At 33.3% G+C, this 49288-nt stretch carries 102 protein-coding genes (1 of these 102 cut by a window edge); 100 read left to right on the top strand and 2 right to left on the bottom strand.

All coding sequences use genetic code 11. The features are described 5' to 3' along the window. The 48 genes from DWX00_RS12915 to DWX00_RS12710 form a co-directional block, all read left to right on the top strand. Positions 1-10: the end of a hypothetical protein gene (locus DWX00_RS12915; RefSeq protein ID WP_118595474.1), read on the top strand. It extends 242 nt beyond the left edge of the window; the window shows 10 of its 252 coding nt (coding positions 243-252); its start codon lies beyond the left edge, outside the window; its stop codon occupies positions 8-10. A gap of 75 nt (positions 11-85) precedes the next feature. After that, on the top strand, positions 86-367 hold the full coding sequence (locus DWX00_RS12910; protein ID WP_118595473.1) for a hypothetical protein: 282 nt from the start codon (positions 86-88) through the stop codon (positions 365-367). Between the two features lie 15 nt (positions 368-382). After that, complete coding sequence (locus DWX00_RS12905; RefSeq protein ID WP_118595472.1) at positions 383-1132, top strand: hypothetical protein; 750 nt, start codon at positions 383-385, stop codon at positions 1130-1132. A 15-nt stretch (positions 1133-1147) separates the two neighbouring features. Beyond that, the gene (locus DWX00_RS12900; protein ID WP_118595471.1) at positions 1148-1375 is read left to right on the top strand and encodes a hypothetical protein; all 228 of its coding nucleotides are present in this window, start codon (positions 1148-1150) and stop codon (positions 1373-1375) included. Position 1376: 1 nt separating this feature from the next. Next, a complete protein-coding gene (locus tag DWX00_RS12895; protein ID WP_118595470.1) occupies positions 1377-2555 on the top strand; it encodes a hypothetical protein in 1179 nt (392 codons plus the stop codon). 15 nt (positions 2556-2570) lie between these two features. Beyond that, positions 2571-3194: a hypothetical protein gene (locus DWX00_RS12890; protein WP_118595469.1), complete on the top strand. Its 624-nt coding sequence runs from the start codon at positions 2571-2573 to the stop codon at positions 3192-3194. Positions 3195-3262: 68 nt separating this feature from the next. Continuing rightward, on the top strand, positions 3263-3457 hold the full coding sequence (locus tag DWX00_RS12885) for a hypothetical protein (RefSeq protein ID WP_118595468.1): 195 nt from the start codon (positions 3263-3265) through the stop codon (positions 3455-3457). A gap of 12 nt (positions 3458-3469) precedes the next feature. Continuing rightward, positions 3470-3790 carry a hypothetical protein gene (locus DWX00_RS12880; protein WP_118595467.1) on the top strand — a complete coding sequence of 107 codons (321 nt, stop codon included), beginning with the start codon at positions 3470-3472 and terminating at the stop codon, positions 3788-3790. Positions 3791-3793: 3 nt separating this feature from the next. After that, positions 3794-3967 carry a hypothetical protein gene (locus DWX00_RS19700; RefSeq protein ID WP_158578854.1) on the top strand — a complete coding sequence of 58 codons (174 nt, stop codon included), beginning with the start codon at positions 3794-3796 and terminating at the stop codon, positions 3965-3967. Positions 3968-4020: 53 nt separating this feature from the next. After that, on the top strand, positions 4021-4224 hold the full coding sequence (locus DWX00_RS12875) for a hypothetical protein (protein ID WP_118595466.1): 204 nt from the start codon (positions 4021-4023) through the stop codon (positions 4222-4224). 2 nt (positions 4225-4226) lie between these two features. Further along, a complete protein-coding gene (locus tag DWX00_RS12870; protein WP_118595465.1) occupies positions 4227-4574 on the top strand; it encodes a hypothetical protein in 348 nt (115 codons plus the stop codon). Positions 4575-4617: 43 nt separating this feature from the next. Continuing rightward, the gene (locus DWX00_RS19490) at positions 4618-4797 is read left to right on the top strand and encodes a hypothetical protein (protein ID WP_147398263.1); all 180 of its coding nucleotides are present in this window, start codon (positions 4618-4620) and stop codon (positions 4795-4797) included. 49 nt (positions 4798-4846) lie between these two features. Next, positions 4847-5452 carry a hypothetical protein gene (locus DWX00_RS12865; RefSeq protein WP_118595464.1) on the top strand — a complete coding sequence of 202 codons (606 nt, stop codon included), beginning with the start codon at positions 4847-4849 and terminating at the stop codon, positions 5450-5452. A 33-nt stretch (positions 5453-5485) separates the two neighbouring features. Beyond that, a complete protein-coding gene (locus DWX00_RS12860) occupies positions 5486-5680 on the top strand; it encodes a hypothetical protein (protein ID WP_118595463.1) in 195 nt (64 codons plus the stop codon). A 28-nt stretch (positions 5681-5708) separates the two neighbouring features. Beyond that, the gene (locus DWX00_RS12855; protein ID WP_118595462.1) at positions 5709-5906 is read left to right on the top strand and encodes a hypothetical protein; all 198 of its coding nucleotides are present in this window, start codon (positions 5709-5711) and stop codon (positions 5904-5906) included. 23 nt (positions 5907-5929) lie between these two features. After that, positions 5930-6274 carry a hypothetical protein gene (locus tag DWX00_RS12850; protein ID WP_118595461.1) on the top strand — a complete coding sequence of 115 codons (345 nt, stop codon included), beginning with the start codon at positions 5930-5932 and terminating at the stop codon, positions 6272-6274. A gap of 188 nt (positions 6275-6462) precedes the next feature. After that, entirely contained in the window at positions 6463-7365 is a 903-nt protein-coding gene (locus tag DWX00_RS12845; RefSeq protein ID WP_118595460.1) for a recombinase family protein, read from the top strand. Positions 7366-7393: 28 nt separating this feature from the next. After that, entirely contained in the window at positions 7394-7681 is a 288-nt protein-coding gene (locus DWX00_RS12840) for a hypothetical protein (RefSeq protein ID WP_118595459.1), read from the top strand. Positions 7682-7739: 58 nt separating this feature from the next. Further along, entirely contained in the window at positions 7740-7964 is a 225-nt protein-coding gene (locus DWX00_RS12835; RefSeq protein ID WP_118595458.1) for a hypothetical protein, read from the top strand. After that, on the top strand, positions 7946-8164 hold the full coding sequence (locus DWX00_RS12830) for a hypothetical protein (protein WP_118595457.1): 219 nt from the start codon (positions 7946-7948) through the stop codon (positions 8162-8164). The genes DWX00_RS12835 and DWX00_RS12830 overlap by 19 nt, the downstream gene beginning before the upstream one ends. A gap of 31 nt (positions 8165-8195) precedes the next feature. After that, a complete protein-coding gene (locus DWX00_RS12825) occupies positions 8196-8534 on the top strand; it encodes a hypothetical protein (RefSeq protein ID WP_118595456.1) in 339 nt (112 codons plus the stop codon). A gap of 27 nt (positions 8535-8561) precedes the next feature. Continuing rightward, on the top strand, positions 8562-8756 hold the full coding sequence (locus DWX00_RS12820; RefSeq protein ID WP_118595455.1) for a hypothetical protein: 195 nt from the start codon (positions 8562-8564) through the stop codon (positions 8754-8756). A gap of 36 nt (positions 8757-8792) precedes the next feature. Beyond that, complete coding sequence (locus tag DWX00_RS12815) at positions 8793-9098, top strand: hypothetical protein (protein ID WP_118595454.1); 306 nt, start codon at positions 8793-8795, stop codon at positions 9096-9098. A gap of 29 nt (positions 9099-9127) precedes the next feature. Next, a complete protein-coding gene (locus tag DWX00_RS20320) occupies positions 9128-9259 on the top strand; it encodes a hypothetical protein (protein WP_279220418.1) in 132 nt (43 codons plus the stop codon). Further along, positions 9256-9408, top strand: coding sequence for a hypothetical protein (locus DWX00_RS19695; RefSeq protein WP_158578852.1), 153 nt, complete (start codon positions 9256-9258; stop codon positions 9406-9408). The genes DWX00_RS20320 and DWX00_RS19695 overlap by 4 nt, the downstream gene beginning before the upstream one ends. A gap of 94 nt (positions 9409-9502) precedes the next feature. Continuing rightward, positions 9503-9709, top strand: coding sequence for a hypothetical protein (locus tag DWX00_RS12810; protein WP_118595453.1), 207 nt, complete (start codon positions 9503-9505; stop codon positions 9707-9709). Positions 9710-9711: 2 nt separating this feature from the next. Then, positions 9712-9879, top strand: coding sequence for a hypothetical protein (locus tag DWX00_RS19690; protein WP_158578850.1), 168 nt, complete (start codon positions 9712-9714; stop codon positions 9877-9879). A gap of 258 nt (positions 9880-10137) precedes the next feature. Continuing rightward, positions 10138-10341, top strand: coding sequence for a hypothetical protein (locus DWX00_RS12805; protein WP_118595452.1), 204 nt, complete (start codon positions 10138-10140; stop codon positions 10339-10341). A gap of 35 nt (positions 10342-10376) precedes the next feature. Then, positions 10377-10634 (top strand): hypothetical protein, encoded by a 258-nt coding sequence (locus tag DWX00_RS12800; protein ID WP_118595451.1) that lies wholly within the window; start codon positions 10377-10379, stop codon positions 10632-10634. Positions 10635-10771: 137 nt separating this feature from the next. Next, positions 10772-10996 carry a hypothetical protein gene (locus DWX00_RS12795; RefSeq protein WP_118595450.1) on the top strand — a complete coding sequence of 75 codons (225 nt, stop codon included), beginning with the start codon at positions 10772-10774 and terminating at the stop codon, positions 10994-10996. Positions 10997-11108: 112 nt separating this feature from the next. Further along, positions 11109-11396, top strand: a complete 288-nt coding sequence (locus DWX00_RS12790) for a DUF5983 family protein (RefSeq protein ID WP_118595449.1) — start codon at positions 11109-11111, stop codon at positions 11394-11396. Between the two features lie 264 nt (positions 11397-11660). After that, complete coding sequence (locus DWX00_RS12785; RefSeq protein WP_118595448.1) at positions 11661-12056, top strand: hypothetical protein; 396 nt, start codon at positions 11661-11663, stop codon at positions 12054-12056. Between the two features lie 29 nt (positions 12057-12085). Continuing rightward, positions 12086-12319 carry a hypothetical protein gene (locus DWX00_RS12780; protein WP_118595447.1) on the top strand — a complete coding sequence of 78 codons (234 nt, stop codon included), beginning with the start codon at positions 12086-12088 and terminating at the stop codon, positions 12317-12319. After that, positions 12307-12510 (top strand): hypothetical protein, encoded by a 204-nt coding sequence (locus tag DWX00_RS12775; protein WP_118595446.1) that lies wholly within the window; start codon positions 12307-12309, stop codon positions 12508-12510. The genes DWX00_RS12780 and DWX00_RS12775 overlap by 13 nt, the downstream gene beginning before the upstream one ends. Before the next feature lie 54 nt (positions 12511-12564). Next, entirely contained in the window at positions 12565-12783 is a 219-nt protein-coding gene (locus tag DWX00_RS12770) for a hypothetical protein (RefSeq protein WP_118595445.1), read from the top strand. 103 nt (positions 12784-12886) lie between these two features. Then, the gene (locus DWX00_RS12765; protein ID WP_118595444.1) at positions 12887-13180 is read left to right on the top strand and encodes a hypothetical protein; all 294 of its coding nucleotides are present in this window, start codon (positions 12887-12889) and stop codon (positions 13178-13180) included. 40 nt (positions 13181-13220) lie between these two features. Further along, on the top strand, positions 13221-13700 hold the full coding sequence (locus DWX00_RS12760; protein ID WP_147398262.1) for a hypothetical protein: 480 nt from the start codon (positions 13221-13223) through the stop codon (positions 13698-13700). A 2-nt stretch (positions 13701-13702) separates the two neighbouring features. Then, entirely contained in the window at positions 13703-13966 is a 264-nt protein-coding gene (locus tag DWX00_RS12755) for a LexA family protein (protein ID WP_118595442.1), read from the top strand. Next, positions 13963-14148 carry a hypothetical protein gene (locus tag DWX00_RS12750; protein ID WP_118595441.1) on the top strand — a complete coding sequence of 62 codons (186 nt, stop codon included), beginning with the start codon at positions 13963-13965 and terminating at the stop codon, positions 14146-14148. Before DWX00_RS12755 ends, DWX00_RS12750 begins: the two co-directional genes overlap by 4 nt. A 47-nt stretch (positions 14149-14195) precedes the next feature. Further along, on the top strand, positions 14196-14498 hold the full coding sequence (locus DWX00_RS12745; protein ID WP_118595440.1) for a hypothetical protein: 303 nt from the start codon (positions 14196-14198) through the stop codon (positions 14496-14498). A 129-nt stretch (positions 14499-14627) separates the two neighbouring features. Beyond that, positions 14628-15632, top strand: coding sequence for a tyrosine-type recombinase/integrase (locus DWX00_RS12740; protein ID WP_118595439.1), 1005 nt, complete (start codon positions 14628-14630; stop codon positions 15630-15632). 57 nt (positions 15633-15689) lie between these two features. Next, entirely contained in the window at positions 15690-16655 is a 966-nt protein-coding gene (locus DWX00_RS12735; RefSeq protein WP_118595438.1) for a DNA cytosine methyltransferase, read from the top strand. A 69-nt stretch (positions 16656-16724) separates the two neighbouring features. After that, the gene (locus DWX00_RS12730) at positions 16725-17024 is read left to right on the top strand and encodes a hypothetical protein (RefSeq protein ID WP_118595437.1); all 300 of its coding nucleotides are present in this window, start codon (positions 16725-16727) and stop codon (positions 17022-17024) included. A 10-nt stretch (positions 17025-17034) separates the two neighbouring features. Then, positions 17035-17217, top strand: a complete 183-nt coding sequence (locus DWX00_RS12725; RefSeq protein WP_147398261.1) for a hypothetical protein — start codon at positions 17035-17037, stop codon at positions 17215-17217. A 78-nt stretch (positions 17218-17295) separates the two neighbouring features. Further along, a complete protein-coding gene (locus DWX00_RS12720) occupies positions 17296-17517 on the top strand; it encodes a hypothetical protein (protein WP_118595435.1) in 222 nt (73 codons plus the stop codon). A gap of 44 nt (positions 17518-17561) precedes the next feature. Continuing rightward, entirely contained in the window at positions 17562-17963 is a 402-nt protein-coding gene (locus DWX00_RS12715; protein WP_118595434.1) for a hypothetical protein, read from the top strand. A 25-nt stretch (positions 17964-17988) separates the two neighbouring features. After that, entirely contained in the window at positions 17989-18141 is a 153-nt protein-coding gene (locus DWX00_RS19685) for a hypothetical protein (RefSeq protein WP_158578848.1), read from the top strand. A gap of 17 nt (positions 18142-18158) precedes the next feature. Further along, positions 18159-18374 (top strand): hypothetical protein, encoded by a 216-nt coding sequence (locus DWX00_RS12710; RefSeq protein ID WP_118595433.1) that lies wholly within the window; start codon positions 18159-18161, stop codon positions 18372-18374. Positions 18375-18509: 135 nt separating this feature from the next. Here the strand turns inward: DWX00_RS12710 and DWX00_RS12705 are convergent, their stop codons facing one another. Beyond that, positions 18510-19685, bottom strand: a complete 1176-nt coding sequence (locus tag DWX00_RS12705; protein WP_118595432.1) for an IS110 family transposase — start codon at positions 19683-19685, stop codon at positions 18510-18512. A 287-nt stretch (positions 19686-19972) separates the two neighbouring features. Between DWX00_RS12705 and DWX00_RS19485 the strand changes: the two genes are divergently transcribed. From DWX00_RS19485 to DWX00_RS19675, 12 genes are all read left to right on the top strand, one after another. Continuing rightward, positions 19973-20185 carry a hypothetical protein gene (locus tag DWX00_RS19485; protein WP_147398260.1) on the top strand — a complete coding sequence of 71 codons (213 nt, stop codon included), beginning with the start codon at positions 19973-19975 and terminating at the stop codon, positions 20183-20185. A 24-nt stretch (positions 20186-20209) separates the two neighbouring features. Then, complete coding sequence (locus DWX00_RS12700; protein WP_118595431.1) at positions 20210-20611, top strand: hypothetical protein; 402 nt, start codon at positions 20210-20212, stop codon at positions 20609-20611. Between the two features lie 25 nt (positions 20612-20636). After that, positions 20637-20870 (top strand): hypothetical protein, encoded by a 234-nt coding sequence (locus tag DWX00_RS12695; protein ID WP_118595430.1) that lies wholly within the window; start codon positions 20637-20639, stop codon positions 20868-20870. Continuing rightward, on the top strand, positions 20871-21086 hold the full coding sequence (locus DWX00_RS12690; protein ID WP_118595429.1) for a hypothetical protein: 216 nt from the start codon (positions 20871-20873) through the stop codon (positions 21084-21086). Positions 21087-21137: 51 nt separating this feature from the next. Next, the gene (locus DWX00_RS12685) at positions 21138-21464 is read left to right on the top strand and encodes a hypothetical protein (RefSeq protein ID WP_118595428.1); all 327 of its coding nucleotides are present in this window, start codon (positions 21138-21140) and stop codon (positions 21462-21464) included. A 39-nt stretch (positions 21465-21503) separates the two neighbouring features. Next, positions 21504-21767 (top strand): hypothetical protein, encoded by a 264-nt coding sequence (locus DWX00_RS12680; RefSeq protein WP_118595427.1) that lies wholly within the window; start codon positions 21504-21506, stop codon positions 21765-21767. A gap of 30 nt (positions 21768-21797) precedes the next feature. Beyond that, on the top strand, positions 21798-21977 hold the full coding sequence (locus DWX00_RS12675) for a hypothetical protein (protein ID WP_118595426.1): 180 nt from the start codon (positions 21798-21800) through the stop codon (positions 21975-21977). 57 nt (positions 21978-22034) lie between these two features. Then, the gene (locus DWX00_RS12670) at positions 22035-22286 is read left to right on the top strand and encodes a hypothetical protein (RefSeq protein ID WP_118595425.1); all 252 of its coding nucleotides are present in this window, start codon (positions 22035-22037) and stop codon (positions 22284-22286) included. A gap of 35 nt (positions 22287-22321) precedes the next feature. Further along, positions 22322-22576, top strand: a complete 255-nt coding sequence (locus DWX00_RS12665) for a hypothetical protein (protein WP_118595424.1) — start codon at positions 22322-22324, stop codon at positions 22574-22576. 14 nt (positions 22577-22590) lie between these two features. After that, positions 22591-23124, top strand: a complete 534-nt coding sequence (locus DWX00_RS12660; protein WP_118595423.1) for an RNA 2'-phosphotransferase — start codon at positions 22591-22593, stop codon at positions 23122-23124. Positions 23125-23214: 90 nt separating this feature from the next. Further along, on the top strand, positions 23215-23391 hold the full coding sequence (locus DWX00_RS19680) for a hypothetical protein (protein WP_158578846.1): 177 nt from the start codon (positions 23215-23217) through the stop codon (positions 23389-23391). A 29-nt stretch (positions 23392-23420) separates the two neighbouring features. Beyond that, positions 23421-23585 (top strand): hypothetical protein, encoded by a 165-nt coding sequence (locus tag DWX00_RS19675; protein ID WP_158578844.1) that lies wholly within the window; start codon positions 23421-23423, stop codon positions 23583-23585. 207 nt (positions 23586-23792) lie between these two features. On the opposite strand, the gene DWX00_RS12650 is transcribed toward DWX00_RS19675, so the two are convergent. Further along, entirely contained in the window at positions 23793-24122 is a 330-nt protein-coding gene (locus DWX00_RS12650) for a helix-turn-helix domain-containing protein (RefSeq protein WP_118595421.1), read from the bottom strand. Positions 24123-24319: 197 nt separating this feature from the next. Here DWX00_RS12650 and DWX00_RS12645 point away from each other — a divergent pair, with 197 nt between their 5' ends. From DWX00_RS12645 to DWX00_RS12445, 40 genes are all read left to right on the top strand, one after another. After that, on the top strand, positions 24320-24697 hold the full coding sequence (locus DWX00_RS12645) for a type II toxin-antitoxin system PemK/MazF family toxin (protein WP_118595420.1): 378 nt from the start codon (positions 24320-24322) through the stop codon (positions 24695-24697). A 99-nt stretch (positions 24698-24796) separates the two neighbouring features. Further along, the gene (locus DWX00_RS12640; RefSeq protein ID WP_118595419.1) at positions 24797-26074 is read left to right on the top strand and encodes an IS110 family transposase; all 1278 of its coding nucleotides are present in this window, start codon (positions 24797-24799) and stop codon (positions 26072-26074) included. Positions 26075-26491: 417 nt separating this feature from the next. After that, the gene (locus DWX00_RS12635) at positions 26492-26794 is read left to right on the top strand and encodes a hypothetical protein (RefSeq protein WP_118595418.1); all 303 of its coding nucleotides are present in this window, start codon (positions 26492-26494) and stop codon (positions 26792-26794) included. Positions 26795-27273: 479 nt separating this feature from the next. After that, on the top strand, positions 27274-27957 hold the full coding sequence (locus tag DWX00_RS12630; protein ID WP_118595417.1) for a hypothetical protein: 684 nt from the start codon (positions 27274-27276) through the stop codon (positions 27955-27957). 10 nt (positions 27958-27967) lie between these two features. Continuing rightward, positions 27968-28678 carry a hypothetical protein gene (locus tag DWX00_RS12625; RefSeq protein WP_147398259.1) on the top strand — a complete coding sequence of 237 codons (711 nt, stop codon included), beginning with the start codon at positions 27968-27970 and terminating at the stop codon, positions 28676-28678. Next, positions 28678-30180: a DUF262 domain-containing protein gene (locus DWX00_RS12620; RefSeq protein ID WP_118595415.1), complete on the top strand. Its 1503-nt coding sequence runs from the start codon at positions 28678-28680 to the stop codon at positions 30178-30180. Before DWX00_RS12625 ends, DWX00_RS12620 begins: the two co-directional genes overlap by 1 nt. Positions 30181-30198: 18 nt before the next feature. After that, positions 30199-30579, top strand: coding sequence for a hypothetical protein (locus DWX00_RS12615; protein WP_243038012.1), 381 nt, complete (start codon positions 30199-30201; stop codon positions 30577-30579). Positions 30580-30632: 53 nt separating this feature from the next. Next, positions 30633-30797, top strand: coding sequence for a hypothetical protein (locus DWX00_RS19670; protein ID WP_158578842.1), 165 nt, complete (start codon positions 30633-30635; stop codon positions 30795-30797). 25 nt (positions 30798-30822) lie between these two features. Then, on the top strand, positions 30823-30960 hold the full coding sequence (locus tag DWX00_RS19665; protein ID WP_158578840.1) for a hypothetical protein: 138 nt from the start codon (positions 30823-30825) through the stop codon (positions 30958-30960). After that, complete coding sequence (locus tag DWX00_RS12610) at positions 30960-31166, top strand: hypothetical protein (protein WP_118595413.1); 207 nt, start codon at positions 30960-30962, stop codon at positions 31164-31166. The genes DWX00_RS19665 and DWX00_RS12610 overlap by 1 nt, the downstream gene beginning before the upstream one ends. Beyond that, entirely contained in the window at positions 31163-31675 is a 513-nt protein-coding gene (locus DWX00_RS12605) for a cysteine hydrolase family protein (RefSeq protein WP_118595412.1), read from the top strand. The genes DWX00_RS12610 and DWX00_RS12605 overlap by 4 nt, the downstream gene beginning before the upstream one ends. Positions 31676-31679: 4 nt before the next feature. After that, positions 31680-32495, top strand: coding sequence for a phosphoribosyltransferase family protein (locus DWX00_RS12600; RefSeq protein WP_118595411.1), 816 nt, complete (start codon positions 31680-31682; stop codon positions 32493-32495). 1 nt (position 32496) lies between these two features. Further along, positions 32497-33969 carry a nicotinate phosphoribosyltransferase gene (locus DWX00_RS12595; protein ID WP_158578838.1) on the top strand — a complete coding sequence of 491 codons (1473 nt, stop codon included), beginning with the start codon at positions 32497-32499 and terminating at the stop codon, positions 33967-33969. Further along, positions 33962-34468: a macro domain-containing protein gene (locus DWX00_RS12590; RefSeq protein WP_158578836.1), complete on the top strand. Its 507-nt coding sequence runs from the start codon at positions 33962-33964 to the stop codon at positions 34466-34468. The genes DWX00_RS12595 and DWX00_RS12590 overlap by 8 nt, the downstream gene beginning before the upstream one ends. Positions 34469-34485: 17 nt before the next feature. Then, entirely contained in the window at positions 34486-35244 is a 759-nt protein-coding gene (nadE, locus tag DWX00_RS12585) for an NAD(+) synthase (RefSeq protein WP_118595408.1), read from the top strand. Positions 35245-35409: 165 nt separating this feature from the next. After that, positions 35410-35688: a hypothetical protein gene (locus tag DWX00_RS12580; RefSeq protein ID WP_118595407.1), complete on the top strand. Its 279-nt coding sequence runs from the start codon at positions 35410-35412 to the stop codon at positions 35686-35688. Beyond that, positions 35681-35938 (top strand): hypothetical protein, encoded by a 258-nt coding sequence (locus DWX00_RS12575; protein WP_118595406.1) that lies wholly within the window; start codon positions 35681-35683, stop codon positions 35936-35938. Before DWX00_RS12580 ends, DWX00_RS12575 begins: the two co-directional genes overlap by 8 nt. Before the next feature lie 13 nt (positions 35939-35951). Further along, complete coding sequence (locus DWX00_RS12570; RefSeq protein ID WP_147398258.1) at positions 35952-36677, top strand: hypothetical protein; 726 nt, start codon at positions 35952-35954, stop codon at positions 36675-36677. Beyond that, positions 36674-37072: a hypothetical protein gene (locus DWX00_RS12565; RefSeq protein ID WP_147398257.1), complete on the top strand. Its 399-nt coding sequence runs from the start codon at positions 36674-36676 to the stop codon at positions 37070-37072. Before DWX00_RS12570 ends, DWX00_RS12565 begins: the two co-directional genes overlap by 4 nt. A gap of 23 nt (positions 37073-37095) precedes the next feature. Then, positions 37096-37992 carry a radical SAM protein gene (locus DWX00_RS12560; RefSeq protein WP_118595403.1) on the top strand — a complete coding sequence of 299 codons (897 nt, stop codon included), beginning with the start codon at positions 37096-37098 and terminating at the stop codon, positions 37990-37992. 340 nt (positions 37993-38332) lie between these two features. Further along, entirely contained in the window at positions 38333-38680 is a 348-nt protein-coding gene (locus tag DWX00_RS12550) for a hypothetical protein (protein ID WP_118595401.1), read from the top strand. A gap of 3 nt (positions 38681-38683) precedes the next feature. Then, positions 38684-38884 carry a hypothetical protein gene (locus tag DWX00_RS12545; RefSeq protein WP_118595400.1) on the top strand — a complete coding sequence of 67 codons (201 nt, stop codon included), beginning with the start codon at positions 38684-38686 and terminating at the stop codon, positions 38882-38884. Positions 38885-38898: 14 nt separating this feature from the next. After that, entirely contained in the window at positions 38899-39363 is a 465-nt protein-coding gene (locus DWX00_RS12540) for a hypothetical protein (RefSeq protein ID WP_118595399.1), read from the top strand. Between the two features lie 70 nt (positions 39364-39433). Next, a complete protein-coding gene (locus DWX00_RS12535; protein WP_118595398.1) occupies positions 39434-40045 on the top strand; it encodes a hypothetical protein in 612 nt (203 codons plus the stop codon). Positions 40046-40047: 2 nt separating this feature from the next. After that, the gene (locus DWX00_RS12530; RefSeq protein ID WP_118595397.1) at positions 40048-40929 is read left to right on the top strand and encodes a VWA domain-containing protein; all 882 of its coding nucleotides are present in this window, start codon (positions 40048-40050) and stop codon (positions 40927-40929) included. Positions 40930-40942: 13 nt separating this feature from the next. Next, positions 40943-42043, top strand: coding sequence for an adenylosuccinate synthetase (locus DWX00_RS12525; protein ID WP_118595396.1), 1101 nt, complete (start codon positions 40943-40945; stop codon positions 42041-42043). Between the two features lie 13 nt (positions 42044-42056). Then, positions 42057-42563: an SLOG family protein gene (locus tag DWX00_RS12520; RefSeq protein WP_158578834.1), complete on the top strand. Its 507-nt coding sequence runs from the start codon at positions 42057-42059 to the stop codon at positions 42561-42563. A gap of 4 nt (positions 42564-42567) precedes the next feature. After that, entirely contained in the window at positions 42568-42870 is a 303-nt protein-coding gene (locus tag DWX00_RS12515) for a hypothetical protein (protein ID WP_118595394.1), read from the top strand. Beyond that, positions 42871-43254: a hypothetical protein gene (locus DWX00_RS12510; protein ID WP_118595393.1), complete on the top strand. Its 384-nt coding sequence runs from the start codon at positions 42871-42873 to the stop codon at positions 43252-43254. A gap of 34 nt (positions 43255-43288) precedes the next feature. Continuing rightward, a complete protein-coding gene (locus tag DWX00_RS12505) occupies positions 43289-43507 on the top strand; it encodes a type II toxin-antitoxin system HicB family antitoxin (RefSeq protein WP_118595392.1) in 219 nt (72 codons plus the stop codon). A gap of 218 nt (positions 43508-43725) precedes the next feature. Beyond that, positions 43726-43911: a hypothetical protein gene (locus DWX00_RS12495; protein ID WP_118595390.1), complete on the top strand. Its 186-nt coding sequence runs from the start codon at positions 43726-43728 to the stop codon at positions 43909-43911. A 23-nt stretch (positions 43912-43934) separates the two neighbouring features. Next, on the top strand, positions 43935-44819 hold the full coding sequence (locus DWX00_RS12490) for a prohibitin family protein (RefSeq protein WP_199669511.1): 885 nt from the start codon (positions 43935-43937) through the stop codon (positions 44817-44819). Positions 44820-44883: 64 nt separating this feature from the next. After that, positions 44884-45513 carry a DUF5052 family protein gene (locus DWX00_RS12485; RefSeq protein WP_118595389.1) on the top strand — a complete coding sequence of 210 codons (630 nt, stop codon included), beginning with the start codon at positions 44884-44886 and terminating at the stop codon, positions 45511-45513. A 13-nt stretch (positions 45514-45526) separates the two neighbouring features. Then, positions 45527-45820: a hypothetical protein gene (locus DWX00_RS12480; RefSeq protein ID WP_118595388.1), complete on the top strand. Its 294-nt coding sequence runs from the start codon at positions 45527-45529 to the stop codon at positions 45818-45820. Beyond that, positions 45820-46449: a metallophosphoesterase gene (locus tag DWX00_RS12475; protein WP_118595387.1), complete on the top strand. Its 630-nt coding sequence runs from the start codon at positions 45820-45822 to the stop codon at positions 46447-46449. The genes DWX00_RS12480 and DWX00_RS12475 overlap by 1 nt, the downstream gene beginning before the upstream one ends. Continuing rightward, complete coding sequence (locus DWX00_RS12470; RefSeq protein ID WP_118595386.1) at positions 46442-46855, top strand: DUF7336 domain-containing protein; 414 nt, start codon at positions 46442-46444, stop codon at positions 46853-46855. Before DWX00_RS12475 ends, DWX00_RS12470 begins: the two co-directional genes overlap by 8 nt. Before the next feature lie 690 nt (positions 46856-47545). Then, entirely contained in the window at positions 47546-47938 is a 393-nt protein-coding gene (locus tag DWX00_RS12460; RefSeq protein WP_118595384.1) for a hypothetical protein, read from the top strand. Between the two features lie 193 nt (positions 47939-48131). Further along, positions 48132-48548, top strand: coding sequence for a hypothetical protein (locus DWX00_RS12455; protein WP_118595383.1), 417 nt, complete (start codon positions 48132-48134; stop codon positions 48546-48548). 60 nt (positions 48549-48608) lie between these two features. Then, the gene (locus DWX00_RS12450; protein ID WP_118595382.1) at positions 48609-48830 is read left to right on the top strand and encodes a Lar family restriction alleviation protein; all 222 of its coding nucleotides are present in this window, start codon (positions 48609-48611) and stop codon (positions 48828-48830) included. Between the two features lie 2 nt (positions 48831-48832). After that, on the top strand, positions 48833-49276 hold the full coding sequence (locus DWX00_RS12445) for a hypothetical protein (protein ID WP_118595381.1): 444 nt from the start codon (positions 48833-48835) through the stop codon (positions 49274-49276). Positions 49277-49288 lie beyond the last annotated feature (12 nt).

Here is a 49288-nt window from a genome sequence, read left to right as displayed (position 1 = left end):
TGAATGCTAATAAATAATATGTTTTACAGAGAATAATAAGGCAGATGCAGAAATGTATCTGTCTTATTTATTAGGAAGGAGAAAAATGCAAAATGTAAAATTTGTAACAAAAGAAAAAGACAAAACAATCACCTGGTGTACTACAAATAGGTTGATTGTGTTTAGAGACTTTATGCAATATGTATTAGACACATATGATCCTCATAAGTTCATGATCATTGACATTGAAAAAAATGTAGTCTACGACATGTATAGAATTGCAACGGAAATGTATGAGATGCGAAAGAGAACTTTTACAGAACGGATGAATAATATCCAAACTGGCAAGTGGCTTAAGTATTCAGATGAAGAATTAAAAAATATGTAAAGGAGATAAAAAGCAATGAAACACAATCAGGTTTGTTATTATGTTGAAAGAGGATTTAACGGGAAATTATATGTTTCGTATGGAATGTACGAATATGAAAAAACGTATGGTGGACATAAGGTATCACGGTTAAGACCACCAGAAATAAGACTAATAAATGGAGTTCCATTTGATGATTTTCAGTCAGAAACGGAATTTAAAAAAGTTCCTAAAGGATGGACATATAGCACTGATTTATATACCGTAACAGAAAACCTTGATAAAAAAGAAAAAATCAATGCAGCAATGAAAGGTAGATATTTTACATGTCCATCGGATCTTCAGTGGTTATTTGATAATGGTTATCTTGTCAAAATGGAAAATGTAGAACCAATTATTGAACCAGAATTTAATCACGATACATATAGATTGAGAAAGAAATATCCTGCATGGACGCAGTGCTATGGAAGTCATAATGACAGATATCCAGATGAAGTTTTTGAGACATATGAAGCTGCTGAAAAAAGAATGCATGAGATCATGGAAGAGAATTATAAACGATCAGTTAAATGTGCATTGTTAGATTTCTATGAGGATTTAGAATGGGTACTGGAAAAATATGAAGCTGAACACGGTGGAAGAGAAATTGCAAAAATTAAACAGAACATTTTAGCAAGACCGCATTTAGAAGATATAATGTTTAGATATTATAAAGGAGATATCCTCATTGTATCAAAAGAAGCACATAGAAAAAATACACACATTGAATGGGAAAAGATAGCATAAGAAAGGTGAAGAAAAATGAGTATTGATGAATATAAAATGGAATTAGAAGAGGCGAAACTTTATATTTCTCAATTAGAAAATGAAAATACTAGAATCAAAATTTCAAACAAATCGCTTCGCAATAACAATCGAGCGTTATTAGAAGGAAATAAGAAATTATCAAGACATGTTGAGAGATTGAGAAAAGAAAGAAATGAATTAAGATATCTCGTAGAAAAATATAATACAGTGGAGGTAAAATAATATGATCAAATTTACGATGAACGCAAAAGAACTCAAAACCATGATGGATAAAGCAATGACGGTAGTAAATAAAAAAGCATCTGTTCCGAGCCTTAAAAGATTATATTTCTCGATTGACGATAAGGGAATTTTAAAAATTCTTAGTACAGATATTGAGCATTATGTTGAAGTAAGAACAGAAAATACGTACCATACAGAACCTGGTATGTTCGGAATCGACATTGAAGATATTAAAATTATTTCAAAAATGTCAGGAGAAATTACCATAGAAGATATCACATCAGATAAAGAAGAGAAAATCAATATCAAGTGTGGCAAGAAAAATGTTTCTATTCCACGATTTGAAAATACAGATGTTTCTCTTCCGGTATTAGATAACGGAGAAAACATTCTGGATGTAAAAGAAAACTGGTTATCTGAAACAATTTCTAATTTGTCAGTATTTGTGGCAAATAGAGAAGAAGTTAATCGGATGATGAGCGTGTTCAATTTTAATACAAAAGAGAAACGTGTAGAAGCATTGTGGAACTGTATGATCGGAATGCGACAGTTAGAAGACGATATGACTTTTAAAGAAACAGAAAATCCGTTTGAAACAGTAAAACTGCATTGCAGATGTGTTCCAGTGTTTAAGAAATTATTGGACAAAAAATCAGAAAGGAAAGTCATTATTTCTCAGAACGATAAGTATGTAAAAGTAGAAAGTGAAAACTTTACATATATTACAAAAAGAATTGATGGTGAATACTTCAAAGTAAATCAGATGTTGTCGGATGAATGGGATTATAAATTTACTGCAAATGCAAAAGAGCTATTAGAGGCAATGAAGTACGACGCAGACATTTTGAAAGAATCGAAATTGCCAGTTACATTTCATGCAGAAAATGGAAATTTATACTCGTATGCAAGTACAACGAGATATGAAGCTTTTGATGAAATCGAAGTCAAAGAGAAACCAGAAAAAGATTTTTATATTGGCTTTAATCCAAATTTTCTTGTGGATGTAATGAGTATCGTAGATTCTGAATACCCGATTTTCTATGGGACAAAAGAGGTTTGCCCGTGGATTATTAAGGGAGATACATATAGCTTCTTGATTCTGCCAGTTAATATTAAAGATGTAAAGGTTAAAGCTGAAAAGAGAATTGCAAAATATATTGAGATGAATAAGACAGCATAATGGAGGTAGAACGGAATGGTAGAAATTAGAATTGACAACACCGGCGATGGAACATGGTGGTTATACAATGATAATGATGTGTGGAAAGATTATTGTGGGTGTGACAATTTTGATGAACAGGTGGTTCTTACTGGTAATGGAAATTGTAAGAAATATACAGATGCCGAATGGTATCAAAAGGCAAAAGAAGTAATAGAGGATATTGATTGTTATGAATTATATCCTGAATATACATCCGAAGAAGTAAATGCAAAATTAAAGGAGCTTTACGATAAATGCAGATGTACAGAAGATATTATAGTTGATGTATTACGATTGCTTTATCCAGAAGATGCTTTTAAAGACGGAACAATTAGAGGTTATTGTCAAGGTGATTGGCAAGATTACATTGTCAAGGGAGATGTGGATACAGATTTACTTGAAGCAATGTATTTTGGAAAGATTTCTGATATTACCGTAACAACTGATGAGGAAAATTTTGGAGATATAATCACTCATGATGAATTGTGGAGAGCAGAAAGAGAAGAGGGGTTAAAAGAATTTTTCAAAAACAGATATGAGCTTGACAAGGATGAAGAAATTCACATCTTACAGGCAGACGGATATAAGCAGGTGGTTGATTGGAAAGAAGTTATATAAAACCAGTTGAAAGAACGATTTTCAAGAACAAAAGATGGAGAAATGTATAAATAGAAAGGAATAAAAATATGAAAGAAAAGGATATGAGAATTTGTCCAGTGTGTGGAAAAAAAGTAGAAAGAAATGATATGAATTTTACAAGAGACTGTCACGGAATTACTTTTAGATTGGTATGCTATGATTGTTGGGAGAAATTAATGGAAAAAGGATATGATGGTCAATATTATAGCGAAGCAGACGAATGTATTGATGAAGACTATTAGAAGGTGAAAAATATGATTAGTACATTGGAAAGAGATAATAGCATTGAAGGAATTTTATTTAGAAAAATGAAAGAACTTCCAGATTGGTATGGTCTTACAAGTGTAGGATTTGTATGGCATGGAGAATGGAACGATCCTGAGATTGAATATAAAGGAAAGCGAATCAATGCAACAATTGTTGAAGACACAATGTGGGAACGTTGGATTCATGATGATGATGGAAGATTAATTGACGGAAGAGAAAGCGATGAAGACGGATTTAAAAAGTTTATGTTAGACAACAAAGATGAAGTTTATGAGTTAATTGAGTTAGCAATGGAAAGTGAGGAATGAATTATGCCAACAAGAGAATGGTTTGCGACAACAAATTATAAAATGAGTTACGAAGAATACATCAAATGTTACTGTCCGGAATGCAAAAGAGAAAATTGTATTCACAGAGATGCATATAGAAGGCTACCAGAAATTGATGGTGGTCTTGGATTATGTCCGAATTTAAAAAGAGAATAATAAAGGGACAAGAGAAATCTTGTTCCTCATTTTTATGAAAAGGAGAACTTGTGATGTTACGGTATGGAGAAAAATTAGATTTAGACAAAAATCTTTGGGACGCAATCGTCACATATATGAATGATGATATTCGAGAAGATGTGCATTTCGATCTTGCGCCATGTAGTGAAGAAGAATTCCTCGATGAATACGTGAAGAGAGATCCGGAATTTGAAAAACTGTTGCATGAAGAGTTTGGAATTGAAATGGATGTATAAACATGGCTAAAGGAATGAGTCTTGAAGAATTTAAGGCTGCATTGTCAAGCGATGCAACAATTGAAAATGAAAAATTAAAAACAGAACTGCAGGAACTGAAAAAGAAGTCGGAAGCAGAAATAACAGAATTAAAAGAGAAAAGTGAACAGTACGAACAGTTAGGAAGAAGATGTTTTGTTCAGACCAGAGGTGTAATGTGCATGAATTGTGGCGTCGAATGCTGCGATTATGCATTAACCTGGGAAGATTGGGAGGCAATTATAAGTTATATGCAGAAAAATAAGATGCCACGAACACCAGAAACGCATGAAAAAGTAATAAAATTCATGCATGACAGAAGAAAAAATTGATATTAAAATGCGTGTTTCATTAGAAAGGATAATGTGAATAAATATGGAAAGAGTAACATTGAAGCATCTTGTAGCAAGATATAAACAAGATAAAGAATTTTTACAAACACATCCTGAAAATAGAGAATTATTAGAAAAAAGAATAAGAAGACATGAAAAGGATATTGCAGAATATGTAAGTAGTGATTCATTTCAGATGATATTAAATTATTATAATATATAAACAAGAAATTCGCATTTACGATGACATATGAAAATGGAGGAAAATAGACATGTTTTATAAATATAAGTGTGGAAATGAAATAATTAGAGTGTTTGTATGGAATGATGATTTTCATAATGAAGTATCAGTTGAAGATACAAAAACACAAAAATCATATGATCGTACAATCAGAGAAGATGAAAATGGAAAATTCTTTACTTGGAATCGCAACACAATTTATCTCAATGATTGGATTAAGATCTCTATGAAAGAATTAAAAGAGAAAATTGAAAATGGAGAACGGATTACTTCAGATGATTTATGCCAAGCTATCATGACCGACGGGGTTGAAAACGTGCGATTTATTGCTCCGTTGAATATAAGATGTGGTTTTGGATTTTTCTTAAATGGAAACGAATTTAAAGACACATTATGCAAGGTGGAAGAAAGATGGAATAGAGAAATTAAACAGAACTACAAAATTGTTCTTATACCTGTTGAATCAGATGACAGTGTTGCAAATAGTGCCGATTATTATACAGAGGATTTTGTTTCATTGATTAAATGTGGGAATATTAAAATTGCAGAGACACAGAAACTTATTCATCAAGAACAATCAAATGAAGATTATTTTGAAGGTGTAAATGATTATTTTGACGGAACAATGGGCGTTTAAAACTCGCATTTCAACAGAAAGGACGATAAAGATATGACATATGTAAAAAATAAAAACGGGTTTGAAATTGGTGATTGGGCAACTACAATAAAAAAGGTTGATAGTTGTGCAGGCTATTTCGAAAAAGGAACAAAAGTTAAAGTGATTGGAAAATCATACAGAGGATATGATTTGGAAGATGAATATGGAAATAGGGTAATTGAAACAGGATATGACAGTATCGGTTGAAACTAAGATTTTAAAAGGAGTAAAGAAAATGAGAGATTTAAGACCAGGTGATGTAGTTCATTGCCAAGGAATTGTATGTACAATTAAAGAGATTGTATGGCAGGAGCCGTGGGAATGGAGAGAAGCGTATTACTTAGAGTTTCGTGATACAAACGGAGTTTATAGGTCGTGGAAACAGAATTACGATGGCGGATTTGCGGATCTGATGGAAATAGAAGCAGAATGATTGTGTGAGAGAAGGAAAATAATATGAGATATCTAACATTTTATTCAGAATATCCGATTTATGAACCAGCAGAAGGTGGTTATTATTATGCTGGAAATGAGGTTACTAAGTCAAATCGAATGTCTAAGCGGAAATGTAGAACTGAATTTGAAAAGATCTGGAAGGAATGCTTGAAAGAAAACAGAGAAAATGGATTTAAAGATGATCTATCAAATTATAAAGAGATCACGCAATTTTATATTTATCCATGGATTCGTTTAGGAGATACAGAAATTTGCAGAGAAGGATATTTAATAGGTGAAGGTGAAAGTATTGTAATTGAACGGAAACTTGGAAGTCAAAGAAAAGGATGGGAGCTTTATTGTTAAGAAATAGCAATTTCAAAGGAGAAAATAATATGAAAACATGGTGTGTTGGTTTTGAAAATGAAGAATTAGGTATATCTGTAGACGCAAAAACAAAGGAACAGGCAGTGAAAATTGCGGAAAATCCTTGTAACTGAAAAGAAGAGAAAAGTATTTTCTGTATATGAATTTCAGGAAAGGAGATAGTTTTTATGAAAAAGAAATATTACGCAATTACAACGGAAATGGTTTTTAAGAAAACGATATTAGTCCCAATTGAAGAAGTAGCAATATATATACGTGTAAGCACACTCGATCAAGCCCGTGAAGGATATTCTTTAGATGCACAAGAAAAAACGCTTAGGAAATGGTGTGAGGAACGGAAATATAATGTTTATGATTTGTATGCAGACAAAGGAATTTCAGGGAAGGATATTGAACATAGACCAGATATAAATAGATTATTATATGATGCAAAAAATGGGAAATTTGATTTAGTTTTATTTTGGGCACTTAGTAGATTTACAAGAAGTGTATCGGATTTATATTCGACAATGGAAAAATTCCAACAATGGAATATATCTATGGTTTCATATACTGAAGCTTTTGATACATCTACTCCAATGGGTAGAGCAATGATTGGCATTGTTGGTGTATTCGCACAGCTAGAAAGAGAATTAACAAGTGAAAGAGTTAGTGCAGCTATGGCAGAGAGAGCCGCACAAGGAAAACGTACTTGTTCTGAAATATTAGGATATGATTTAGATGGAAAGGATTCATTTAAAATCAATAAAAAAGAAGCAGAATATGTGCGTTTTTGTTTTTCTGAGTATTCGTTAAGAAAAAATTTATCAGAAGTTGCGAAAGAAGCAAGAGAAAGAGGATTTAAAGGTAAGAGAGGCAAAGTTCCAACAGCTTATAGTGTTCAAAAAATTCTTACACGAACACAATATTGTGGGTACAATATTTTTTGTGGAGAAACTTATAAAGGAAATTTTGAGCCAATTATAGATGTTGAAACATATAATAAAACTTTATCGTTACTTAAACGACAAGGGAAAAATGTTGGTAGGAGAAGAATAAAACCATTAATAAAAATTGAGACAATGAAATGAGGATTTACTAGGAAAGAGAGGTTTTTATATGAGAGGAATACTAACAGATAGCATTCAAGAAAAAGCGGTGGCATTCTTGGATAGAACAATTTCACAAAAGGAACTTAGATTATATCCGTATATAGACTATTCAATAAAAAATGCATGTCAAGGATGGAGCTATTCAAAAATGGATGAAGAAGAAATTGAAATTCTAAACAGATTATACGATGAAAGACATATTATTTATTCGCCTGAAAAAATAATTGTAACTAGAAATTTTTATAATTATATGCAAGATGTATTAGCGATGGGATATGTTGAAGAATTTATTTAGCCATAAGAAACGATGATTTCAGAAACGAAAACGGAAAGAGAAAAGAGAGGAAACAATTATGGAAGATAATGTTGTCTGCGTGATTGCAACAGAAAAGCATACTGGATTTATAAAAACATGTACAAGCTGTGATAGAGAGAATGCAAATCATTATACCAAATATTATAGAAGTATAGGTTATAATTCTCGAACTGTAACTTATGAAGAGCTTGAACAGATCCACGAAAAAGAGAAACAAGAAATTGATGATCGGAGGATACAAGAATGGTTGTTGGCGATTTAGTTTATAATGATGATTTTGATTGTAATTGTAATTATGATATTTATGATTGCTCAGACGGAAAGCAATATGGTGATGGAGCAGAATTGATTTTTTGCACAAAAAGAGACGGTTTTAATAAACCATTGGATCGTATTCTTGATATGAAAATAAAGTATATCACAACACAAGATTCTACCATTGTAATAGAAGCAGCTAAATGAAACGTAGATTTCAAAATTAGGAGTGATAGAAATGAAATATATAGAAACCGAAAATCTCCTTTATGAAATAGATTGGGGAAATGGAAGAAAATTCAAATGCAATTCATATTGGAATGATGATACTTCTTTTGCATTGGACATTGGTGATGGAGAGTTGATTGATAAAGATGGAAATTCATATTTTATCCACTGTGAATACAATTGTGATAATGGAATATGGTATTATATTTTTGAAATATGGTTTGAAAATGATAGTTGTAATATTTATGACATTCCGGAGACTAACAGAAGCGAATATCTTTCGGAAACAGAAATTGAAGATCTACGAGGAATTATTTATAACTTATGCAAGGATAAAATAAATCTATGAAAACAAATTTATGTGGAGGAAAGCAATATGAAAGTATTTTATTTAGCACAAGAGAATTTCGGATGTGTTGTCTATGCAGATAATGAAAACGATGCATTTGAAAAAATGAAATGTCAAAGAAAAGAATTATTAGAAACTTTAGGATTGCCATTAGATATTACACGATGGGGAATTGAGGAATTTACACCGGACTTATATGATGGTGTCTTATGTTTTTATTAGAATGAAATAGAAAATTCAAAATTAGGAGTGATGATAATGAAAAGAGAAACGGCAGAAAAAATTGTAAAAAATTTTTTTAATCAGATGAACCCTGAAATGTGGAGCGGAAATGGAAATAGACCAATATCATTTGATGACAGAGCTTGGCAATATCCATTAACAAACGAAGTGAATCTTGAGATTACATTTGTTAATAACGAAGAAGATGGGTGGTGTCATTATTGTGATTTAGTATACGCATCTGACAATGTTTCGTTCGATATGTTAAGCGGGTATGGAATTGATTCCGTACAGAATATTATTGATACAGTGTTGGATTTATGCAGAGATTATGAGTTGTAATGAAACGGAAAGTATCAGGAGGAAAACATTTGAATAAGGAAGAAAGTTTGGCTTTTTTACAAAATTGTATAGAGAAAGTAAAAAGAGCAACAGCACAGGATATTCAATTCTATAAAGAAGTTTATGACAAAATATTTAAGAACAAAGGAGATAAAAAATGAGAGGAATTACATGTGCATTAATTAGTTTGACATGTTGGTACATGGGAAGCCATATGTCAAGAGTTAACTTGACAATTAAAGGAGCTTTAGCACTTACAGCATTTGGTATGCTGCTGTGTGCGATTGTATTTATGGCGTTTGGAATATAATTGAAACGGAAATTTCATTAAAAAAAGAGAGAATAAATATTTAACGGAACGATTTTCTTTATTGATTGTTGACATGAATTGGAGGTTGACTACTATGAATGAACTTGATAAATTATTAGTAGAAGTCGATAAAATTGAAGACGATGATAAGTGGTTAGAAGCAGAGCATGATACAGTCCAACAATATTGTGAAGATAAAAATTATGAAATGACAGAAGACGAAATGGAAACCATTCGATCGAGAGGATTGGAAGAGTCTTTTGAAAGTTGGATAGAATTTAAAGAAATGATGGAGGAATGATTATGAAGAAGTATAGTGTGACATTTACAACATATGAAGAATATGAAGTAGAGGCAGAAAATGAAACTGAAGCACTTAGAATAGCGGAAGAAAAATTGGAATCTGATAGATGTATTCCAATAGCAGATACTCATTATGATGAAAGTGATGTTGAAGAAATTGAGGAGTAAAATATGGAAGGATATATCTTAGATGAATGCAGAAAACATATTCTAAAATTTCATAATATGTCTGATACAGAGATTTATAATTGGATGTGTGATAATTATAAAGGATGTAGAGATTATGAAATGATACGGAGATGCAGTTTCGTAATATTTAAGGAAAGCAGGTGACGAAAAAGTTATCTGCTTTTTTAGTACAACAAGACAGAGAATAATAAGATAGGGTTTGATAAACTAATAAATTAAAAGATTGGAGGAATTGAAATGTTTACAGAAGAATATTTTTCAAAATGGTTTGATATTATTTCAGAACATGATGCAAGAACATTATGGAATGATGGAGATAGAAGTTTTCTCGTATTGAACATAGAAGATGGCACAGATAGATATGCAGATTGCTTTGAAAATTTTGAAGAAATAAAGAGAAGTTTTCCTGATGCTTTATTTGGATTGGACAAAGTAAAATAGCAATGAAAACTTCTCATAAAAAAAGGAGTATGAATATGTTTTATGACGATGATTTGATAATTGGTAGAGTTCCTAAAAAGGTAAAAGAAAGAACAAAAGAAAATATGGAAGTATATAACATGACGTTATATGACGCATTTCAAGAAGCCACTAGGGAATTTGCAAAGACCGGAACAGAATTATGGAAAGCATGGTACTATGATGATTTTAGAAAATTTATTCCTAGTGTATATAATTCTGAATATTTGGATTTTTCGAAATATCCATTAAAATATGCGAGAATAACACAATGAAAAGCACATTTCAAGGAGGTTCTATTTTATGGTTATGATAAGGCAAAGATGTAACAAATGTGGAAGACATCTTTATTCTGCAAATAACATGCGATTTTGTATATGGTGTAATTTGATTCATGAAAAGAGGTTTGATTATGAATAATATTGATAAACAGAAGGAAAGGGCAAGTAATACAGAAGAATTATTAGATCATTTGATTGAAATCATTGAAAACAATGATAGTAGATTTTCGCTTGAATGGTCAGTAGGTGGCGAAACAATTACAATGGAAATTTATGATAAATTAAAAAATATTGGTTATGCAGCGAAGATTTATCCGATTGAATATGATGAGAATGATGAACCAATTAACTTATAAAATATTGCCAGAATAAAATTAACGAAGGAATCATACAAAATAGTGTATGGTTCCTTTTTGTTGGAGAATAATAGAAAAATGAAACAAGGATTTCAGAAGGGAGAATCAAAATATGAAAACAAATGAAAGAAAATATCTAGAAATTAGCACGGCACATTTAAAACAGAAAACGTTTGAAGGACTCAATGCCATGGAGCCACCATATACTTATGAATATGAAGAAGGTGTTTTTATCAGTGTACCAGCTCAAAAAGAAACTAACATCAGTGATATGCCAAAAGATTTACGGATCTTACTTCAGTATGCATGGATAAATGGAATTGACTTGATCCGAATGGATAGAGACGCAGATGTTATTGATGACATTCCGGTGTATGACTGGGAAAAAAGAAGCGAATGACGAAAAGTTAGCAGAAAGAATTTGCTCATGTTTGTCAGAATGTATATGATGATGAAGAATATAGAAATAAAACAATTAAAGGTCTTATATTGGCGTTCGAATATGATGATATGGAAAAATTGAAATTAGTATTGAACTTACTATGTGGACGGATCGAAAATATGGAGAACGTATATATAAAACAAAGATAATACATAAAAAACGGAGATTTAAATAGTATTATAACACAGATAAAACCAAATATGAAAAAGTGGAGGTTATTATATGCTATATACAAAAAGCGAAATTAAAGAGCAAGTATACGAGGATTATATACAAGGAACATTAGAACTAGATGCATATTATTTTGATTTTGATGTTTGTGGTAAGAAAGGCATGTTACTTAAAGCATATGCCGATATTCAAAATACAATTAACAGTGATGAAGTTGTATTGTTACATAATGTGTCTTACAAAGAGAAAGGCGGTTATGTTGAGGTAACTGGAGATGTGGATAATCATGATTTTGATGAAATTTATAATGAGATGTATGAAGGTAATTATAAAGATTTTCTAGAAAGCTACAATGGAAAAGAAAAAGAAACAGGATTATATAGATTACTTGATTCATCATATAAAAATGGAAAAATTACTGGAACAAAATTGCACTTTATATTATAGAATTATTTTTATAACGGAGGACTAAATGTATGTATACATATCAATTTTGTTATGATGAAAATGTAGATGGCTATGGGTCGATTCAGTTTTGTGCAACAAGTGAAAATGAAGCACGAAAACTATTCACAGAATGGAAACATGATAATAAATATAACATTCCAAAATGTGATGTAAGCATTATCTACAATAAAGAAGATCAAGAAGAATATGGCGATGATTATATTGACCCAAGAAACGGAGATAAAAAATTATGGCAAATTTAACACATTTATTCAAGGTAAAACAAAAAGTTAAGTATCATGATCCAGACACAGGTAAATGGCATAATGGAGAAATAAAAGAAACACACTCAGATCATGTAATTGTAGATATTCCGGATATTTCAGATCATTGCTGGTTCGAGGAAGATTTGAATTTGGAATATCTTTATCCAGAATATAATTTTGATGTGTAGAAACAGATAACTATATGTTGTCTGTTTTTTAATTGCAGAAAAGGAGAATAGATTATGAGACAGTCAGATTATACAAAACATAGAGCGTTATCACGACATGAAAGTTATGTAAAACAAAAAGTAAAGTGGAGAGATAAAGCAATTGAATGGCAAGCAGATATGTACAATCAGAATTATTCGATCGAAGAATTATCTAATTGGAACGATTTCTTTGAAAAGAAAGGACGGATGTATGGGCTGCTTGTAGAATTTAGAGAAAACGGAATTTGTTAGGTGGTGAATAATATGAAAAGAATGTGGAATCTTCCAGACGGTTCACGGATTGAAATTGCTATGAAAAAAGTTGAAAAATAATTATCAGAAAGGCGGTATAAATATGGTTGATTGGTTTGGACGATGGACAGAGGAAAAGGATTACTCACAATATCCGAAAGAGAAATGGTGTGATTATGATCGAATGGCAGTATGGATCAGAAAACAGGGATATGAACCTAGAACTGAAATGGAAAATTTAATTACAAATATTTTTTCGTTCTATGAATCTGAAATTGAAAATCATGTTAGTGATTACGATACTGAAAATGGAAATTTTGATGGAACGTATACAGAAGCAGCACAAGCTTACGTAATGGATAGTGGCGGTCTAAGCGAGTTTGATTATGAAGTATAAGACAGAAGAGGTTCAATATATAAAAGTGGAGGTAAAGAATATGAGAACAGATAAGAAGTACATGATGATTGTAACAGAAGAAGATGACAGATACGATGCAGAAGATGGTTATGATTGTGACTTTTATGCAGATCATCCATGGGAAGGGAATTTAATTGATATTGTATATGGCAACAACATTGATGAGTTACGGGGTAATGGCGAAAATGAAGGAATGTTTTATATGTTATATTTAGCTGAAAACGGAGAGAGAATTGGTTATGGATGTATTGATTTTGACGCCATCGAAGAAACAATTTCGATATCTGAACTAGAAAAATGCAAAGATATGAACACTACCTGGACAAAAGATGATATTATAAATGCATTGGTCGAAGGTGATATAGAACCAACCAATGTAAATATTGCAAAAGTTATTACAGCGGATTTTGTTCAAAATTTCAATGATAGAGTTATTGAGCTTGGAAATGAGATGATTTCGTGGCAGGTTAGTGATGTTTTTAAAAAGAAGGGAGAATAATTATGGTAAATAAATATGATAACATACAGGACACAACAGATAAAATCTATGAATTTTGCAAAGACTACATTTTTGAGCATGGTTATGCTCCGTCTTATGACGAGATTGGAAAAGGTGTTGGAATTAAAAGCAAAGGCACTATCCATTGTAATATGCATAAATTATTGAAAGAAGGTAGAATTGCAACAGATTTAAAAGAACTTGCGTCCAGAGGGTTCCGTATTTCTGGTTATATTATCATGCCGATAGGAGTAGATAAAAGATGAGTAAGACAAGAGAAACACCATGTTTATACTATATTTGCGCAGGACAATGTAGTAAGGGGAGAGAAGCAGATCACCATCATTATTGTCAACACTGTGATAAATATAGGCCACGAGCAAAAGTCCGACACATCAATCAAAAGAAAGAGAAATTGGATAAAATCAAAAAAGAGGAACGTTATTAACCGGTACAAAAATGTGCCGGTTTTTTGTTGCAAAGAAAGGAGAATATATGAAAAGAAAAACGTTCAAGGAATATTGTCAAACGGATGTGTGTAAGTTCGAGAATTTGGAAAAGAAATGGAACCCAGCACAAACAAATATAAGAAAGAAGTTGATTAGGTATGTAGAACTATATGGATATGATTTGTCGGAATCAGATATGGAGTTTATCAGGGAGTGGGTGATTGAAAGTGCTTACAATGTTTTGAAATTAAATCATCAATTCGATGAAGAATTTAAAAGCCAAAACAAAAATATGGAAATTTCAAAAGAGGAGTTAGAGCTGATGTTTCCGTCATACATTTTTGAGTAGTTAAATTTTAGGAGGAAGATATTATGTCACTTGAATATGCCGTGGGATACTATGGAACATTTGTTGCAATTGGGGTCATTATTATTATAATTATTGCTGCGATTGCCGATTTATAATTGGAGGAATAAAATGAATGAAAAAGTCCAGACAGGCTTAGAGGAAGAAAAACTTAAATATAAACGAAAAATCGAAAACATTATGAAAGGGAAGTCTAAGAATCTACAAGACTTCCTTTTATATATGCATGATTTATCAGAAAAGACAAAATATGTTTACATGTGTGATGTATTAAAATTTCTACAGTTCACAGGAAAAGAAAAAGAAGAAGATCTTGAACTGAGAGATTTTGTATCCTATATGGCAAAAATACAAGATAAAGACAATGGATTAGAAACAGTTTCTTCTTATCAAATTGCAGTTTATTCTGCACTAAAACTTTTTTCAAAATGTATGTTTGCATATAAAATTTTTTCGAAAAATTATATGGAAGAAATTACGAAGCCAAAAAAGAGAGAGCAACAGAGAACAATAGAAAGAAGAGAAAAGAGTTATTTGACTCCAGAAGAAACACAAACGTATCTTTATAATGTAGACCATAAGCTAACAGGGAAAACAAGGAAACCATCAGCCATTTGGTCACAAAGGGATATTGCAGTTATAAAACTTTTCCTTTCTACAGGTGTACGTTGTGCAGCATTATCCAATATGGATATAGAGAACTTAAATATGGATAAAGGAACTCTGATTGTAACAGATAAGGGAAAGAAAGTTCATACATTCATTTTAATTCCAAAAGTTTTAGATGAATTGCAGAAATGGTTGGCATACAGAGATCAACTTGTAACAGTACGCGATACACCTGCTCTATTTCTTGGGAAAACCGGAAAGAGATTGTCAACAAGTGCAATTTCAGATATTACAAAAAAATATGCTTGTAATATAAAAGGAAAAACAATTAGTCCACATAAACTAAGGGCAACATATGGTACTACATTGTACAACGCAACGGGTGATATTGTGCTTGTACAGAAAAATTTACATCATGCATCAATTAATACAACGCTGTTATATGTAAGAGGAATGGAAGAAAAAGCACAAAAAGAATCTGTAGAAATCATGAAAAATATTATCTAATCATCAACGAGGCGGTAGACTTCCTGTTTACCGCCTCATATAAGAAAGGAAATTATTATGGTACAAATTTTAGAACTATTCGGTGGAATTGGAAGCCCACGGTGCGCATTACGGAATATCGGTATTCCTGTTAAATCAATTGATTATGTCGAGATTGACGAAGCAGCAGTCAGATCATATAATGCAATGTTCGCAAAAGATCTTCCGTATAAAACGCAAACAGTGGTCGGATACAATCTTCGTCCAGATATTCTGATACATGGTTCTCCTTGCAATGATATGTCTGTTGCTGGACATCAAGGCACAGCTACCAGAAATGGAAGAATAAATCATGGAGCTGGCGCAGAAGAAGGGTCTGGAACAAGATCGAGTCTTATGTGGGAAACAATTAATATTATTAAACAGATGGGAGAATGGAAACCAAAATATGTGATTTGGGAAAATGTTAAAAATGTCAGAAGTAAATATATGGTACATAATCACGACAGATATATGGAAGAATTAAGTAAACTTGGATATACAAGTACATATGAACTATTAGACGCAAGAGAATTTGGTCTTCCACAAGCAAGGGAACGCTACTTTACAGTAAGCTGTTTGGACGGAAAGAAATTTGATTTTTCTGATCTAATCCGGATGCCGATGAGAGATATACATAGCTTTCTGGAAAAGAAAGTTGACCCAGTATATGAAGTGACACAGCCTAGCATTTTGGAATGCATTGGTGCAACTGGAATTAGAAGAGCGACAGTTATCAATGATTATGCTTATACAATCACTACTCGCCAGGATCGGACACCGGCGCAGGTGATTGACTTACATAACGGAAAGTATAGGTATCTTACAGAAAGAGAATGCTGGCGACTTATGGGATATACGGATCAGGATTATGAAGCAGCTGCATCTGTCCAACAGAAACGAGGAAGATATAGAATGGCATTATATAAACAGGCTGGCAATAGTATTTGTGTTCCGATATTTGAAAGTTTGTTTAGAAAAATTTTGTTGGGTGAAACTGCATAGAAAAACTATGTTATTGCTGAGGAATATGATATAATATAAATAATTATATAAAAGTTGGAGGAAAATAGAATGGGAGAATATTATAATACAATTATTTTAAGACATGCTGAAGGATCTTATACGAAAAAACAGTTCAAAAATTACTCTGAAGGAGATTGTATTTATGGACCCAATACTGATCCAGAAGAATTAAAACGATGGACATACGATCAGCTCAATGAAGCAAAAGCAGAATTGGCAAAATATAAATGTACATATGACGAGCATCCTGATTGCGTTGATGTAGAAGAATATGCACTTGAATATTGTGACATAAATACAGATGGAGAATTTGTGAATGGTTCAGATTACGATTTAGCGGAAAAATAGGAAGTATAATATGTTAAAAACTATGGGTTATTATGAAGAAAAACATATTTATACGCATGAAGCAAAAGAGACAAAGAAATGTCCAATGGGATGGGATCAATCATGTTATAGTTGTGTGCATTGTTTTCCTGGACATTATGAGCGACCTGATGATTATGATGGAAAAGACGTTTGTATGGAATGCAAACGATAGTTTTAAAAGAGAAATGGGATTGTTACAAAGACAGTCCCATTTTCGTCATAATGGAGAATATAATATTGAGGTGATTATATGAAATATCCAAAAGAAATATATTTGGACGGTTATACATATGTACAAATGTACGAACATGAAAAAGGTGGAATGTATTATCATTCAAAAGAAAATCCAGATCTAGTTACGAATACTTGTATAAGTCTATATCCAGATGGAAAACTTACATTTTTATGGAATGGAATTGAACAAAATTATGGAAAATATGACATTATAAATAACAGAAAATTTGAAGAATAATAAAATGAAACCAAGTTTTCTTTGGACGGAAAGGATAATTAAAAATGACAAAGCATAAATATAGCGTATATGGAGTTTTTCAAATGGACGGCTCATTATTTAGCGGTACTTGTGTATCGGATGATATTGTTAAGGTAATAGAAATGTTTAGAGAAAAAGGGTATTCTATATGGAATATCGAAAGAAAAGAACAAGTAAGAGTTAATGAACAAATTGGAATACGAAATATAAATATTTTAGGTGGATATTCTGCCGATTGGAATAATAAAAACAATATATATGGTTTATACAAACAGATAATAAAAAATAAGCCAGATGCAATTGACAAAATAAATACTTTAGACGAAGCAAAACAAATCTTGAAAATGATTACTGAAAACATATATATTAATGGAAAAATATATGAATCGTTGGATAAAATTTGTAAAAAACAAGAGGAAATCTAGGTTTACTACGGAAGGAATAGTTGATATGGAACAAACTTTTTATATTGGAATGAAAATTTGCGATTATTATACAGTTTATATAAATGATGATGGATATGAACAAAAAGAAATGGTTCAAGAAGATGAAATTGATGGATTTATACATTGTCTAAAAGTTTTAGGATACGAGGAAATCTAAGTTTCAGGAGGTATTTAATGGATAAATGTAAATGGTGCAATACAGAACTATACAAAGAAGAATATTATGGAGACGCAGCCTTTGATATGGAACAACCAATAGAAGAAGACGATTATACACGTTTGTCCATGTTGTGGAATTCTAAAACAAATAAATTTGGGTTATACGCAGGTGGAGAAAGTGAAGCAGTTGCAAATATTAACTACTGCCCTAAGTGCGGAAGAAAGTTATGAAAGATCGAGGTGACAAACTATAAACAGTCAAGAGAATTTTGAAATTTTTTTGAATTGTAAAAATGGGTAACTTTAATAAGCCATCTGAATACATCGTATTTCAGATGGGAGAAATTAGTATTAATCCACTAGAGATTAACGAAGTTTCTGTGCATTAAAGTCGATATCTTGCCTCTCCAATGCGTAGATGACTCTAATAAGCTTTTTGGCTACATGAGTAATGGCTACTCGATGTGGTTTGCCTTCTCCGCGTTTCTTGGCATAGTAAGTTGCAAATGTCATGTCAAAGCGGATTAACGGTAGACAACAATTGATAAGTGTGTAGCGGAGCTGGGATGATCCACGCTTAACCATCTTACCTCCGTGAGATTCAGTACCAGATTCGTTGATTCCTGGTTCTATTCCAGCAAATGCAAGCATTTGTCCTGGATTAGTGAAGTTAGATATATCGCCGTATTCAGAATAGATTACAGCTGCTGATAATGGTCCGATTCCAGGAACTGACATATAGTGAGGATGTACTTCTTCAATTAGTTTGTTGATTTCTTTTTCAATGGTATTAATCTCTTTTACAAGGGATTTGTATAAAGATAAAAGACTGTTCAGCTCTACATCAAAAATAGAGTTATTTACACCAACAGTATTGGCAGCAAGTTCTTTTAGTCGTAGAAATTGCTGTGGTGAAAACTTCCCCCGGGATAAGGAACGTAGCTTTTCATAAGAGGCTGAGTTCATACGAGCCATCTTTTCAGCAGAACCATAGTTTTCAAGCAGATAAAGAGCAGTTTTGGATAAGCGTTCATTAAAGAATGGTTTAAACTCAGGGAATGTATGATCTAACACATTTGTGATTTTAATAAGATAGAAAGAACGCTGTCGGATAAGTTTATCGCGTAAACGAGTTAATGACTTTAAAGAGTAAGCGTGGTAAAATCCTTTTGAATGGGGTTTGTATTCAACAGTCATTAACCAACGAGCTATTGATTCGCAGTCAACAGAGTCGGTTTTTGTACGCCTAAGTGTTTTTGATTTCTTGTATTCACTGATGAGAACAGGATTTACTTCCATGAAGGTTAGGAGAGAATTTTCAAGGAAGAGTTCAAGATTGAGAGCATAATGGGCAGTTGATTCAAACCCTATTCTTATGTCTGCAGGATTTGCGAGAGAATGAATGATTGTAAGCAGTTCATTAAAGCCGGCTTTATTGTTTTTGATTGTGACTTTAGAAACTACTTTTTGATCAGCTGCAGAAATGATGCAGCAATCATGTTTGTACTTGGAAATATCAATTCCAATAAAGTACATTGACATAGGTTTATACCTCCTGATAAATATTTTGAGCACTGCTGTCTTCCACAGAGAATTCGGCTGTGTAATCACGTAAATAAAAACGTCGATGCGTTAACAAACTGATTAACAGTAATAGACGAAAAGCTGTGGTCTGAGTCACCTCATACCAGTCAAAGCTGTAAAGTTATAGATACAGATCCACAGTGCCTTTTCAAAATATATCAGAGATGGAAATAAATACCCAGTGTTAACTGGGAGAAAGGAAAAATCCAATTACCATCTAAGATAATTGGATTATACGTGATGTTATGGAATATGCAATCGCATATAATGATAAATCTGGAAATGGATTCACCAAAACAGAGCCATGGATTTTAGATGATTTTGATAACCGAAAGGAATGTATAAAGAAAGCGAATGAGTTGATCATATCTGGTTATAAGAATGTAACTGTTTTTAACTATGATGAATCGGTTCCAGAGTGTATTGATTGGGATTATGTAAAACAGCATCAAAATTAATATTTGAAATGGAGGAATAATGTTATGCATGTGAATATCTTTGATACAAAAACAGACGAAGAGCTGATATTGCTATATAATCAGTTTCTTGAAGCAGAAAAAAATGGTGCATTCCCTGATAACACTGAGTTAGCAAAAATTAAGAGGGAATATGAAAAAGATTTTGGAGCAAAGACAACATTAATGCTGCAAATTGAGTTAACTCATGTAATAGCAGATAGATGGTTTAAAGAACACAATAAACGTGAAATGAAAGAGTTATATATTGTTGAAGATGTTCCAAAATATCTTGAGGATAACTCATCTTATAAATATGTTGTAAAAGCAAACAATTATGACGAAGCAATAGAAATGGTAAAGAATAAAACTGGTCATAATATTGAGTGGGATGCATCACTCGCCGATAATGATGATGTTTGGCAATAAAATTTAACTTTCAAATGGTGATAATATGGAAAAATTGAAATTGTACAAAGTGACAAAGGCAAGTTCAGATGGTACATTTAATATTGGTGATATAATTTGGCTTTCTAATAATGAAGATTTAAATAGTTGCAAAGGCTGCGGATGGCTTCCGAAAAGTGAGTGGGATAATCCTGGAAGTAACGATTTTGAAGTTGAAGAATGTACCGATTATTATTTAGACGTGACCGATCGGAGTGAAGAAGTAAGGAGAAAAGTTTAGATGATATATCTGATTGCATACAAGGAAAAAGATGGAAACGATTTTATGGGTCAGCCTTATATTCTAGGAGATTTTAATAATCTTGATGAATGTAAAGCGAACGCACAGCAGCTTATCGGAGATGGGTATTGCTATGTTACGGTATTCGAATGTGAAGAGAATGCGCCAGAAGAAATCTCGTGGGATTATGTAAAAAGAAACAAAATGGAATTTTGAATATGAAGTATGAAATGACGTTTTCATGATTATGGAAAGCAGGTGATATAAATGATTAAAGTAACTGGTAACGTAATGAAGTCGGAAATCGCAAACGCAATTCAACATTATAATAAAGCACCAATTTATGCATATTGCGAGGATTTACCTCCATTTACAGAGTGTTATTATGTAGATAGAAATGAAGGTACAGTACAAGAGTTTTGTGGTTTTGTTCTACATGATTTGATTGAGAAAACAAAAGATGGCGCAATTTCAATGATAGTGATTTATACTAATGAATCAGACTTGGAGAATATTGGAGTTTTTGAGGATTATGCAATATCAAACTATGAGCATGGCGGATATGTAGGAACTGTTGTATTAATGACAAGGTAAATGAAAAATTGCTTTCAAAAGGTCAATGGAGATGATTATATGAAAAGAATTAAAATGAAAAATAATACAACAAAATTTGTGTGGGATGGAGATAACTGCGTAGATAAGTACACAGAGCTTATAGAACAGTATTATTACGACTCAAAAGAAGAAAGAATGGAGCATAAAAAAGAAATGGAATCAAATGGATGGAATGATTCTGGGCAGGTTAAGGAAATGGTAAGTGGTTCTTTAATGCCGGGAGCAAAAAATCCTCCCGTACATGTTTGGTTCGGAAGTTATTATAAAACAATTAGAGAGTAGATGAAAGACTTCACTAAGGAGGTGTAGATTATGAGAGAATCAGAAGTGAAAAATATTATAGCTGTAGAGATTTTAGATAAAATGAATGACCAAGGAGGAGCTTCTGTATTAAGAGAAATTTTATTTAATCCAGAAAATAAAATTGATTGGGAAAATATTGGAAGTAACGCTATTCAAAAGCATATGCCAGAATTAAAAATGTTTGGCTAATCTTTGCAATTATAGAGAGATGATGAAAGATTGTTTTCAGAAGGCAGGTGAAATGTTGTGACTGAAGCAGATATTAACAAATATGTTGTCGAAGAAATGGGATATGCAGAAGAGCAAGAAGATAAAATTGCCATTAGGCTTGATTTATCAAATGGAGAATCTGTAGAAATCTGGTTTGACGAATATAATGATTGTTATACCTGGAGCAATGCCTCCTATGGATACGAAGATACTTATGCAGTAGTACAAGATATTTGCGAATGGCTGGAAGATAATTTATTAGAAGTAATCAATATAGAAACAGTATAATAATTAATATAGACAATAAAAGGAAGAAACAAAATATGGATAATATAATTTATATGCTTGACATTCCGTTATTTACATATGATGGATATGCAGATGTGATGGAAGATGGAACTCAGTATCAAGCACTTGAATGGAAACTGATTGACATGGAAAAATATAACGGAAAATATGTTGTGGTTGGTTTTGATGGATCGTTGAGAATTTATGAAGCTGAAGGCGAAAAATTGTTTGAAGGTTCATTACTTGATTCAAAAGATTTTGTTTGGCATCTGAAAAATAAAATTAAATAAAAGGAAGTAAAAGCATGAACTTAGAAAATATTAGTAAATACATGTGTTTGATTCTCAGACATAAACCAGAAGCAATTGGCATTACTTTGGATGAACATGGGTGGGCTAATGTCGTCGAACTGATTGACGGGATTAGGAAAGACAATCCTGGATTCGATCTGGATCATCTGTACGAGATCGTGGAAACAGATTCGAATGGAAGATACTCTTTTAATGAAGATAAAACACTGATCAGATGCAACCAAGGACATTCGATTCCTGTAGATGTAGAGTTAGAAGAGAAACAGCCACCAGAATTTTTATATCATGGAACTGGCGAAAAATACGTAGTGTCAATCGATCAGATTGGGTTAATTCCAAAAAGCCGGTTATATGTTCATCTTTCAAGTGACGTTGATACTGCAGAAAAAGTCGGACAAAGACACGGAAAAGAAGTTGTGTATCAGGTGGCATCTGGCCAGATGTATAGAGATGGATATAAATTTTATTTGTCTGTGAATAATGTTTGGTTAACTAAAGAAGTACCAACAAAATATTTGGAAAGGTAAAGTGATCGATATGAAAAATGTAAAAGCAATTACAATGAGCTTTGGAAAATTTAAAGACTATATTGAAATGGTTTCAAACGGAGGGATAAGATGAACAATAAGGCTATTTGTAGAAAAACCGATGAACATTTTACGGAAGGTAAAGAATATGAATGTACAGCAGCTTATTCAAGATATGAAAGTGCTGTTGTAGATATTCTTGACAACAACAAAGAACTCATTACATGTGAAATAAACGATAAAGATTTTCAATTTGTTTTCAATTAATGAATCAGACATTTCAAAAGGAGAGAACAATGGAAAACTATATGAATGCTCCCATTCAGTTAGAGTGGACAGATAAAGATATATTAGAAGATTTCGATAAATATCATGATAAGAAAGCAGTTTCCAGAAGATTTTGCATTCCCGTGTCTCAAGTAACAGAAATATTAAAACGAAACGGTGTGAAAGAAAAATGATTCCAAAATATTTGGACTATACAGTAACACCTGCAGATTTGAGGAATATGCCAGAAGAGAATGTAATAGAATTAATGATTTTTACGGATCGAGATCGGAAAGATAATGAGAATGCAGAAAGACTGTATCGGTGGTGTATACAAGAAATCAATTTTCGAATGGATTTGAGCGGATCTGAATATGAGCAGTAAGAAAGCGATGGCTGGTTTAGTCATCGCTTTTTTTATGATATGCTGCAGCTCTATAACGGAAACTCGCATCCTGGATTTCTTGCGAGATATGTTCCATTCGATCAATATATTCTGTAACATGTGATGGAATTTTTGTATCCCATTCGTTTTTATCGGAAGTAAGTAGATCATTCGGGGTGCATTCTAATGCTTCACAAATTTTTTCAAGAGTTTCAAAGCGAATACTTGCCATATTACCAGAACAAATTTTTGACACTGATGGTAAAGAGAGATCAGTAGCTTCTGCAAATGCAGCTTGACTTTTATACTTAGTCAATATTAAATGTTGGATATCTAATTTAATCATATTGCACCTCCGTGTCAATGATTATAACATAATTAAATAAGAAAATCCATAAAGATATGTTTATGTAAATAAAGATAAATTGTAATATAATAGCGAAAATAATAAAGATATATTTATATTAAGTATTGACATATTAAAGATATGTTGATATAATGAGTTCAACGTAAGAAAAACAAGAGAGAAAGGAGGAACCGGGTATGGATGTACATTGTGGCGAAATTAAACGTGGTGAAATCTATTGGGTAGATTTCGGGAAAACGAAAGGATCTGAACAAGGCGGAAAACGCCCAGCACTTGTTGTCCAAAATAACATTGGGAATAAACATTCTCCAACAACCATAGTCGTGGCAATCACATCAAAAAGGAAGCCCAATCTTCCTACTCATGTCATTTTGGAAAAAGATGCGTTGAATGGATTAAGTTCCGATTCGTTAGTAACATGTGAACAAATTAAAACAATAGATAAAGCTAGATTGTTGGATAAGATCGGAGAGATTAGTCCCAAAAAGCAAAAAGAAGTGAACAGAGCAATGCAGATTAGTTTACAGACATTATTAATGGAGCATTCCTGTTAAGTAACAAATAACCGGTTTGCAAAAAATGAGTGCCACCCATAGAATAATGATTGTTAACTGGCCGGTTGACAAATCATCGTTCAAAGGAGACACCCACAAATGAATTATAAGCAGAATGAAAAAATCAATCAAGTAAAAGAATCAACTTTGGTAGTCGGAATCGATATCGGAAGCACGACACAGTACGCTAGGGCATTTGACTGGAGAGGCATTGAACTTGGAAAAGTCTTTACATTTAGCAACAGCAGAGAAGGTTTTGAATCTTTCAAAGCATGGATGCAGCATTTGCAGGACAAGTACAGAAAGTCAGATGTAATCGTAGGTATCGAGCCGACAGGTCATTACTGGTTTGACCTCGGCGCTTATCTTGAGGATGAGGGCATCCTCCTGGTTATGGTTAATCCTTATGCGGTAAAGCAGACCAAGGAACTGGATGACAACAGCCAAAGCAAGAATGACAGGAAGGATCCGAAGGTAATCGCAAAGCTGGTTACCGAAGGTCGGTATTCTGCACCGTATACACCGGATGGTGTGTATGCTGATTTAAGAATTATGGTGACCAATCGTAAGAGACTCATCAGGGAGATGACCCAGATCAAAAACAGATTTGCCAGATGGTTCGCCATATATTTCCCCGAGTACACAGATGTGTTTGGGGACTATGAAGCACAGAGCAGTATGCTGCTTCTAAAGAAAGTTTGTACTCCGGAAGCAATCGTGGAACTGGGAGCCGAGAAAATCAATAAAATCTGGCGTGATGCAAAGCTTAGGGCTGTAGGAATGAAAAGGGCAACGACCCTGTGTGAGACAGCAAAACGCAGCATCGGCTTAAAGAAAGGCTCTTCGGCTGCCCGGTATGAAATGAAACTGTTGCTCGAGGATTACGAATACAAAAAGGCACAGCTTGACGCCGTTATGGAGGAGATAGAAAAGCTGTGCAGGAAGATACCCGAAAGCGAGCAGATGCTTGCCATCAAAGGTATAGGAGTGATCACGGTAGCCGGATTTCTGGCAGAAGTGGGTGATGTGAGGCGTTTCGAATCACCCAGACAGATACAAAAGCTGGCAGGACTCTCATTACGGGAGAACAGCTCTGGAAAGCACAAAGGACAGACGACCATAAGTAAAAGAGGACGGAGTAATCTGCGGGCAGTACTGTTCAATGCAGCGATACCGCTGATAGCTACGAATCCAGAGTTTAAGTCATTGCATGAGTATTACACGACAAGAGGGAATAATCCGCTCAAGAAGAAACAATCCGTGATTGCAATCAGCTGTAAGCTGATAAGAGTCTTTTATGCCATCCTGGCAAATGGGGTGACCTACGATCCGCAGAAGATGCTTTCTGACATTCATAGGCAGCCACAGGCAGCATAAGAAGAACAACTGTGAGATTCAGGAGACGTCCGCCGCAAGGTGCTGAAAGGAACAGAAGAAATTCATAAACATAGAGAGCCAAGTCAGATTTCTTACCATCAGAGCAGAGACTCAGCAATGGAGCATCATGACGCCCCTTTATGGATAAGCAGAACGAAGGAATTAAGGACCCTGAAGTAAAGGAGATCCTGTATGACATGGGAGGTTAGGCTGCCGTAAGGAATTGGGGGAAGAAAGGCCGATCATAACAGAATAAGACGACGTCTTGTTTTGTGTACCCTAAACATCCGAATATCCATGATTCATGGCCAAGGGGAATGACATAGACTTAGAAAAAATCTCTATAAAGAAGTGAAAATGTGAGAAAAAGCGAGTTAACAAGAGAAAAACAAAGATTATTATGGGAGGGATGATAAGATGATAGAAGCATATGAATACTCTGATTACAACCAAGCGATGCAGAAAATGAAAGAACTTGAAAAAAAGAACAAGAAGTACAAAATTCTTATTTATACAATTGATTATGATCAAAATGAAGAAAGTAAAAAAATAACTACACCTGCAGAAGGGTGTAAGTTAATTAAAAAAGCAAAAACTATTTTCCTTAACAGAGATGAAATAATCGAACATATGCAATTATATTCTACGATACAAGATATCGAACACATCAATCGAGAAGGTATTATGCATGACATTATTTTACCACATTTAAAGGAATGAAATGGAAATATTTACCGCTGGAATATACATGTCAAGAGGTATAAAATGGAAATATAAGGAAAAACAAAATTATAGTAGTACAAACAAATGTTCGAAAACATATTGACAAGAACATTAGTTCGATGTATTATAATTTTGTCGAACAAAATAAAAGAAGGGAATCATACCTGCGTTGGAGCGCATACGGTATGAATCCCTTCCTGTACATAACAAGCAAAACAAGCAATATTCATATGTGTTTAAGGTGTTGGAGCAGCTTAAACGAATAATGGCAATGTCCTGCTTAAGTATCATTATACATATTAATTTGCAATTCTGCAAGTCTATCTTGAGCAGTTCGCTATTATTTCACAATTTCATTAAAAGAGAATAGGAGAATAACAAATACGAAAAGGTGCTTATTATTTTAAATGAAAATAAGAACCTGTATTAAAGTTACCTATTTTTAAAAACTAAATAAAAAAAGGAGTGATTGGGAAATGCAGTACACTATCACAAATGGAAAATGTTGGGTCATTGAAAACCCAATGCGTCCAGGCGAGTATATGGCATCAACTATGTCATCTAGAGCAAAACACTTCACATTCAAACAGGCCAAGAGCTTATTAAATTCGCGGAATAAAAAGATGAGTTGGATTCGTCATGGATACTCGATGGTTGGAGAAGATGGTAAAGCACCATCTGTTTCTCCGAAAGCAAAAGGTAACGGTGGTGCTTTTCTAGCAGAGAATGATGTATTCGTTGATCTTACATTACTCGATCAGATTGAGGATGAAACAGAAAAATACTTAAGCCTAGCCGGTTGGGATGAATCTGAACTAAGCAATATGTCAGAATCGCTTAACACATACTTGTCAAAACTTGACTCTGAAGAGAGTGATATTAAACATGCTTTGGTTATTTACGCCCATAATCATAATGGGAAAATGCCACAGGCTCACAAAATTGCAAAAGTTGGCTATATGTTTTTACATATTTTAATTGATCGAGCGCACGTCAAGGCGTGTATGAGAAAAGTAACCATTATGAAGAATGCTCTTACATACTCATACTCCATTGGAAAATTACAGCATGAATTAAGCAAAAATGAGGATGGAGAATATAGCGAATATAAACCAAGAACTGCGAAATTCGAAGAAACGATGAAAATATTAGAAGGGTAGGGTGATAACTATGAGATACAAGTATTTAACAGAGACTCAAATAGAGAAATTAGAATCTCTTACACCAGAAGAAGCAGAAAAAATTCAGCAAATATATTTAGACAACGATATGTACGAACTTAAAAAAATTTGCAAAACCTTAATCTATAAAAAGAAAAAATCATCGAAGGATTTACCGACACTTCATGATGCAGAACTTGAAAGTTTAGCAGTAGAAGTTTTTCTGTCGAGTTTGCTTAAATACGATTCGAGTGTTAAATGTACGTTTAAAACATTTTTATATGGTAATATTTGGAGAAAATATTGGACGTATACAAGAGATATTGAGCGTAAAAAACGCTGCGTTTATGTTCCAGATATTGATGAAGAAACTGGCAAGCAAAAAGTTGACAAAGAAGGAAATCCTAAAGAGAAGCCTGTATTTGATATCTCCATATATTCTCAAATCGATGAAGATGGAATGCAGCTCTGGGAAACATTTGTATCTGGAAAAACCGTGGAAGATGTCGTCTTTCAAAATGATCAAGAAATGTCATCTACGATGAGAGAATATACTAATAAGCTATCAAGAGTACAGAGTGTAATTTTACATATGCTTGCAGATGGATTTAATGAAGAAGAAATTCTTCAAAATTTACATATTTCTAAGTCACTCTATAACGACAGCTTAAAAGCTATCCGAAACAATACAAATACAAGAATACTTAGGAGGGATTATTAATGTTAGACGAATACAGAATCGAACAGATGGGTGTAGGAGCTTATGTTGATAGTGTTGATGAAGAAACCATCACTGTTGATCAGGCGGTTCAGAGAGCATTTTGCTGGTCAAATGAGATGATCAATAATTTGATTTACAGCACTGTATCTCAGAAACGGATTTATATTCCAAATATTATTCTTGCAGAAGAAAAAAGAGAGGATGGAATTACTGTCACATATGTGGTAGATGGTGGACAGAGAACAGAAGCCTTAAGACGATTTATCTTTGATGGACATAAAATTTCTAAATCAATCCGGAACAGATACGTAACATATCAGGGAAATAAATTGGACAAAAACGGGAAGCCAATAAGAGATGAAAATGGGAAACTGATTAAAGAAATAAAAACATTTGATTTGGTAAACAAAACGTACAATGATTTCCCTCCTGAGTTAAAAAAGAGAATGAGATCATGTCAGTTATCTGCCGCAATTTACCAGGAATGTACACCAGAAGATACTTGCGATTTGGTTATGTTATACAACTCAACCATTCCAATGAACGTAAGTCAGAAAGCTTTTACTTATATTGGCACATTTGCTGATAGAGTTAAACAGATCAAAGACAAAAATCGCTTTCTTAAAGATTGCACAATGCTGAATGAATTAGATAAAAAGAAAGGAATTTGGGAAAGAGTAATTATCGAATGTGTCATGGCTATGTTTCATTTGGAAGAATGGAAGAAGGCTCCAAGAGATATATGTAAATTCCTCAATGAAAATGCAATGACGGAAGAATTTGATACACTGGATAAATATTTTAATATGTTAATTCCTTATGCAGATAAACTCGATCATACAGAGGTTGCAGAATTGTTTGTATCAAAAGATTTTATGGCATGGTTAGCACTCATGAAAAAAGCTTTGGATGAAGGAATTTCAGTAGAAGATTTTGGAAAATTCCTGTTAGCTTTTAATGATATGAAAGAAGTCAAAGTAAATGATACGGACTGGATCGAGATTGAGCAAGACAAGCATACAAAAGATAAAAAAGTGATTCGGCAGAAAATTGACTATTTACATACATTGTTAGTGAAATTTTTACATATCGAAGAGAATAATACTAATGAAGATATTGAGTGTGAAAGTACTAAAGAATCATCGGAAATTTCCGCAAACGAAGAACCTGAGATTATTGGCGTTGACGATAGTATTGATCAAAATGATATTGATTTTGTACATACGCATGTAAACGAAAAAGTAGATCCGCAAGATATCGAATTTTATAACGAATGTCTTCAGGATACAAAAGTATCAGTGAATGTATATCAGCAGTGTAAAACTGCATTAATTGCACTTATGGTTTACGCAGCACAGAACAATCAAGATCAGGAATTTGAACAGTGGATCGGAGAATATCAGAGTGCTGATGATGAATATAGTTCCAACCAGGGGGTGAATTTCAGATTCATGAAGCGTGATTTTGAGAATTATCTTGTTAAAAATGGAAATGCAGCGTAAAGAAAGGAGAATAATATTATGAGTAATATGTTTGAAAAAGCAGTAAAAGGTAAATATCGTTTCCCGTATAAGGGACAGATTGTAGTAGAAGATTTATATGATCTTCCGCTTGGATCGCTGGATACAGTGTTTAAGACGCTGAATGCAGAAGTAAAGAAGACGGATGAAGAAAGTCTGCTTCAGACCAAATCCGAGGAAGATGATATTCTTGCGACCAAGATTGAGATTGTAAAATATATCTTTAATGAGAAACTGGAAGAGAAAAAGAATCGGCAGGAAGCTGCAGAACGTAAAGAGAAGAAACAGAAAATTATGCAGATCATTGCTACTAAGCAGGACGAGGCACTTCGAAATGCGTCCGTTGAAGATTTGCAGAAAATGCTTGGTGAATTAGATTAAAAAAATGGCTGGCTGGTATAAAACTGGTCAGCCAAACTTATAAGGTGATTATTATGACGCAAGAAGAACACGATCGAAAAATTCTTATTGAACGAGCAGCTGTAGAAGAACTTTTACTGAAAGAACATATTAGTGTTCCTGCAGCATACGAACGTGTCAGAGAATATGTAGATAGATTCGAAAAAGAATCGAAATTAGAAATTAGTAACGATTACTAAAATTTTGGAAAGTGAGAAAAAAATAATGGAAAACACGATGTCTGAATTAAAGGAATATCTTGATAGATTAGGAATTTCAACGGATGGCAAAACCGTAGAAGAAGTGATGTCAGAAATTGCAAGTGTCTGGAATAAACTTGCAGAAGATAAAGAGGAAATTTAATGTTTGGATTAGTCTTAAAAAGCGAATACAATCACATGAAAGATTTTGCTCAGTCAATTATTCATAATTTAAGAGATGACTTGGAATACGAGAGAAAGAAAACTCTATATTGGATGTGTAAATACGATGGCACAGTGGGAGACGATGTGTCATTTGAGGACTGGGTAAAGAGATTTGACGAAGTAAGAGAGGAGAATAAACAATGAGAACTTTAATTGTAGTAGATGTGCAGAATGATTTCGTAAATGGTAGCCTTGGATCGGAAGAAGCACAGGCGATTATTCCGAATGTGAAAAAGAAAATTGAAGAGTATTATAATCGTGGAGATCAAATTATTTTTACAAGAGATACGCATTATGACGATTACTTAAATACTCTGGAGGGAAGAAAACTTCCAGTAAAACATTGTGTTTTTGGAACAAGAGGATGGAAGGTTGTGAGCGACATTGAGGTTCCTAACTGCAAATATGTAAACAAAAGTACTTTTGGAACTTTGCAGTGGAGAAATATGACATGGATTGGAGATGGTGATATCGATCTGGTCGGTTTGTGTACGGATATATGTGTAATTTCAAATGCATTAGTCCTTAAAGCTATGTTTCCAAATACGGAAATTACAGTAGACGCAGGCTGTTGCGCGGGATCTACACCAGAAAAACATAAGGCGGCACTCGAAGCCATGAAAAGCTGCCAGATTAATGTGATTGGAGAATAAAGATATGATCATTTTAAATGGGAAAGAAGTAAAAGTAGAACACTTTCCAGATGGAACACAGAGAATCGTATTAGACGATTGTTTTTATCAGAAATATAACAACATTACATGGAAGTATGAGAAAGAAGAAGAACTTTCAGCGCTGATTTATATTACAAAACATTTAAAAAATTTTCCATATATTAAATCAATTGATCTTACAATGTTTTATCTTCCGAATGCCAGAATGGACAGAATCCATGATCAGGGCGAGGTTTTTACATTAAAAGGGTTCTCTGATGTTATTAATTGGCTCGAATTTGATAGAGTAGAGGTACTTGATGTTCATAGTAATGTTGGAGCAGCGCTTTTGAATAGAGTATATGTTTTTAATCCAAGAGAATATATTGATGAAGTAATTGAGCAGATTAGTAAAGAAAATCTTATTCTTTATTTTCCGGATGCCGGCAGTTCGAAAAGATATTCTGGATTGTTTTCTGACATTCCGTATTGCTATGGTGAGAAAAATCGAGATTGGAATACAGGAAAAATTCTTGGACTCAAAATCAGAGATAACGATATTGATCTTAAAGGTAAAAAAGTTTTGATGATTGATGACATCATTTCATATGGCGGTTCTTTATATTATAGTGCAAAAGCGTTGAAAGAACGTGGTGTAGATAGAATTTATGCTTATGCATCACATACCGAAAATTCAGTTCTTGATAGAGAAAAAGGAACATTAATCAAATCACTTGAAGATGGAACAGTTGAAAGATTATTTACAACAGACAGTCTTTTCACAGGAAAACACGATAAAATCACAGTTATGGAGGTCTAAAATGAGAAACATTTCTTTTATGCTGATGGCAGATACATATAAAAATACAAATCCTGATGCTCTTCCAAAGGGTCTTACAAAATTAACTTCTTATATTACTCCTAGAAAATCAATGTTCAAAAATCTGAATGAAGTTGTATTCTTTGGATTACAGGGTTTTATTAAGGAATATATGATTGATTTAGCAAATGAAACTTTCTTCAAAAGACCAAAAAAAGAAGTTATTGCAGAATATAAAGAATATCTGGATAATCAGATCGGTTCTCAGAGTTATGATCTTGGACGTATCGAAAAATTATGGGATCTGCAGTATTTACCTGTAGAGATCAAAGCTCTTCCAGAAGGATCTGTTGTAACAATGGGAGTCCCGTGTATCGAGATGAGTAACGCACATCCAGATTTCGCATGGACGGTACAATGGCTGGAATGCATTATGCAGTCTTTTATTTTTGGGACATGCAACTGGGCAACTGTAGGTCATAAATATAAAACACTTGCAAATGAATTTTACGAGAAAACTACAGATGGTGCTAATCCTGCAATGGCTATGGCGGATTTTGGATTCAGAGGACTCGGCATTGAGAACGGAGTTCATGCAAGTTCTTCATGGCTGCTATCTTTCAATAAAACTTCTACAATTCCTGCAACTCAGTATATTGATAAAATGTACGATGCTGATTGTGCTAAGAACCATATTGGTATTGGAGCAGTTAGCCTGGAACATGCAACCGTATGCAGTAATCTGGCTGTATGCGAGACAGAAGAAAATCTGTTAAGAAGATTACTGACTGATACATATAAGAATACATCTTTCAGTTATGTCTCTGATACATTTGATTACTGGAACCTTATTGACGAAACACTTCCAAAACTGAGAAAAGAAATCGAAGAGCATAATGGCAAATTCCTTGTACGTCCTGATAGCGGCGATATCGTTGAAATTTCAGTAAAAACTGTTCAGAAATTATATCAGATTTTTGGTGGAACTGTAAACTCAAAAGGTTATAAGGAGTTAAATCCAAAGATTGGAATCATTTACGGAGATGGTTGTCAGTACAGTAAGATCAAAGAGATTTGGACACAGCTTGAAGGATTAGGATTTGCAGCAGATGCGATTCTTTTTGGAGTAGGTGCGTTTTCTTTCTCTGCAATGTGTACGCCAGAAGATGGAATGGTTTGCTTAACAAGAGATACTTTTGGATTTGCAATGAAGAGCACTTATTGTGTAATTGATGGCAAAGAATATACCATTCAGAAGAATCCAAAAACAGATAAAAATAATCTGAAGAAATCTCATAAAGGACTTTGCTGTGTAGTAAAAGAAGAAAATAAATTCGTGTGTCATGATGGTTATGCAGAAGATACAATGCCAGAAGAAAATGAACTGAAACTCGTCTTTAAAGATGGAGAATTAGTAAAAGAACAGACTTTTGAAGAGATTCGTGAAAGACTAAATGGAGAAAATCATGATTGAAATTATCGAAGGAAATTTATTTGATACGGATGCAAAATTTATTTGTCATCAGGTAAATTGTATGGGAAAGATGGGATCTGGCGTGGCTTTGCAGGTCAGACAGCGATTTCCACATGTATACGAAGAATATAAAAAGGTAGCATCATCGGATATGCTGGGGAAAGTACAAATTGTACCAGTCAAGCCAAAATATATTGGATACGACTGTGGATCGATTGCAATTCCAAGTAATGAACAGTGGATTTGTAATTTCTTTGCACAAGATAACTATGGATATGACGGAAAACAATATACTTCTCTGGAAGCATTAGAAAAGTGTTTTAGAACTATGTGTTGGAAAGCACATGAAAGGAACAATAATTTTAGTGCAACAATTGCTATGCCATATAAGATCGGCTGTGATCGTGGTGGAGCAGATTGGGACGAAGTATATTCAATGATACAGAAGATTTTTAATGAACTTGATACTCATGTTGAACTGTGGAAATTAAATCAGTAAAGGAGAGGAGAATAGATATGTATACTTTTGATGCAAAAGAAACAAAAAATAAGATTGTCGAGTGGATTAAAATGTTCTTTGAGCAGAATGGGAAAGATTGTATTGCCACAGTAGGTCTTTCAGGGGGTAAAGATTCAAGCATTGTTGCGGCTCTCTGTGTGGAAGCTCTTGGAAAGAATAGAGTTTTAGGTGTGCTCATGCCAGACGGAGAACAGACAGATATTGAAGATGCCTATGAAGTTGCTAAACATTTAGGTATTGAATACTGTACTGTAGATATTCATCCAGCAATTCTTGCGCTAAAGCACGAAATCAGACCACAAATTGGTGATCATTGGTCAAAACAGACATCAATTAATCTGCCTCCTCGAATCAGAATGGCAACACTTTATGCAATTTCACAGAGTATGAATGGACGAGTTGCTAATACATGCAATCTTTCGGAAACACTCTTATCTTGGGAAACTCGCTGGGGCGATGCAGTAGGAGACTTTGCACCATTAAAGGATTTCACAGTACAGGAAGTAAAAGCTATTGGATATGAGACGATTCTACTGAAAAAGATGGTTGACAAAACGCCGTCAGACGGATTATGTGGATCTTCTGATGAAAGCGCTCTTGGATTTAAATATTCTGTATTCGATCGGTATGCAAGAACAGGTGAAATTGATGATGCTGCAGTAAAAGCTATTATCGATGCAAGGGTTGAAAAATACAGATTCAAGAGAAGACCAATTCCATATTTTGAAAGTGGTCTGAAATCATATTTAGACTGATTTGCATTCTAAAATAACCACAACAATTCACCATCATGAGCGTTCTACAATCAATTCTAACCTATTAAGAATATAAATTGTAGAACGCTTTTTATAAACGGATCATAGGAGAATAATCTTACATAGAAACATATAACTATTTACATAAAGAGAGGACAAAAACCAATGCCGATTAAAGATGTATTAGATGATATCGACTGCATGATCAACACACTTTGCCTTGCAAAACGGGAACTAGGCTATGCAGTAGTATATGAAAGTGAAAGAAACATTCTAAACGAAGATCAGTGGATCGGATTTATCAAAGATCATCAGCAGCCAAGCGGAACAATTATCAGAGAGGGATTAAAGCAGGTTAGTCGTATTTCTCGAAAACTGGCCGATGAAGTTGTGTACGGTAAAGAAAATGCTAATAAAATTTGTAGAGGAGATATGGATGAATAAGATTATCGAGGAAGATTTCGAATGTCTTGATGGACATATAACAAAAGCGTTGACATTCGATAAAGACAATGTATATAAAATTTCGGATTTTATCGAACTACTACAGAAAGCGATGGAGAAATATGGTGATAAAGAAATTGCTATACATGATATGAATTTTGACGTTATTTCAGGGATTTCATGGCCCTATATTTATTTTGATGAGACTTCAGGTGTCGATAATAATGGTATGATTTGTATTTTTGAATAGGAGAAAAGAAAATATGAAAACTCAAATTAGAATGGGTGTGTTTGAATCAAATTCATCAAGTATGCATTCGCTTTGCGTGATGAAAAATGAAGGTAAATATACTCCACAAGAAATTACTCATGATATGTGGTTATGGGATGATTCAAAAACAGGAGAGAAAAATTGTATTTGGATACCATATGAGGAAGATTTATATTTTGGAAGATCTCCATTTAGGGCATTAGCAAGTTTTTCTGATAAATGGCTATATGCTTGTGCTTCGTTGGTTGAAGAATATAATGATGATACATATAAAGAATTATTACGAATTGTTAAGAAATATGTGCCGACATTAAAGAAAATTGAACTTCCAAAAAAATGTAAATATATTCCGAATAAAGATAACGAAGAATATAATGCAGACAATTATTACCAGGAAGGAATGACGGAAGAAGAGTTAAACAAGTTTCTTTCTGACAAAGAAGAACAATATGGAATTGAAATTAATTATTGGACTGATTCAGAAAATGAATCCTGGAGATTCAATATTCCAGATACTGGTTCTGTGGATGAAGATATCCTTAGTGGATTTTTAAAAAAAGAGAATATCACATTAGAAGAGTTTATTTCTAACAAAAAATATGTAGTAATTCAGGATGGAGATGAAACATGCTATTTTTCTGGAATGAAAGAAGCAGGTTTAATCAATATGAATGCAATTGATCATGAATATCCAGAAGGGGAATGGTGGGAAAGATGAAAACACAAATTAGAAAAGGAACATTTGAAACAAATAGTAGCTCGGTTCACTCGCTCGTGATGTGTAATAAAAGCGATTATGATAAATGGGAACAAGGAAAAGTATTTCTATTTAGAGGAAGTGGCTATGCTTATCCAGATGGCAACAAACCTCAAGAAAATCATTTTTATACAAAAGAAGAAGCAATCACCTTTGAAAAATCTAGCAAGTATCATCCAAATTTTACATACGACACAGAAGGAGATCTTTTGGATTTTCTTCATGAAAATAAATGGTATGATTATGACTATTTTTGGAATGAATGGTGCGAAGATTGGGAAACTTTTGAAGAATCATTCACAACAGAGAATGGTGATACTGTTATTGCGTTTGGCTATGATGGATATGACGGCTGATAAAATTTAGGAGGATTATAGGAATGGAATTATTAGGAGCTTATAAAAATGGCAATTATCGTACTCTTATATTGAGTGATGGGACAAAGATCAGAAAAACAAATGATGATGAGTTTATTCCGGATTTTGCAGAAAATATGGATATCAAAATAACAAATTGTTGCGATCGAAATTGTCTTATGTGTCATGAAGATAGTATTCCTGATGGGAAACATGGAGATATTATGAACGAAAAGTTTATTGATACTTTACATCCATATCAGGAGGTAGCAATCGGTGGCGGTGATATCACTACACATCCTGATTTAATTCCATTCCTACAAAAACTTAAAGAACGAAAAGTAATTGCGAATATTACTGTAAATCAGATTCATTTTGAACAAAAACAGGATCTGATAAAAAGATTAGTTAATGAAAAACTGATCTACGGTCTTGGTGTATCACTTGTCAATCCAACGGAAAAATTTATTTCTCTAATTAAGCAATATCCAAATGCAGTAATTCATGTCATTAATGGTATCTTAAAACCATCTGATATCGAAGCATTAGGGAATAATAATCTGAAGATGCTGATCCTTGGCTATAAGCAGCTTCGTAGAGGGACTGATTGGTATACAGAAGATCATGAAAATATTGTAGTAAGACAGATGTGGTTGAAAGAGAACATCTGTAACATTTACGACAAATTCAAAGTTGTGTCATTTGACAATCTAGCCATCGAACAGCTTAATATGCGACGTTTCTTTACGGACAAAGAATGGGAAGAATTTTACATGGGCGATGACGGAAAATTTACTTATTATATTGACATGGTAGAAAGAAAATTTGCAAAAAGTTCAACAGCGCCAATGGATAAAAGATATGATCTGATAGATTCTACAGATGAGACGTTTAGGCGAATTGTGACAGAGAATAAATAAATGAAATCGAAATTTCAGAGGAGTGAGGAATATACAAAAAGAATTTAAAAACTTATTTTGCGATTTTACAGATAGCGAATTAGAGAAATGTTATCGGAGTCGAATTAGAATTTTAAATAAAACCAATGAGGATTATGAGCCTTATAAAGATATGGTAAAAAAATGTCAAAAACTTATTGGATATGAATATAATCCCAAAATGGCAGATGCAATTTGCGAGGGACATATGTTTAACGAAATTGCTAAACGATTTTTTAAAATTGTAAACATGAGTGATGATTTATGTGAAGTGTACGGGATTAAAAAGAGATAGGATCGTTCTTGCAAAGGAGTAATTTTTATGGATAAATTAAAAGATGAATGTTTAAGATCATATTTAGCAGAAAAGAAGATTAATATAGATTACTTCATGAAAATGGCTGGTGTTATTGAATATAAAAAAGCAATTGATAAATTTATGGAAAAATTTGATAGCTTATATTCTGAAGAATTGTGTTTGCATTTAACTGAAAGAGAGAATAATTGGGGCAATAACTATTACAAAAAACATAAGTTCGATAAAAATTGCGAATGTAATAAATGTAAATACTTTTGCAGATGTATGAAAACGGTAGAAAATCCTGTAAGATCTTCAGACGGCAGCTGCAAACAAAAGTACATCTTTGATAGTAAGGAAAAGGGAAAATAAACTTTGAATGTATATTTAGTAAGTATTAAGCGAAAAAGTTGGTGTCAGGATTACGCTATGGTTGTTATAGCAGAAGACGAAAAATATGCAGAAAGAAAAGCAAGATGGAGTTCTGATGATTTTCGAAAAGCTACGGACGTTGTGGTGCAAAAAATAAATTTAGATCAAGAACAGGTCGTATTGATTGCAAATACAGGAGCATAAGGAAGAGGTAAGGCATGAGAAATTTAGAAGAATACGAAATACAAACATTGTTTGAATCATTAAGCAGAGTATTACGAAATCAGAATAAAATCCTTATGGATCTTGAGCAGAATGGATATAAGCCTCACCTTAATGAAACAAACATATTAAGCAATAGATGCTTTGGTATCGCTCAAAAGTATCAAAATTTTATCGAAAAAATAAATGAAGATGAAAATAGTACAGAAGACGACGAAAATAAAGAGCCTATGACAAAACAAGAAATCATAGAGTATTTGGCATCAACTGGATTATACAAAAACACTGAAAGTGATATGTATTACGAAAAGAAAATGCTTGACGAAAATAAAACAGTTCCAATTAGAGATTTAGTAGAAAGATTTATTGATGTAGACAAGGAATTCACTGGAAAACCTTGGAATATCATGCAAATTCTAAAGAATATAGACATGGTTATTCCGTTGGAAGATCGAAAATAATCCGATAGAATGTTGTTTTCATAGGAGAGAACAATATAAAAACAAATAAAATTTTATGAGGAAAAGTAATATGATGAACAATTTTTTAAATGGTATGTTTGGCAAGGTAGGAAACGGAATGTGCAGATTGTCTATGAATGGTGATATCGCTGTTAAGACAAGCACTGGATACAAAACCTATAACGTAAAGACAGGAAAACTTACAAATTGTAACAACTTTGTATTCGACATCGGAGAAGAGTTTTTCTTTGTTATTCCAACTAACAAAGTTGAAAAAGGGGACATCATTCTTGTTAATGGTAAACCAAAGTGTGTCATCGAAGCGGATAAAAATAAAATTACAGTCGTTAATTATGAAGACTCTGCGGTAGATATGATTCTTCCAGAACGTCATGTATTTATGGGAAATACATATTTTTATGGAAAAATTGTTTCCATGTTTGGAAACGATATGTTTAAGAGTAAAAAAGGAACAAATAACATTTTTAAATATATGATGCTTTCTCAGATGATGAATGGTAACGATGGGACAAATGGTTCTATGACATTTGGTAATATGAGCTCAATGCTTCCTTTTATGATGATGGGTGGAGGAAACGGCATGTCTGAAATGTTTGATGGAATGTTTGATTTTGATATGAGTGACGAAGATGATACAGATGAAGCAGAGGAGGAAGAATAATTATGGGATGCGGAAGTTGGAAGTCAGATGATTTTGTAAGTTATTCAGCAACGAAAGGTCTTGATGTATCAGACGATGGTAAAATCAGAGGTTTATATTCTAACCAGGATATGTTTAAGGCAGTAACGCTTGATCATGCTTTAGATCCTAAGAATGTAATTAGAGAGTGCTGTGATTCTGCAGAACACCCGAATACTTTACCTGTTATCTTGGCGCTAGACGTTACGGGTAGTATGGGCGACGCAGCAGTTGAAGTATCTAAAACGTTAAATGAAGTAATGACAAAGCTGTATGAGAAAATTGCAGATGTTGAGTTTATGATTATGGGTATTGGAGATTTAGCTTACGATAGATATCCGATCCAGGCGTCTCAATTTGAGTCTGACATTAGAATCGCAGAGCAGCTTGATAAATTGTATTTTGAATTTGGCGGTGGCGGAAATAGATTTGAATCCTATACTGCTGCATGGTATTTTGGTCTTCATCATACAAAACTCGATTGTTTAAATCGCAATAGGAAAGGCATCATTATCACCATGGGAGACGAAATGCTTAACCCATATCTTCCTTTAGAAGGCCTTAGATGTAGTATGAAAAGTATTACAGGGGATAGTTTACAGGCAGATGTAGAGACAAGAGATTTGTATAAAGAAACATCGGAGAAATTCAATCTCTATCATCTCAATGTTGAACATGGCGGATATAATTATCGGCAGGAGTCAATTGAAAATTCGTTCAAAGAATATATGGATGATAAACATTTTAGAAATGTAAATATGAATAATATCGCAGATGCTATTGTTGATATTATTGTTGGTGAAGTAGAAAATAATGAGACAAATACGAATGTAATGATTTCTACTTCTGGAGAAATCGTTTGGTAGAATAGGAGACAAAATGATGAAAGACATTAAGATTGTGATTGGTGGATCGTTTGGCGACGAGGGAAAAGGGTTGATAACAAATTATTTTTCTCAAAAGAAAAATAGTATTGTTATATGTTCTAATGGTGGAGCGCAACGAGGACATACGGTTACGTCACCAGATGGCATTCGACATGTCTTTCATCATTTTGGATCTGGCACATTTAATGGAGCAGCTACATATCTGCCAGAAGATTTTATTTTAAATCCTATTATTTTCAAACAGGAATATGATGAGTTGACCAATCTAGGATATCGACCAGAAGTTTATATCAACAAAAACTGTATGATTACGACACCTTGGGATATGATGGCGAATCAGATCATTGAAGAAAGCCGTGGAAAGGACAAGCATGGTAGCTGTGGGCTTGGAATTTTTGAGACAATAAAAAGATATAAAGCTGGTGTAATAAATGTTAATTTTTCTATCAGAGACTATTATATAAAGCAGTTTGAAAAAGAGAAGATATCATTGTCTTATAAGTGGGAAAAGTTATTTCTTGACGATGGAATTTTTCATCATTTTTGGAACGACTGGGATTTTATGAACATTCATAGTGTTGAAATGGAAACAAATGATTTTTTAAATGTTTTTGATAATATTATCTTTGAAGCAGCACAAGGGCTTCTTTTGGATCAGAATAATACAGATTATTTTCCACATCTTACACCATCAAATACTGGTATCAAAAATCCAAAGAAAATTATTGAAAATACTAACTGGGCTGATGATATCAATATTGAAACCTGTTATGTATCTCGTACATATTTAACAAGACATGGAGCAGGAAAATTTCCTAGCGAATGCGACAAATATTTAATCAATCCGTACATGTTTGATAAAACAAATATTCCAAATCCGCATCAGGATACATTAAGATATGGAATGTTAGACTTAAAAGAATTATACGATAGATGTGAAAAAGATGTTGGAACATTCGGAGATAAGAAATCAATTGCTATCACACACGGTAATGAATATTCGGTTGATATGAAATTGTTAGAAGAATTATTTGACGAATGGAATATTTATTATTCTGACGGTGAAACAAGAAATGATATTTATGAACTATAATTGGAGAAAATATATGAAAGTAGCATTAACAGGACATAGATCTGAAAGACTTGGACTTCCAGAAAACGAAGCGGATGATGCTTGGGAAAAGATTGAAGAATGGATTGTAAAACAGCTCTTTAAAATGTATGAAGTTTGTTATTTGGAGAGAGAGAATTTAGATACCTATTGTGGTATGGCTTCAGGAAGCGATTTTGCATTTGGAACAGTAGCTATGTTAGTGAAGGTGTACGAAATCATTCCGTTGCGATTGCATTGTGTTCTACCATGTAAAGATTATAATTCGTCACATGCATTATATGATGACATGAAAAAATATGCAGACGAATGGATTGAATTATCTGATGAATTTTACAAAGGTTGCGACAATGCAAGAGATCAATATATGGTTGACCACTGTGATGTATTGTTGGCAATTTGGGATGGTAAAAAATCTGGTGGTGTATGGTCTACGATTCGCAAAGCGCAAAAGGCTGGTAAACAGATTGTGTATTGTCCTAAAGAAGTATTAGAGGGTTAATTATATGTTAAAAACGGTCGCAAATAAAGAAGAATTAGAAAATTTGATAATTAAAGATATAGATAAAATTGTATTATACACAACTATAAAAGACGTTAAAACAGGTGAAGAAAGTGAAATACAAATCGATATTACAAATTGTCATGATGCAGCAATCACTATAGATAAATGGGAAGAATTGAATATCAAAAAAATGAGGAATGAAATAAAAAAGAAAATATCTATTGAATGCTTAAATTATAATATGGAATTTAAAAAAGATGATAATAAGAATAATTTTCTTACATATATGTGGGAAAATAAGTAAATGGGTATAAAGATGTCAGTAGGATTTAATTGGTTCAAATCGTACAAAATACATATCCATAAAGGAACTACAATGTTTGATTACGATGATTCAGATATCGAATATATTGGTGGAGGTAGCACATCATATTCTGGATATAATATTGGATTGGTACAAGATTTGATCGAAAAATATAGTGGAAAGAGAATATCTATTATACAAGGAAAATGGCTCGAATCAGAAGATCAGGACTTACATTTGATTGATCCAAAAGCGATGACTGAGATTTGCCAGAGAATTTTAGACGGAAGCGAGGTAGATAATGTTAATATGAGATCTCGCATTGAATGGTTTAAAAAGCTATCTGATCAAGGATATTATTTATCTTATGACTATGCGTATTAAATTGAGGAACTCGTTTAGAGGAGATGGGTGAATTATGATGAACAATATGATGGAGTATAATGGTTATCATACAAAAATTGAATTTGATGCGGAATCGATGACTCTAAGAGGAAAAATAGAGGGAATTAATGATTATGTTGACTTTGAAGCTGGGGACATTTCTAGCATTGAAGTTGAGTTTCATTCTGCGGTAGATGATTATCTGGAGTTTTGTAAAGAAGTTGGAAAAGATCCAGAGAAAGAATATAAATAATTATATCTATAATCATACAGAATATGATAATGAAACGATTGCAGAAATGCGAGAATATGCAGAAAAGAAAAACACAAGACTGAAGAATAAATATGAAGACGAGATATCTAAAGGTTATCATCCTGAAGAACCGGTATATATAGATATGACCGTGTTCGGAGCAGTCGGATGAAATATGTCTTTCACAGGAAAGAATAAATATTCGAGGAGGTGATGATGTGAATCCAATTTTGATCCTTGGAGCAGTATTAGTTACAGTAATTTTATGGTTTCTGTTGACTTTTCTGTTCCAGCCATTGGGAAAATTCCTGCTTCATATTATAGACGACACATTGGAAGCAATGGAAGAGGAAGACAAACACAAAGAAAAGGAGAAGAAGAAAAATGAAAAAACGGTAAATTAGGTGGAATTGTTTTAGGAGTAGTATTGGCTGCAGGACTAATTGTAGGCATCAAATGTATGGAGAGAGTGCCAGCAGGATATGTAGGAGTTGTGTATAACTTCTCAGGCGGAATTTCTGATCAGGTGCTGACACAGGGATGGCATTTTGTATCTCCTACGAAAAAAGTAACTACATATTCGGTTGGTATTGAGCAGTCATACCTTACATCCGAAGATAAGGGAGATTCTCCAAAAGATGAGAGTTTTTCTACACCAACATCTGACGGAAAATCTCTTACTGTAGATCTTGAGTTCTCTTACAAATTTGATCCAGATAGAATTACTAAAACTTTTACAATGTTTAAAGTTCAGTCTGGTGAGACGGTGAAGAATACGTTTATCAAGCCTAAAATGAGAGCTTGGACGCAGGAAGTTACTGCAAAATTCCCTGTTACGGATGTATTTGGAGACAAACGTCAGGAACTTAATGAAGCTCTTGACGTATATATGAAACAGAAATTTGAGCCATACGGTATCATTATTGACACAGCAAATTTCACCAATATTGTAACCGATTCTGAAACATCAGCAGCGATTCAGAGAAAAGTAACTGCACAGCAGGAACTTGAGCTGGCTAACATTGAAGCCAAAACTGCAAAGGTACAGGCTGATAAGGATAAAGAAGTAGCACTTATTGCTGCAGAACAGGAAAAAGAAAAAGCCACAATTGAAGCTGAACAGAAGAAGATCCAGGCTGAAGGTGAAGCGGAAGCAACAAGGATTAAAGCAGAGGCGGAAGCCGAAGCGAATAAAAAGATTGCAGAATCTCTTACTCCAGAGCTTATTGAAAAGCAGAAGATTGAAAAGTGGAGCGGCGAGGTTCCACAGGTACAGGGAAGTAATACTCCTATCGTAAGTATTGGAGAATAATATTTTGTCATCCGTGGTGTCATAGCTACGGGTGACATTTATAAAAATAAAGGAGAAAATACATATGAAGAAAAAATTAGTAGCAGGAATTCTAATGGCAGCACTTGCGGTATCATGCCTTACTGGATGTGAAGGGTTGAATAGCGAAGTAAACGATCTCAATGGTTCCATCACGGGTAATACATATAATGCTTCGTTCTATACGAATGAAGGTGAAAAGTTCATGGATATGAGTGGACAGAAAATTGACCTGGATTCCAATATTGTAGAAGAAGAAACGTATTCAGATGGCAGTTGGGGGTATACGAAAAAATTGTCCAGCGTAGTTACGGTCACAATTGATGGCAAAGAAGTGGAGAACTGTGGAACTACAATGATTTTTGCGGAAAAAGGACTAAATCCTGATGTGGATTTTCAAAGTCCAGAAGTAATTAATAGTAAAACCGATGGTAGTCTTGGAGAGAATGTTATCATTGCAAGCGTTGTCAATAGATTTAAGAATTATTTTGGGAAAGCTCGTGTGGTCGTCATCCAGTCTCAACTTGGTGATCCGATTTGTGCCTATTCTGGTGATAGTGTGTATTATGAAGTATGTGAAGATCTGCCGAAAACGACAAAATTAATGATCGACGGAAAAGCATTATATATTCATAGAGCTAACTTCCAGATTATTGACAAAGAATTATTGAATTGAGGGAGAACATAATATGGATAAATCAGTATTAATAATGGATACACCTAAAACATGTTTAGACTGTATGTTTTGTTTCGAATTAGATGAAGGAATTGAAGCTTGCTGTTCTGTGACAGCAGACGAGGAAGATAAAAGTTTATGTAAAGAAATTATCTGTGAAAATGGTTATTGTAACAATAAACCAGAATGGTGTCCATTAAAGGAACTACCAAAAGAAGAAAACGGAGATGAAGATCTTTGTAGTTTCGATCGTGGTTGGACAGCAGGTTTTAATACATGTCTGCAAAGAATTAATGGAGAAAAGTAATGTATAGATATATTGCAGATTTACACATAGGATGTACGAATTCTTTTGAGCATCGTACATTGGAGCATGATGAGATTCTTGTGAAGAATTGGAATTCTGTTGTCAATAATAATGATACAACATTCATTTTAGGAGATATTGGTAGATGTGGCAATAATAAAGATAATGAATATTTATGTTCTGTCATTTCAAGACTCAAATCTAAAAAAATTTTAGTGGTCGGAAATCATGATGAGTCAGGATTGAAAGATTATAGGGTAAAACAGTTATTTGAAACTGTGGTTGATTATTTTGAACTTACTGATAATTACAATGGTATTAATCAAAAACTTGTGCTTTCTCATTATCCTATCTTCTCGTGGAATGGTTGTTATAAAGATACAGTTCTTCTTTATGGTCATACACATGGTAATTTCGATGACACTATCTATCAGGATTCTCTGGAAAAACTCAGATATAAAGTAAGACAATTAAATATAGAGAATAAAGAAGTGAAGAAATTCAAAAACCTTCCTTATGCTTATAACGTTGGTGCAATGATGGGTTGGATCAATTATTGCCCTAGAACATGGGAAGAAATTAAAAAAGATCAAATATTTGTAAGAAAGGTTGAAGGGCGAAATGAATAAAGTATATATTGTTACATCTGGAACGTATTCAGATTACGCAATTGAAAAAGTGTTTGACAATCGTGAAGATGCAGAAAGATATATTTGTTTACACGACAATGACGGTTGTTTGGATATGCGTGTAGAAGAATATGATATTTACAAAAATGCAGAATTAAAAAATGTAAAAGTTCATTACGGTATTTATTTTATTATGCGTGAAAATGGAATCAAATTTTTTGATATTGTATACGACAACAAACCTATTAAAACAAATATTAATAGATCTAAACATAACTATTTAAAAAGTTACGATGGTACATTGCCGTTATCCAATAGAAATATTTTTAAAGATAAAGATGTTGTAAAGAAAATCGTATATGATGCGGTCGCAAAATTTGAAGCTGAAGAAGCTGGAATCTGTTAGAAGAATTATGCTTGAGAGATTAAATAAGATTATAGAATCAAAACCATTTAAGAATGCAGCTAGAAAAACGGGCAATGTGGTCAAAATAACATTATCAGTATATTTTATTCCTATTATTATATCTGTTGCGCTGATTCCAGTGATACATAAATGGTTCTTTATCTTAGCGATTGTTATGTTATTTTCAACGTATTCATTTTCTAAATGGTTAATTAAGTTACTAGAAGAGGGGAGATTATAATGTTCTATTCAGTTAATGTTTATTTTGATGGAGAATAAAATATGGTAGTTAGTTTTAGCAGAAACATCTTTTTTGAAGTTGTATTGCAGAATTGAAAATAAAATCATAAACATAGACGGTAAAAGATGGAGAAATGGCAGACATAAATGTAGATGTCATGTATGCGGCAAAGTTTTGGATTCTAAGAAAGATAAGTATAGTCCAAAAGAATGCGGTTGGATGAGATTAAAAGACAGGAAAATTTACGATCCATGGATTTGTCATTCATGTTTGGAACATTATAAACATGGTAAATGGAATGTTTTAGATAATTATAGTAATGCAGGTGTGTATTGTTCTGAATGCGGAAAGAAAGTGTACAGGTCTGATTATGCGAATCAGAAAGTAAAATCAAACTTCTGTCCGAACTGTGGAGCGAAAATGGATGTGAATTGATTGGAGGAATAACGATGGAGAACAAGACATTGACGGATATCTATCTGATTTGTAAGGGTTGGTATAACAAGAGTCTACATAAAAACGAACTAGAAGCAATGAATTCATATTATCATAAACACTATGGATGCGATGATATTACAGTTGACGTACCGTTTGCACTTCATTTGTTTCTTGATCCTTTAACATTAGAAATTATAAAAAGAGATCCTGATAAAGCAAAATTTCTTTTTATGGACGTGACATTCGGAGAAAATAATCAATTATTTGTTAATGTCATGTATAGGCGAATTATACATATGATTATTCAATGTACCATTGGAACATTCAATCTGTCAGAATACGAAGAAATGTTTGACGCAGCAAAAGAGTGTAATTATGAAGATGAAACACTTGGGATTATATAATGAAAGCGATATTTCGTTAGGAGAATAACAATGGTATGGAAGAATTGTTCCGTTGAATGTGGATAACTATAGTCTCGAAGAAGAGGTTATTGAATCTTGGGAGTGGAACAATCCAGAACAAGAAATTGAAAATGGATTTCTGGTAGTAGTTAGTGTAGACGTGATAGAGGATGAAGTATAAGAGGTGAAGAAAATGCTAAATAAAGAAAAATATAAAGATAAGATTTTTGAGATCGCTGTTAATCATGATACATGTGGAGTCAAAAATGGAGAAGTGCGTTCATGTGGAGAATTAAGTTGTTATGATTGTGATTTTTATAGTTCAGATCATTGCGATATGGATTTTCAAAAATGGGCAAATTCTGGATATAAGGAACCAGAAATTGACTGGAGCATGGTACCTGTAGATACGCCCGTGTTGGTAGGAAATGACAAAAATGATCTATGGATTCGAAGATACTTTTGTAAATATTGTAATTTAGCTAATGATTATAAATTCGAAGTTTTTTCTGAAGGTAGAACATCTTGGTCTTCTAAAGGAGACAGTTATTGTTATCCATATTGTAAATTTGCGAGAGAAGAAGACATTGAAAAATACAGAAAGGTATAAATATGAATCAAAAAAATATGAATACGTTATAGTGTTTAATAATTGATAGGAGTGATAAACATGATTAATATCAAAGAAAAAGAATTAAAACCATGCCCGTTCTGCGGGTGGACTAAATTAAGAATTGGTCAAAAGACAAGATATTCGAAAGTTGCATATTTTGTGATTTGCAATAAGTGTCATGCTAGAGGCGGAACGTGTAGTGTAGATACTTATAGAAAAGAAGAGGAACACGATAAAACAAAATGCGAAGCAATTCGAAAATGGAATGAGAGAATATAATTATGAATCAATTGGAAGAGGCATTGAGAGAGCAAATTGATTATTGTGTAAAGATGGAACATTTCCATAGTGCAGTTTTCTGTTCTACACAGGAGAAAAAAATAATTGTAGAAAAATCATTAGATAAGATTTTAGAAAACATTCCAAAAGAATCACATTTATTTCTTTCTCGGCGTGATAACACATCTGTTTTATTCTTTTCAAATTCAAGTGTCTTGAGAGTTTTCAATTTGTCGGATTTAAAAACTAATCGAGGTTATAAGTGCAATGGATGCATCATCGACAAAGAAATGCCACAGGAATTAAAAGAAATTTTGGTGTATGCTCGAATAATTCCTAGGACATTTACTATGAACGGAGAATATGACTACGAAACATGGGACGCTGTTAAAGAGAGGGTTAAAGAAGTATGGTGGCCAGATACGATAGATGAATTAAGTTGTTAGAAGAAAACGGAT

Origin of the sequence: Blautia sp. AF17-9LB (assembly GCF_003479185.1) — a bacterium.
In the GTDB taxonomy this organism is placed as follows: Bacteria; Bacillota; Clostridia; order Lachnospirales; family Lachnospiraceae; genus Fusicatenibacter; species Fusicatenibacter saccharivorans.
This window is presented reverse-complemented; position numbering and strand designations above follow the sequence as displayed.

Coding starts and splice junctions, on each gene's coding strand:
- DWX00_RS12910 (WP_118595473.1), top strand. CDS start 86: ATGCAAAATGTAAAATTTGTAACAAAAGAAAAAGACAAAACAATCACC.
- DWX00_RS12905 (WP_118595472.1), top strand. CDS start 383: ATGAAACACAATCAGGTTTGTTATTATGTTGAAAGAGGATTTAACGGG.
- DWX00_RS12900 (WP_118595471.1), top strand. CDS start 1,148: ATGAGTATTGATGAATATAAAATGGAATTAGAAGAGGCGAAACTTTAT.
- DWX00_RS12895 (WP_118595470.1), top strand. CDS start 1,377: ATGATCAAATTTACGATGAACGCAAAAGAACTCAAAACCATGATGGAT.
- DWX00_RS12890 (WP_118595469.1), top strand. CDS start 2,571: ATGGTAGAAATTAGAATTGACAACACCGGCGATGGAACATGGTGGTTA.
- DWX00_RS12885 (WP_118595468.1), top strand. CDS start 3,263: ATGAAAGAAAAGGATATGAGAATTTGTCCAGTGTGTGGAAAAAAAGTA.
- DWX00_RS12880 (WP_118595467.1), top strand. CDS start 3,470: ATGATTAGTACATTGGAAAGAGATAATAGCATTGAAGGAATTTTATTT.
- DWX00_RS19700 (WP_158578854.1), top strand. CDS start 3,794: ATGCCAACAAGAGAATGGTTTGCGACAACAAATTATAAAATGAGTTAC.
- DWX00_RS12875 (WP_118595466.1), top strand. CDS start 4,021: ATGTTACGGTATGGAGAAAAATTAGATTTAGACAAAAATCTTTGGGAC.
- DWX00_RS12870 (WP_118595465.1), top strand. CDS start 4,227: ATGGCTAAAGGAATGAGTCTTGAAGAATTTAAGGCTGCATTGTCAAGC.
- DWX00_RS19490 (WP_147398263.1), top strand. CDS start 4,618: ATGGAAAGAGTAACATTGAAGCATCTTGTAGCAAGATATAAACAAGAT.
- DWX00_RS12865 (WP_118595464.1), top strand. CDS start 4,847: ATGTTTTATAAATATAAGTGTGGAAATGAAATAATTAGAGTGTTTGTA.
- DWX00_RS12860 (WP_118595463.1), top strand. CDS start 5,486: ATGACATATGTAAAAAATAAAAACGGGTTTGAAATTGGTGATTGGGCA.
- DWX00_RS12855 (WP_118595462.1), top strand. CDS start 5,709: ATGAGAGATTTAAGACCAGGTGATGTAGTTCATTGCCAAGGAATTGTA.
- DWX00_RS12850 (WP_118595461.1), top strand. CDS start 5,930: ATGAGATATCTAACATTTTATTCAGAATATCCGATTTATGAACCAGCA.
- DWX00_RS12845 (WP_118595460.1), top strand. CDS start 6,463: ATGAAAAAGAAATATTACGCAATTACAACGGAAATGGTTTTTAAGAAA.
- DWX00_RS12840 (WP_118595459.1), top strand. CDS start 7,394: ATGAGAGGAATACTAACAGATAGCATTCAAGAAAAAGCGGTGGCATTC.
- DWX00_RS12835 (WP_118595458.1), top strand. CDS start 7,740: ATGGAAGATAATGTTGTCTGCGTGATTGCAACAGAAAAGCATACTGGA.
- DWX00_RS12830 (WP_118595457.1), top strand. CDS start 7,946: ATGGTTGTTGGCGATTTAGTTTATAATGATGATTTTGATTGTAATTGT.
- DWX00_RS12825 (WP_118595456.1), top strand. CDS start 8,196: ATGAAATATATAGAAACCGAAAATCTCCTTTATGAAATAGATTGGGGA.
- DWX00_RS12820 (WP_118595455.1), top strand. CDS start 8,562: ATGAAAGTATTTTATTTAGCACAAGAGAATTTCGGATGTGTTGTCTAT.
- DWX00_RS12815 (WP_118595454.1), top strand. CDS start 8,793: ATGAAAAGAGAAACGGCAGAAAAAATTGTAAAAAATTTTTTTAATCAG.
- DWX00_RS19695 (WP_158578852.1), top strand. CDS start 9,256: ATGAGAGGAATTACATGTGCATTAATTAGTTTGACATGTTGGTACATG.
- DWX00_RS12810 (WP_118595453.1), top strand. CDS start 9,503: ATGAATGAACTTGATAAATTATTAGTAGAAGTCGATAAAATTGAAGAC.
- DWX00_RS19690 (WP_158578850.1), top strand. CDS start 9,712: ATGAAGAAGTATAGTGTGACATTTACAACATATGAAGAATATGAAGTA.
- DWX00_RS12805 (WP_118595452.1), top strand. CDS start 10,138: ATGTTTACAGAAGAATATTTTTCAAAATGGTTTGATATTATTTCAGAA.
- DWX00_RS12800 (WP_118595451.1), top strand. CDS start 10,377: ATGTTTTATGACGATGATTTGATAATTGGTAGAGTTCCTAAAAAGGTA.
- DWX00_RS12795 (WP_118595450.1), top strand. CDS start 10,772: ATGAATAATATTGATAAACAGAAGGAAAGGGCAAGTAATACAGAAGAA.
- DWX00_RS12790 (WP_118595449.1), top strand. CDS start 11,109: ATGAAAACAAATGAAAGAAAATATCTAGAAATTAGCACGGCACATTTA.
- DWX00_RS12785 (WP_118595448.1), top strand. CDS start 11,661: ATGCTATATACAAAAAGCGAAATTAAAGAGCAAGTATACGAGGATTAT.
- DWX00_RS12780 (WP_118595447.1), top strand. CDS start 12,086: ATGTATACATATCAATTTTGTTATGATGAAAATGTAGATGGCTATGGG.
- DWX00_RS12775 (WP_118595446.1), top strand. CDS start 12,307: ATGGCAAATTTAACACATTTATTCAAGGTAAAACAAAAAGTTAAGTAT.
- DWX00_RS12770 (WP_118595445.1), top strand. CDS start 12,565: ATGAGACAGTCAGATTATACAAAACATAGAGCGTTATCACGACATGAA.
- DWX00_RS12765 (WP_118595444.1), top strand. CDS start 12,887: ATGGTTGATTGGTTTGGACGATGGACAGAGGAAAAGGATTACTCACAA.
- DWX00_RS12760 (WP_147398262.1), top strand. CDS start 13,221: ATGAGAACAGATAAGAAGTACATGATGATTGTAACAGAAGAAGATGAC.
- DWX00_RS12755 (WP_118595442.1), top strand. CDS start 13,703: ATGGTAAATAAATATGATAACATACAGGACACAACAGATAAAATCTAT.
- DWX00_RS12750 (WP_118595441.1), top strand. CDS start 13,963: ATGAGTAAGACAAGAGAAACACCATGTTTATACTATATTTGCGCAGGA.
- DWX00_RS12745 (WP_118595440.1), top strand. CDS start 14,196: ATGAAAAGAAAAACGTTCAAGGAATATTGTCAAACGGATGTGTGTAAG.
- DWX00_RS12740 (WP_118595439.1), top strand. CDS start 14,628: ATGAATGAAAAAGTCCAGACAGGCTTAGAGGAAGAAAAACTTAAATAT.
- DWX00_RS12735 (WP_118595438.1), top strand. CDS start 15,690: ATGGTACAAATTTTAGAACTATTCGGTGGAATTGGAAGCCCACGGTGC.
- DWX00_RS12730 (WP_118595437.1), top strand. CDS start 16,725: ATGGGAGAATATTATAATACAATTATTTTAAGACATGCTGAAGGATCT.
- DWX00_RS12725 (WP_147398261.1), top strand. CDS start 17,035: ATGTTAAAAACTATGGGTTATTATGAAGAAAAACATATTTATACGCAT.
- DWX00_RS12720 (WP_118595435.1), top strand. CDS start 17,296: ATGAAATATCCAAAAGAAATATATTTGGACGGTTATACATATGTACAA.
- DWX00_RS12715 (WP_118595434.1), top strand. CDS start 17,562: ATGACAAAGCATAAATATAGCGTATATGGAGTTTTTCAAATGGACGGC.
- DWX00_RS19685 (WP_158578848.1), top strand. CDS start 17,989: ATGGAACAAACTTTTTATATTGGAATGAAAATTTGCGATTATTATACA.
- DWX00_RS12710 (WP_118595433.1), top strand. CDS start 18,159: ATGGATAAATGTAAATGGTGCAATACAGAACTATACAAAGAAGAATAT.
- DWX00_RS12705 (WP_118595432.1), bottom strand. CDS start 19,685: ATGTCAATGTACTTTATTGGAATTGATATTTCCAAGTACAAACATGAT.
- DWX00_RS19485 (WP_147398260.1), top strand. CDS start 19,973: ATGGAATATGCAATCGCATATAATGATAAATCTGGAAATGGATTCACC.
- DWX00_RS12700 (WP_118595431.1), top strand. CDS start 20,210: ATGCATGTGAATATCTTTGATACAAAAACAGACGAAGAGCTGATATTG.
- DWX00_RS12695 (WP_118595430.1), top strand. CDS start 20,637: ATGGAAAAATTGAAATTGTACAAAGTGACAAAGGCAAGTTCAGATGGT.
- DWX00_RS12690 (WP_118595429.1), top strand. CDS start 20,871: ATGATATATCTGATTGCATACAAGGAAAAAGATGGAAACGATTTTATG.
- DWX00_RS12685 (WP_118595428.1), top strand. CDS start 21,138: ATGATTAAAGTAACTGGTAACGTAATGAAGTCGGAAATCGCAAACGCA.
- DWX00_RS12680 (WP_118595427.1), top strand. CDS start 21,504: ATGAAAAGAATTAAAATGAAAAATAATACAACAAAATTTGTGTGGGAT.
- DWX00_RS12675 (WP_118595426.1), top strand. CDS start 21,798: ATGAGAGAATCAGAAGTGAAAAATATTATAGCTGTAGAGATTTTAGAT.
- DWX00_RS12665 (WP_118595424.1), top strand. CDS start 22,322: ATGGATAATATAATTTATATGCTTGACATTCCGTTATTTACATATGAT.
- DWX00_RS12660 (WP_118595423.1), top strand. CDS start 22,591: ATGAACTTAGAAAATATTAGTAAATACATGTGTTTGATTCTCAGACAT.
- DWX00_RS19680 (WP_158578846.1), top strand. CDS start 23,215: ATGAACAATAAGGCTATTTGTAGAAAAACCGATGAACATTTTACGGAA.
- DWX00_RS19675 (WP_158578844.1), top strand. CDS start 23,421: ATGGAAAACTATATGAATGCTCCCATTCAGTTAGAGTGGACAGATAAA.
- DWX00_RS12650 (WP_118595421.1), bottom strand. CDS start 24,122: ATGATTAAATTAGATATCCAACATTTAATATTGACTAAGTATAAAAGT.
- DWX00_RS12645 (WP_118595420.1), top strand. CDS start 24,320: ATGGATGTACATTGTGGCGAAATTAAACGTGGTGAAATCTATTGGGTA.
- DWX00_RS12640 (WP_118595419.1), top strand. CDS start 24,797: ATGAATTATAAGCAGAATGAAAAAATCAATCAAGTAAAAGAATCAACT.
- DWX00_RS12635 (WP_118595418.1), top strand. CDS start 26,492: ATGATAGAAGCATATGAATACTCTGATTACAACCAAGCGATGCAGAAA.
- DWX00_RS12630 (WP_118595417.1), top strand. CDS start 27,274: ATGCAGTACACTATCACAAATGGAAAATGTTGGGTCATTGAAAACCCA.
- DWX00_RS12625 (WP_147398259.1), top strand. CDS start 27,968: ATGAGATACAAGTATTTAACAGAGACTCAAATAGAGAAATTAGAATCT.
- DWX00_RS12620 (WP_118595415.1), top strand. CDS start 28,678: ATGTTAGACGAATACAGAATCGAACAGATGGGTGTAGGAGCTTATGTT.
- DWX00_RS12615 (WP_243038012.1), top strand. CDS start 30,199: ATGAGTAATATGTTTGAAAAAGCAGTAAAAGGTAAATATCGTTTCCCG.
- DWX00_RS19670 (WP_158578842.1), top strand. CDS start 30,633: ATGACGCAAGAAGAACACGATCGAAAAATTCTTATTGAACGAGCAGCT.
- DWX00_RS19665 (WP_158578840.1), top strand. CDS start 30,823: ATGGAAAACACGATGTCTGAATTAAAGGAATATCTTGATAGATTAGGA.
- DWX00_RS12610 (WP_118595413.1), top strand. CDS start 30,960: ATGTTTGGATTAGTCTTAAAAAGCGAATACAATCACATGAAAGATTTT.
- DWX00_RS12605 (WP_118595412.1), top strand. CDS start 31,163: ATGAGAACTTTAATTGTAGTAGATGTGCAGAATGATTTCGTAAATGGT.
- DWX00_RS12600 (WP_118595411.1), top strand. CDS start 31,680: ATGATCATTTTAAATGGGAAAGAAGTAAAAGTAGAACACTTTCCAGAT.
- DWX00_RS12595 (WP_158578838.1), top strand. CDS start 32,497: ATGAGAAACATTTCTTTTATGCTGATGGCAGATACATATAAAAATACA.
- DWX00_RS12590 (WP_158578836.1), top strand. CDS start 33,962: ATGATTGAAATTATCGAAGGAAATTTATTTGATACGGATGCAAAATTT.
- nadE (WP_118595408.1), top strand. CDS start 34,486: ATGTATACTTTTGATGCAAAAGAAACAAAAAATAAGATTGTCGAGTGG.
- DWX00_RS12580 (WP_118595407.1), top strand. CDS start 35,410: ATGCCGATTAAAGATGTATTAGATGATATCGACTGCATGATCAACACA.
- DWX00_RS12575 (WP_118595406.1), top strand. CDS start 35,681: ATGAATAAGATTATCGAGGAAGATTTCGAATGTCTTGATGGACATATA.
- DWX00_RS12570 (WP_147398258.1), top strand. CDS start 35,952: ATGAAAACTCAAATTAGAATGGGTGTGTTTGAATCAAATTCATCAAGT.
- DWX00_RS12565 (WP_147398257.1), top strand. CDS start 36,674: ATGAAAACACAAATTAGAAAAGGAACATTTGAAACAAATAGTAGCTCG.
- DWX00_RS12560 (WP_118595403.1), top strand. CDS start 37,096: ATGGAATTATTAGGAGCTTATAAAAATGGCAATTATCGTACTCTTATA.
- DWX00_RS12550 (WP_118595401.1), top strand. CDS start 38,333: ATGGATAAATTAAAAGATGAATGTTTAAGATCATATTTAGCAGAAAAG.
- DWX00_RS12540 (WP_118595399.1), top strand. CDS start 38,899: ATGAGAAATTTAGAAGAATACGAAATACAAACATTGTTTGAATCATTA.
- DWX00_RS12535 (WP_118595398.1), top strand. CDS start 39,434: ATGATGAACAATTTTTTAAATGGTATGTTTGGCAAGGTAGGAAACGGA.
- DWX00_RS12530 (WP_118595397.1), top strand. CDS start 40,048: ATGGGATGCGGAAGTTGGAAGTCAGATGATTTTGTAAGTTATTCAGCA.
- DWX00_RS12525 (WP_118595396.1), top strand. CDS start 40,943: ATGATGAAAGACATTAAGATTGTGATTGGTGGATCGTTTGGCGACGAG.
- DWX00_RS12520 (WP_158578834.1), top strand. CDS start 42,057: ATGAAAGTAGCATTAACAGGACATAGATCTGAAAGACTTGGACTTCCA.
- DWX00_RS12515 (WP_118595394.1), top strand. CDS start 42,568: ATGTTAAAAACGGTCGCAAATAAAGAAGAATTAGAAAATTTGATAATT.
- DWX00_RS12510 (WP_118595393.1), top strand. CDS start 42,871: ATGGGTATAAAGATGTCAGTAGGATTTAATTGGTTCAAATCGTACAAA.
- DWX00_RS12505 (WP_118595392.1), top strand. CDS start 43,289: ATGATGAACAATATGATGGAGTATAATGGTTATCATACAAAAATTGAA.
- DWX00_RS12485 (WP_118595389.1), top strand. CDS start 44,884: ATGAAGAAAAAATTAGTAGCAGGAATTCTAATGGCAGCACTTGCGGTA.
- DWX00_RS12480 (WP_118595388.1), top strand. CDS start 45,527: ATGGATAAATCAGTATTAATAATGGATACACCTAAAACATGTTTAGAC.
- DWX00_RS12475 (WP_118595387.1), top strand. CDS start 45,820: ATGTATAGATATATTGCAGATTTACACATAGGATGTACGAATTCTTTT.
- DWX00_RS12470 (WP_118595386.1), top strand. CDS start 46,442: ATGAATAAAGTATATATTGTTACATCTGGAACGTATTCAGATTACGCA.
- DWX00_RS12460 (WP_118595384.1), top strand. CDS start 47,546: ATGGAGAACAAGACATTGACGGATATCTATCTGATTTGTAAGGGTTGG.
- DWX00_RS12455 (WP_118595383.1), top strand. CDS start 48,132: ATGCTAAATAAAGAAAAATATAAAGATAAGATTTTTGAGATCGCTGTT.
- DWX00_RS12450 (WP_118595382.1), top strand. CDS start 48,609: ATGATTAATATCAAAGAAAAAGAATTAAAACCATGCCCGTTCTGCGGG.
- DWX00_RS12445 (WP_118595381.1), top strand. CDS start 48,833: ATGAATCAATTGGAAGAGGCATTGAGAGAGCAAATTGATTATTGTGTA.